This is a genomic window from Rhizobium sp. Nf11,1, from assembly GCF_050587665.1.
GTDB lineage: Bacteria > Pseudomonadota > Alphaproteobacteria > Rhizobiales > Rhizobiaceae > Rhizobium.
The window spans coordinates 224,347-279,070 of the sequence record NZ_JBOBHU010000006.1 but is presented as its reverse complement, the minus strand read 5'-3'; the positions used below and the strand labels follow the sequence as shown (position 1 = coordinate 279,070).

General features: G+C 62.5%; 56 protein-coding genes, 4 pseudogenes and 1 riboswitch (2 of these 61 running past the window's edge). Of the genes and pseudogenes, 28 read left to right on the top strand and 32 right to left on the bottom strand.

Features of this window, described 5'->3' with window-relative positions; translation table 11 throughout:
• From ACQ7C1_RS12305 to ACQ7C1_RS12285, 5 genes are all read right to left on the bottom strand, one after another.
• A protein-coding gene (locus tag ACQ7C1_RS12305) for a beta-galactosidase (RefSeq protein ID WP_430958450.1) crosses the window boundary here: on the bottom strand, positions 1-33 show its 5' portion. It extends 2,100 nt beyond the left edge of the window; only the first 33 of its 2,133 coding nucleotides appear in the window; it begins with the start codon at positions 31-33; its stop codon lies beyond the left edge, outside the window.
• A gap of 13 nt (positions 34-46) precedes the next feature.
• Positions 47-1,192, bottom strand: coding sequence for an ABC transporter ATP-binding protein (locus tag ACQ7C1_RS12300; protein ID WP_430958449.1), 1,146 nt, complete (start codon positions 1,190-1,192; stop codon positions 47-49).
• Between the two features lie 37 nt (positions 1,193-1,229).
• Positions 1,230-2,081: a carbohydrate ABC transporter permease gene (locus ACQ7C1_RS12295; RefSeq protein WP_430958448.1), complete on the bottom strand. Its 852-nt coding sequence runs from the start codon at positions 2,079-2,081 to the stop codon at positions 1,230-1,232.
• Positions 2,081-2,965: a carbohydrate ABC transporter permease gene (locus tag ACQ7C1_RS12290; protein WP_430958447.1), complete on the bottom strand. Its 885-nt coding sequence runs from the start codon at positions 2,963-2,965 to the stop codon at positions 2,081-2,083. Before ACQ7C1_RS12290 ends, ACQ7C1_RS12295 begins: the two co-directional genes overlap by 1 nt.
• Positions 2,966-3,192: 227 nt before the next feature.
• Positions 3,193-4,467 (bottom strand): ABC transporter substrate-binding protein, encoded by a 1,275-nt coding sequence (locus ACQ7C1_RS12285; protein WP_430958446.1) that lies wholly within the window; start codon positions 4,465-4,467, stop codon positions 3,193-3,195.
• Between the two features lie 201 nt (positions 4,468-4,668).
• On the opposite strand from ACQ7C1_RS12285, the gene ACQ7C1_RS12280 reads away from it, so the two are divergent.
• Positions 4,669-5,880, top strand: a complete 1,212-nt coding sequence (locus tag ACQ7C1_RS12280; RefSeq protein WP_430958445.1) for an ROK family protein — start codon at positions 4,669-4,671, stop codon at positions 5,878-5,880.
• 302 nt (positions 5,881-6,182) lie between these two features.
• Here the strand turns inward: ACQ7C1_RS12280 and ACQ7C1_RS12275 are convergent, their stop codons facing one another.
• Positions 6,183-6,560 (bottom strand): DUF5071 domain-containing protein, encoded by a 378-nt coding sequence (locus tag ACQ7C1_RS12275; RefSeq protein WP_064705430.1) that lies wholly within the window; start codon positions 6,558-6,560, stop codon positions 6,183-6,185.
• Between the two features lie 226 nt (positions 6,561-6,786).
• On the opposite strand from ACQ7C1_RS12275, the gene ACQ7C1_RS12270 reads away from it, so the two are divergent.
• Positions 6,787-7,053, top strand: coding sequence for a DUF2277 domain-containing protein (locus ACQ7C1_RS12270; RefSeq protein ID WP_064705431.1), 267 nt, complete (start codon positions 6,787-6,789; stop codon positions 7,051-7,053).
• 120 nt (positions 7,054-7,173) lie between these two features.
• Entirely contained in the window at positions 7,174-7,560 is a 387-nt protein-coding gene (locus ACQ7C1_RS12265; protein WP_430958444.1) for a cupin domain-containing protein, read from the top strand.
• A 48-nt stretch (positions 7,561-7,608) separates the two neighbouring features.
• Here ACQ7C1_RS12265 and ACQ7C1_RS12260 read toward each other — a convergent pair whose 3' ends face one another.
• Entirely contained in the window at positions 7,609-8,352 is a 744-nt protein-coding gene (locus ACQ7C1_RS12260) for an aminoglycoside phosphotransferase family protein (RefSeq protein WP_430958443.1), read from the bottom strand.
• Between the two features lie 124 nt (positions 8,353-8,476).
• Between ACQ7C1_RS12260 and ACQ7C1_RS12255 the strand changes: the two genes are divergently transcribed.
• A complete protein-coding gene (locus ACQ7C1_RS12255) occupies positions 8,477-9,091 on the top strand; it encodes a 3'-5' exonuclease (RefSeq protein ID WP_430958442.1) in 615 nt (204 codons plus the stop codon).
• A gap of 169 nt (positions 9,092-9,260) precedes the next feature.
• On the opposite strand, the gene ACQ7C1_RS12250 is transcribed toward ACQ7C1_RS12255, so the two are convergent.
• Entirely contained in the window at positions 9,261-9,707 is a 447-nt protein-coding gene (locus tag ACQ7C1_RS12250; protein ID WP_430958477.1) for a DUF4168 domain-containing protein, read from the bottom strand.
• 172 nt (positions 9,708-9,879) lie between these two features.
• Complete coding sequence (locus tag ACQ7C1_RS12245) at positions 9,880-10,743, bottom strand: DMT family transporter (RefSeq protein WP_430958476.1); 864 nt, start codon at positions 10,741-10,743, stop codon at positions 9,880-9,882.
• Positions 10,744-10,923: 180 nt separating this feature from the next.
• Between ACQ7C1_RS12245 and ACQ7C1_RS12240 the strand changes: the two genes are divergently transcribed.
• Entirely contained in the window at positions 10,924-12,345 is a 1,422-nt protein-coding gene (locus ACQ7C1_RS12240; RefSeq protein WP_430958441.1) for a PLP-dependent aminotransferase family protein, read from the top strand.
• Between the two features lie 299 nt (positions 12,346-12,644).
• Here ACQ7C1_RS12240 and ACQ7C1_RS12235 read toward each other — a convergent pair whose 3' ends face one another.
• Together ACQ7C1_RS12235 and ACQ7C1_RS12230 are read right to left on the bottom strand one after the other, a co-directional pair.
• Complete coding sequence (locus ACQ7C1_RS12235; RefSeq protein WP_430958440.1) at positions 12,645-13,046, bottom strand: response regulator; 402 nt, start codon at positions 13,044-13,046, stop codon at positions 12,645-12,647.
• Between the two features lie 10 nt (positions 13,047-13,056).
• Complete coding sequence (locus ACQ7C1_RS12230; RefSeq protein WP_430958439.1) at positions 13,057-14,799, bottom strand: ATP-binding protein; 1,743 nt, start codon at positions 14,797-14,799, stop codon at positions 13,057-13,059.
• A gap of 86 nt (positions 14,800-14,885) precedes the next feature.
• On the opposite strand from ACQ7C1_RS12230, the gene ACQ7C1_RS12225 reads away from it, so the two are divergent.
• Positions 14,886-15,419: a GNAT family N-acetyltransferase gene (locus ACQ7C1_RS12225; protein ID WP_430958438.1), complete on the top strand. Its 534-nt coding sequence runs from the start codon at positions 14,886-14,888 to the stop codon at positions 15,417-15,419.
• A 282-nt stretch (positions 15,420-15,701) separates the two neighbouring features.
• Here ACQ7C1_RS12225 and ACQ7C1_RS12220 read toward each other — a convergent pair whose 3' ends face one another.
• Together ACQ7C1_RS12220 and ACQ7C1_RS12215 are read right to left on the bottom strand one after the other, a co-directional pair.
• Positions 15,702-16,331 carry a Vgb family protein gene (locus ACQ7C1_RS12220; protein ID WP_085778622.1) on the bottom strand — a complete coding sequence of 210 codons (630 nt, stop codon included), beginning with the start codon at positions 16,329-16,331 and terminating at the stop codon, positions 15,702-15,704.
• Positions 16,332-16,358: 27 nt separating this feature from the next.
• Positions 16,359-17,579 (bottom strand): helix-turn-helix domain-containing protein, encoded by a 1,221-nt coding sequence (locus ACQ7C1_RS12215; protein ID WP_430958437.1) that lies wholly within the window; start codon positions 17,577-17,579, stop codon positions 16,359-16,361.
• 113 nt (positions 17,580-17,692) lie between these two features.
• Here ACQ7C1_RS12215 and ACQ7C1_RS12210 point away from each other — a divergent pair, with 113 nt between their 5' ends.
• Both ACQ7C1_RS12210 and ACQ7C1_RS12205 read left to right on the top strand, forming a co-directional pair.
• Positions 17,693-18,490, top strand: a complete 798-nt coding sequence (locus ACQ7C1_RS12210) for a DUF899 domain-containing protein (protein ID WP_430958436.1) — start codon at positions 17,693-17,695, stop codon at positions 18,488-18,490.
• A 17-nt stretch (positions 18,491-18,507) separates the two neighbouring features.
• Positions 18,508-18,717: pseudogene (locus ACQ7C1_RS12205) on the top strand (hypothetical protein); the annotation flags it as partial.
• A 60-nt stretch (positions 18,718-18,777) separates the two neighbouring features.
• Here the strand turns inward: ACQ7C1_RS12205 and ACQ7C1_RS12200 are convergent.
• Positions 18,778-19,785, bottom strand: coding sequence for an SDR family oxidoreductase (locus tag ACQ7C1_RS12200; RefSeq protein ID WP_430958435.1), 1,008 nt, complete (start codon positions 19,783-19,785; stop codon positions 18,778-18,780).
• Between the two features lie 275 nt (positions 19,786-20,060).
• On the opposite strand from ACQ7C1_RS12200, the gene ACQ7C1_RS12195 reads away from it, so the two are divergent.
• Both ACQ7C1_RS12195 and ACQ7C1_RS12190 read left to right on the top strand, forming a co-directional pair.
• Positions 20,061-21,083 carry an LLM class flavin-dependent oxidoreductase gene (locus ACQ7C1_RS12195; protein ID WP_430958434.1) on the top strand — a complete coding sequence of 341 codons (1,023 nt, stop codon included), beginning with the start codon at positions 20,061-20,063 and terminating at the stop codon, positions 21,081-21,083.
• Positions 21,084-21,267: 184 nt separating this feature from the next.
• Positions 21,268-22,173 (top strand): LysR family transcriptional regulator, encoded by a 906-nt coding sequence (locus ACQ7C1_RS12190; protein WP_221112275.1) that lies wholly within the window; start codon positions 21,268-21,270, stop codon positions 22,171-22,173.
• Here ACQ7C1_RS12190 and ACQ7C1_RS12185 read toward each other — a convergent pair.
• The 3 genes from ACQ7C1_RS12185 to ACQ7C1_RS12175 form a co-directional block, all read right to left on the bottom strand.
• Positions 22,133-23,425 carry an MFS transporter gene (locus tag ACQ7C1_RS12185; RefSeq protein ID WP_430958433.1) on the bottom strand — a complete coding sequence of 431 codons (1,293 nt, stop codon included), beginning with the start codon at positions 23,423-23,425 and terminating at the stop codon, positions 22,133-22,135. The genes ACQ7C1_RS12190 and ACQ7C1_RS12185 overlap by 41 nt on opposite strands.
• A complete protein-coding gene (locus ACQ7C1_RS12180) occupies positions 23,422-24,072 on the bottom strand; it encodes a winged helix-turn-helix domain-containing protein (protein WP_430958432.1) in 651 nt (216 codons plus the stop codon). Before ACQ7C1_RS12180 ends, ACQ7C1_RS12185 begins: the two co-directional genes overlap by 4 nt.
• A gap of 181 nt (positions 24,073-24,253) precedes the next feature.
• A complete protein-coding gene (locus ACQ7C1_RS12175) occupies positions 24,254-25,351 on the bottom strand; it encodes an adenylate/guanylate cyclase domain-containing protein (protein WP_430958431.1) in 1,098 nt (365 codons plus the stop codon).
• A 335-nt stretch (positions 25,352-25,686) separates the two neighbouring features.
• Here ACQ7C1_RS12175 and ACQ7C1_RS12170 point away from each other — a divergent pair, with 335 nt between their 5' ends.
• Positions 25,687-25,911: a hypothetical protein gene (locus ACQ7C1_RS12170; protein ID WP_064803538.1), complete on the top strand. Its 225-nt coding sequence runs from the start codon at positions 25,687-25,689 to the stop codon at positions 25,909-25,911.
• A gap of 78 nt (positions 25,912-25,989) precedes the next feature.
• On the opposite strand, the gene ACQ7C1_RS12165 is transcribed toward ACQ7C1_RS12170, so the two are convergent.
• Together ACQ7C1_RS12165 and ACQ7C1_RS12160 are read right to left on the bottom strand one after the other, a co-directional pair.
• Entirely contained in the window at positions 25,990-26,298 is a 309-nt protein-coding gene (locus tag ACQ7C1_RS12165; protein ID WP_011425935.1) for a GCG_CRPN prefix-to-repeats domain-containing protein, read from the bottom strand.
• Positions 26,299-26,472: 174 nt separating this feature from the next.
• Positions 26,473-26,919: an SRPBCC family protein gene (locus ACQ7C1_RS12160; RefSeq protein WP_097598074.1), complete on the bottom strand. Its 447-nt coding sequence runs from the start codon at positions 26,917-26,919 to the stop codon at positions 26,473-26,475.
• A gap of 384 nt (positions 26,920-27,303) precedes the next feature.
• Positions 27,304-27,446, top strand: a riboswitch (FMN riboswitch).
• A gap of 79 nt (positions 27,447-27,525) precedes the next feature.
• Here ACQ7C1_RS12160 and ACQ7C1_RS12155 point away from each other — a divergent pair.
• Both ACQ7C1_RS12155 and ACQ7C1_RS12150 read left to right on the top strand, forming a co-directional pair.
• Entirely contained in the window at positions 27,526-27,960 is a 435-nt protein-coding gene (locus ACQ7C1_RS12155; protein WP_064694549.1) for a 6,7-dimethyl-8-ribityllumazine synthase, read from the top strand.
• Positions 27,961-28,106: 146 nt separating this feature from the next.
• Positions 28,107-28,794 (top strand): annotated as a pseudogene (locus ACQ7C1_RS12150) (VOC family protein).
• Positions 28,795-28,935: 141 nt separating this feature from the next.
• Here ACQ7C1_RS12150 and ACQ7C1_RS12145 read toward each other — a convergent pair.
• The gene (locus tag ACQ7C1_RS12145) at positions 28,936-29,712 is read right to left on the bottom strand and encodes a DUF1194 domain-containing protein (protein ID WP_430958430.1); all 777 of its coding nucleotides are present in this window, start codon (positions 29,710-29,712) and stop codon (positions 28,936-28,938) included.
• 172 nt (positions 29,713-29,884) lie between these two features.
• On the bottom strand, positions 29,885-30,787 hold the full coding sequence (locus ACQ7C1_RS12140; protein WP_430958429.1) for a LysR substrate-binding domain-containing protein: 903 nt from the start codon (positions 30,785-30,787) through the stop codon (positions 29,885-29,887).
• Positions 30,788-30,975: 188 nt separating this feature from the next.
• Here ACQ7C1_RS12140 and ACQ7C1_RS12135 point away from each other — a divergent pair, with 188 nt between their 5' ends.
• A complete protein-coding gene (locus ACQ7C1_RS12135) occupies positions 30,976-31,701 on the top strand; it encodes an SDR family NAD(P)-dependent oxidoreductase (RefSeq protein ID WP_430958428.1) in 726 nt (241 codons plus the stop codon).
• Positions 31,695-32,183 (top strand): RidA family protein, encoded by a 489-nt coding sequence (locus ACQ7C1_RS12130; RefSeq protein ID WP_430958427.1) that lies wholly within the window; start codon positions 31,695-31,697, stop codon positions 32,181-32,183. The genes ACQ7C1_RS12135 and ACQ7C1_RS12130 overlap by 7 nt, the downstream gene beginning before the upstream one ends.
• 54 nt (positions 32,184-32,237) lie before the next feature.
• On the opposite strand, the gene ACQ7C1_RS12125 is transcribed toward ACQ7C1_RS12130, so the two are convergent.
• Positions 32,238-32,777, bottom strand: coding sequence for a Pycsar system effector family protein (locus ACQ7C1_RS12125; RefSeq protein ID WP_430958426.1), 540 nt, complete (start codon positions 32,775-32,777; stop codon positions 32,238-32,240).
• A gap of 130 nt (positions 32,778-32,907) precedes the next feature.
• On the opposite strand from ACQ7C1_RS12125, the gene ACQ7C1_RS12120 reads away from it, so the two are divergent.
• Positions 32,908-36,624: a FecR domain-containing protein gene (locus tag ACQ7C1_RS12120; RefSeq protein ID WP_430958425.1), complete on the top strand. Its 3,717-nt coding sequence runs from the start codon at positions 32,908-32,910 to the stop codon at positions 36,622-36,624.
• Complete coding sequence (locus ACQ7C1_RS12115; protein ID WP_430958424.1) at positions 36,624-38,594, top strand: CHASE2 domain-containing protein; 1,971 nt, start codon at positions 36,624-36,626, stop codon at positions 38,592-38,594. Before ACQ7C1_RS12120 ends, ACQ7C1_RS12115 begins: the two co-directional genes overlap by 1 nt.
• A 49-nt stretch (positions 38,595-38,643) precedes the next feature.
• On the opposite strand, the gene ACQ7C1_RS12110 is transcribed toward ACQ7C1_RS12115, so the two are convergent.
• Positions 38,644-39,231, bottom strand: a complete 588-nt coding sequence (locus ACQ7C1_RS12110; protein ID WP_430958423.1) for a TetR/AcrR family transcriptional regulator — start codon at positions 39,229-39,231, stop codon at positions 38,644-38,646.
• Positions 39,232-39,371: 140 nt separating this feature from the next.
• On the opposite strand from ACQ7C1_RS12110, the gene ACQ7C1_RS12105 reads away from it, so the two are divergent.
• The 5 genes and pseudogenes from ACQ7C1_RS12105 to ACQ7C1_RS12085 form a co-directional block, all read left to right on the top strand.
• Complete coding sequence (locus ACQ7C1_RS12105) at positions 39,372-39,929, top strand: DUF308 domain-containing protein (RefSeq protein ID WP_430958422.1); 558 nt, start codon at positions 39,372-39,374, stop codon at positions 39,927-39,929.
• Positions 39,930-40,082: 153 nt separating this feature from the next.
• Positions 40,083-41,063, top strand: coding sequence for an SDR family oxidoreductase (locus tag ACQ7C1_RS12100; protein ID WP_430958421.1), 981 nt, complete (start codon positions 40,083-40,085; stop codon positions 41,061-41,063).
• Between the two features lie 231 nt (positions 41,064-41,294).
• Positions 41,295-41,942, top strand: a pseudogene (locus tag ACQ7C1_RS12095) (molybdopterin-dependent oxidoreductase); the annotation flags it as partial.
• 78 nt (positions 41,943-42,020) lie between these two features.
• Complete coding sequence (locus tag ACQ7C1_RS12090; RefSeq protein WP_430958475.1) at positions 42,021-42,404, top strand: hypothetical protein; 384 nt, start codon at positions 42,021-42,023, stop codon at positions 42,402-42,404.
• Between the two features lie 200 nt (positions 42,405-42,604).
• Positions 42,605-43,059, top strand: a pseudogene (locus ACQ7C1_RS12085) (EamA family transporter); the annotation flags it as partial.
• A gap of 115 nt (positions 43,060-43,174) precedes the next feature.
• Here ACQ7C1_RS12085 and ACQ7C1_RS12080 read toward each other — a convergent pair.
• A complete protein-coding gene (locus ACQ7C1_RS12080; protein WP_430958420.1) occupies positions 43,175-43,720 on the bottom strand; it encodes a GNAT family N-acetyltransferase in 546 nt (181 codons plus the stop codon).
• Between the two features lie 30 nt (positions 43,721-43,750).
• Positions 43,751-44,512, bottom strand: a complete 762-nt coding sequence (locus ACQ7C1_RS12075; protein ID WP_430958419.1) for a nucleotidyltransferase domain-containing protein — start codon at positions 44,510-44,512, stop codon at positions 43,751-43,753.
• Positions 44,513-44,787: 275 nt separating this feature from the next.
• Between ACQ7C1_RS12075 and ACQ7C1_RS12070 the strand changes: the two genes are divergently transcribed.
• Both ACQ7C1_RS12070 and ACQ7C1_RS12065 read left to right on the top strand, forming a co-directional pair.
• A complete protein-coding gene (locus ACQ7C1_RS12070; protein ID WP_085778646.1) occupies positions 44,788-45,483 on the top strand; it encodes a fumarylacetoacetate hydrolase family protein in 696 nt (231 codons plus the stop codon).
• 10 nt (positions 45,484-45,493) lie between these two features.
• The gene (locus tag ACQ7C1_RS12065; RefSeq protein WP_097598064.1) at positions 45,494-46,024 is read left to right on the top strand and encodes a gamma carbonic anhydrase family protein; all 531 of its coding nucleotides are present in this window, start codon (positions 45,494-45,496) and stop codon (positions 46,022-46,024) included.
• A 211-nt stretch (positions 46,025-46,235) separates the two neighbouring features.
• Here ACQ7C1_RS12065 and ACQ7C1_RS12060 read toward each other — a convergent pair whose 3' ends face one another.
• Entirely contained in the window at positions 46,236-46,943 is a 708-nt protein-coding gene (locus ACQ7C1_RS12060) for a methyltransferase family protein (RefSeq protein ID WP_430958418.1), read from the bottom strand.
• 216 nt (positions 46,944-47,159) lie between these two features.
• Positions 47,160-47,561 (bottom strand): hypothetical protein, encoded by a 402-nt coding sequence (locus ACQ7C1_RS12055; protein ID WP_097598062.1) that lies wholly within the window; start codon positions 47,559-47,561, stop codon positions 47,160-47,162.
• Between the two features lie 264 nt (positions 47,562-47,825).
• On the opposite strand from ACQ7C1_RS12055, the gene ACQ7C1_RS12050 reads away from it, so the two are divergent.
• Positions 47,826-48,143, top strand: a complete 318-nt coding sequence (locus tag ACQ7C1_RS12050) for a hypothetical protein (RefSeq protein ID WP_430958417.1) — start codon at positions 47,826-47,828, stop codon at positions 48,141-48,143.
• Positions 48,144-48,163: 20 nt separating this feature from the next.
• Here ACQ7C1_RS12050 and ACQ7C1_RS12045 read toward each other — a convergent pair whose 3' ends face one another.
• A complete protein-coding gene (locus ACQ7C1_RS12045; RefSeq protein ID WP_430958416.1) occupies positions 48,164-48,562 on the bottom strand; it encodes an ester cyclase in 399 nt (132 codons plus the stop codon).
• Positions 48,563-48,630: 68 nt separating this feature from the next.
• Entirely contained in the window at positions 48,631-49,206 is a 576-nt protein-coding gene (locus ACQ7C1_RS12040) for a transglutaminase-like cysteine peptidase (RefSeq protein WP_430958415.1), read from the bottom strand.
• Between the two features lie 191 nt (positions 49,207-49,397).
• On the opposite strand from ACQ7C1_RS12040, the gene ACQ7C1_RS12035 reads away from it, so the two are divergent.
• Positions 49,398-50,690 carry a hypothetical protein gene (locus ACQ7C1_RS12035; protein ID WP_430958414.1) on the top strand — a complete coding sequence of 431 codons (1,293 nt, stop codon included), beginning with the start codon at positions 49,398-49,400 and terminating at the stop codon, positions 50,688-50,690.
• A gap of 237 nt (positions 50,691-50,927) precedes the next feature.
• On the opposite strand, the gene ACQ7C1_RS12030 is transcribed toward ACQ7C1_RS12035, so the two are convergent.
• Genes ACQ7C1_RS12030 through ACQ7C1_RS12020 form a run of 3 tightly spaced genes read right to left on the bottom strand, consistent with a single transcriptional unit; the run spans position 50,928 to position 53,087 of the window.
• Complete coding sequence (locus ACQ7C1_RS12030; protein WP_064694566.1) at positions 50,928-51,326, bottom strand: Fur family transcriptional regulator; 399 nt, start codon at positions 51,324-51,326, stop codon at positions 50,928-50,930.
• Entirely contained in the window at positions 51,323-52,135 is an 813-nt protein-coding gene (znuB, locus tag ACQ7C1_RS12025; protein WP_430958474.1) for a zinc ABC transporter permease subunit ZnuB, read from the bottom strand. Before znuB ends, ACQ7C1_RS12030 begins: the two co-directional genes overlap by 4 nt.
• Positions 52,128-53,087 carry an ATP-binding cassette domain-containing protein gene (locus ACQ7C1_RS12020; protein WP_430958413.1) on the bottom strand — a complete coding sequence of 320 codons (960 nt, stop codon included), beginning with the start codon at positions 53,085-53,087 and terminating at the stop codon, positions 52,128-52,130. Before ACQ7C1_RS12020 ends, znuB begins: the two co-directional genes overlap by 8 nt.
• A 101-nt stretch (positions 53,088-53,188) precedes the next feature.
• Here ACQ7C1_RS12020 and ACQ7C1_RS12015 point away from each other — a divergent pair, with 101 nt between their 5' ends.
• Positions 53,189-54,253, top strand: a complete 1,065-nt coding sequence (locus tag ACQ7C1_RS12015) for a zinc ABC transporter substrate-binding protein (protein WP_430958412.1) — start codon at positions 53,189-53,191, stop codon at positions 54,251-54,253.
• 116 nt (positions 54,254-54,369) lie between these two features.
• Positions 54,370-54,724: the 5' portion of a zinc metallochaperone GTPase ZigA gene (gene zigA / locus ACQ7C1_RS12010; protein WP_430958411.1), read on the top strand. Its footprint extends 851 nt past the window's final position; only the first 355 of its 1,206 coding nucleotides appear in the window; the start codon lies at positions 54,370-54,372; its stop codon lies beyond the right edge, outside the window.

Genomic DNA, 54,724 nt, shown 5'->3' with positions numbered 1-54,724 from the left:
GGTGTTCCATGCGGAGAGGGTCTTGTCGGACACGGGCGGTCTTTCCTTATTTGTCGAGAATGGTCTTGCGGGCGCTGATCGTGCGGCCGCCATCGGGGGAGAAGAGATAGAGCTCCTCCGCATCGAGCTTCAGCGCCACCTTCTGCCCGGCGGCGAAGGGCGCAACATAGGAGAGCTGCGCAGTGATGTTGCCGGTGCCGCTTTCCGACGCGATGGTGCGGAGATTGCCGGCATCGACATAGAGAATGGTCTCGCGGCCGAGATGCTCGACGAGGCGGACTTCGCCATGCACGGCCCCGCCCTCGCTGCCCTCGGCGACAACAGAGATCGCCTCCGGGCGCACGCCGAGCGTGAGAGCCGCGCCTTTCGCAAGTGCCGTCGGCTGGGCAAGCTCCACCGTCAGCGGCGAAAGTCCGGGCGCGGAAACGGTGACGCTGCGGCCGGAGACGGCATCGATGGTGACGCCGAGGAAATTCATGCGCGGGGCGCCGAGGAAGCCGGCGACGAAGAGATTGTCGGGGTTGCGGTAAAGCTCCAGCGGCGAGCCGACCTGCTCGATGATCCCCTTGTTCAACACGACGATGCGGCTTGCCATGGTCATCGCCTCCACTTGGTCGTGGGTGACATAGACCATGGTGGCGCCGAGCTCGGCATGCAGGCTGCTGAGCTCGACGCGCATCTGGGTGCGGAGCGCCGCATCGAGGTTCGACAGCGGCTCGTCGAACAGGAACACCTCGGGCGAGCGGGTGATCGCCCGGCCGATCGCCACGCGCTGCCGCTGGCCGCCGGAAAGCTGCTTCGGCCGCTTGTCCAGCTGGTCGTCGATGCGCAGGATCTTGGCGGCGCGGTCGACCGCCGCATCGATCTCGGCCTTCGGGCGTTTGGCCATGCGCAGGCCAAAGCCCATATTCTCCGCCACCGTCATGTGCGGATAAAGCGCATAGGATTGGAAGACCATGGCGATGCCGCGATCGCCCGGCTCCTGCCGGCTCACATCACGGCCGTTGATCAGGATCTGGCCCGAGGAGATCGCCTCCAGCCCGGCAATGCTCTTCAACAGCGTGGACTTGCCGCAGCCTGACGGACCGACCATGACGATGAACTCGCCCTGTGCCACGGAAAGATCGATGCCGCGCAGCGCGTGATAGGCGCCGTAGTTCTTGTTGATCGCACGAAGTTCGAGACTGGTCATGTCCTGGCCCTCTCTTGTTGAAACGGAAGACGCCGGCTCATCCCTTCACCGCCCCCATGGTGAGGCCGGTGATGAAATGCCGCTGCATCAGGAAGAACATCACGACGGGCGGCACGGCGACGACGATCGTGCCTGCTGAAACCAGGTTCCAGGCCGAGACCCATTCGCCGCGCAGATTGGCAAGGCCTGCCGTCACGGGCTTGACGCTGTCGCTGACGGTCAGCACCACGGCCCAGAAATAATCGTTCCAGACGAAGGTGAAGATCAGGATGGCAAGCGCGGCGAGCGCCGGCCGCACCAGCGGGATCACCACATGGATGAGCGTCTGGAACGGCGAAGCGCCTTCGGCGCGGGCCGCCTGGAACAACTCGTCCGGCAGCGCCGCGATGAAATTGCGCATGAAGAGTGTGGCGAACCCCGTCTGGAAGGCGACGTGGAAGATGATCAGCGCCACAGTCGTATCGATCAGGTCGAGCCGCACCATCAGGTCGCGCACAGGGATCATCATGATCTGGTGCGGCAGGAAATTGCCGCCGACGAAGAGCGCGAAGATCAGCATGTTGCCGCGAAACCGGTAGCGCGACAGCACGAAGCCCGCGAGCGTCGACATGACGAGCACGCCGATCACCGAGGGAATGGTGATGATCAGGCTGTTGAGGAAATAGCGCGCCATCGGCGTGTCGGTGAAGACTGCCCGGTAATTGTCGATGACGCCGATCTCGGTCGGCCAGCCCCAGAGATTGCCGCCCATCACGTCAGCCGTCGAGCGGAAGGAGGTCAGCACGATCGCAAAGAGCGGGCAAAGCCAGAGGATGAGCACGAGGACGACGGCAGACACATAGAGGCGGCGCTGCCAGATCGCGGTTTCGGGTATCGGACGAGGATACATCAGCCTCCCCTCTCTTCGCTGCGGATGATGTGGGTGAGATACCAGGCGATGAAGACGGCCATGATCACGAAGAGCACCGAGGCGATCGCCGCGCCGTAGCCGAAGCGGTAGGAAAAGATCGACTGCTCGTACATCTGGTAGGCAAGCACCGAGGAGGAGCCGAACGGCCCGCCGGCCGTCATCACCGAGATCATATCGAAGGAGCGCAGCGCGCCGACGACGGTGACGGCAATGGCGATGAAGGTGACCTGGGTCAGCTGCGGCAGCACGATGTGGCGCAGCATATTCCAGCCCCGAGCGCCATCGACGCGGCCCGCCCCGATCAGCTCTTCGCTCAGATTGTTGAGGCCGGCGAGATAAAGCACCATGCAGAAGGTGATCTGCGGCCAGAGTGCGGCGATGACGATCGCGAAGGTGACGAAATGCTCATCGGAAAGCACCGCCGGCGCCACCGCCCCGAAAGCCCGGAAGATCAGCGCCAGCAGCCCGAACTCCGGCGTATAGACCCAGGTGAAGACGACGCCCACCGTGACCGAGGCCAGCACCAGCGGGATGAAGAACAACGATTTCAGGAAGCGCATGCCTGATATTTTCTGGTTGACCAGGAGCGCGATGGCGAGCCCGATCGGGGGCGCGGCCATGAACATGACGAGCCAGATCAGATTGTTCTTCAGCGACACGTAGAACTGCGGATCGTTGTAGAGCTCGACGTAATTGCCGAGCCCGATCCACACCATCGGCCCGAAGCCGTCCCATTCGTGAAAGCTGATCCAGACGCTCCTGACCGCCGACAGCAGGATGACGGTGGAGAATAGCAGGATCGCAGGCGCGATGAGCAAAACCGGAGTCAGCCACCACCGCTGGCGGCGCCATGTTGTCTGCATTTCAGGAACCTCGTGTGTGGTTAGACCGCCGCCTGCCCCTCATCCGGCGCGCGTCGTGGGGGGCCCCTCATCCGCCTGCCGGCACCTTCTCCCCGCTCACGGGGCGAAGGAAGATAGCCGCAACCTCTCGGTCCCTCGCACACGTCTCGCAGGGCACGTCCCCTCTCCCCGTTCTTACGGGGAGAGGGTTAGGGTGAGGGGCAGCTTCAGGGCGCGTTCGCCAACGATCAGATCTTATAAATCCGCTTCCGCGTCCCCTCGAGCCGCGTCAGGATCGCCTTGCGCCGGTCGGGCTTGGCCATGAATTCCTGGAAGCCGACGAGGCCGGCCTGGGCCATGTCTGGATCGCTGTCGCGGTCGTAATATTGCGAGGCGCCCTGCACCGTCTTCATCGTTTCGACGGCGACATTGACGAGCGGGTCCTTGCTCGCCGGCAGGTCGTTGCGCGGCGGCACGTTGCCGCCCGGCTCCAGATAAGCCGCCAGGTTCTCCGGCTTGTAGAAATAGGCGAGGAACTCGCGCGCGCCCTGCTTATTCTTCGCCTTGGCGGGAATATGGACTGAGTTGACCGAGAATTCCTCGAAATGGCCGATCTTCGGATCGAGCACCGGGAAGGTCGCGTAAGCAAGCTGCGGCAGATCAGCCTCGGTGAAGGCCGAGCGCAGGAAGGCGCCGAGGTTCATCATGCCGGCCTTATTCTGCGCCAGCAGTGCTGCCGCCTCCTGCCAGCCGAAAGAGGTGTGGTTCGGCGTGAAGAAGCCCTTTGAAATCATCGCTTCCCACTGGTCGAAGACCGGGGTCAGCGCCGGATCGAGATAGCTCATCTCACCGTTCATCAGTGCCATGTGCCTGTCGAGCCCGTTGATGCGAAGGTTCATCTGATCGAACCAGCCGGCCGCCGGCCACAATTCCTTGGTGCCGATCGCAACCGGGGTGATGCCTGCCGCCTTGCACTTGTCGCCATAGGCCAGGAACTCTTCCGCCGTCTTCGGCACGGTCAGCCCATATTGATCGAACACGTCTTTGCGGTAGAACATGCCCCAGAGCGTGCCGCCGGTCGGAAGGCCGTATTGCTTGCCGTCTTCGGTGACGGCGCCGGCCGTCGCACCCAGCACGTCCTTGTATTTTTCCTTCTCGAAAAGGTCAGAAATATCATCGAACAACCCGCGCTTGACGAAGGCGCGCATGCGGTTGCCCGAGAACCAGAAGCAGACATCGGGGGCGCCGGCGACGAGATAGTTGCGGATCGCCGTCTTGTGGGCCTCGTGGTCCATATTGTTGATGACGACGTTGACCCCGGCTTCCTTGCCGAAGCCCGCCGCGATCGCCTTCAGCGCATCGAGCGCCGCGCCGTTATTTTCCGACGAGATGATGGTGACGTCCCGCGCCTGCGCGATCGCGGGCATCGGAAAACTGCCCGTGACCGCCGCGGCCGAAACCGCGCCCGCTCCTTTCAGGAAGCTTCTGCGGGTGGTTGAGGGAAAATGCTTTGAGAATACCATTGAATTCCTCCCGGTTGATCGACAACACCGCCTGGCTGAGCCGCCTCCTCCTTGGAGCGTGCCCATGCAGGCATTCAACGCGCCGATCCCGCCTCCTGAACCCGACCGTAGAATCCGGCTGCCTCAGTTGATCGGCGGCCGAACTTATGCATAGATTGTGCGACCTCGCAATAATTAATTTACAAAATTAAGGAATGCATCGTGAAGCTGAAAGGCGACCAGACCACGGCGAGAGCCATGAACCGACGCCTCATCCTCAACCTTCTCCGCCGCGAAGGGCCGAGGAGCCGCGCCGATATCGCGACGGTGATCGGGCTCAGCCCCGCCGCCGTCACCTTCGTCGTCGCCGATCTCTTGGAGGAAGGCATCGTCACCGAGGGCAAGGCCGTGCCCGGCCCCGCCGGCCGCCGACCGATCCCGGTCGAGATCAATTACGAGCACTCGCTCGCTTTGGGCTTCAAGCTGATGGTGGATTCGGTGGAGTGCGTGGCGACGGATCTCGCCACCAATCCTCTCGCCGCCACGCGCGTCGATCTGAAGGGCCACGATCCGGATTATGTCGCCGATCTCCTGGCGGCCACCGTCCCCGAACTGGTGAAGCTCGCCGGCCGGCCGAAAGCCAAGCTCGCCGGCATCGGCATCTCCATGCCCGGCGTCATCAACCACGAGCAGACGGCCTGCGTGCGCAGCCACCGCTTCAAATGGGACAATGTTCCGCTCGCCTCGCTGGTGGCCGCCCGCGTCCACGTGCCGGTCTGGCTGGAGGACGATACCAACGCCTATGCCATCGCCCAGCAGCTCTTCGGCCTCGGCCGCCAGCACCGCAACATGGCGGTACTCGCCGTCGGCGTCGGCATCAGCTGCGCGCTTGTCATCGACGGCAAGCTCTATCGCGGCGCCAATGGCGCTGCCGGCAAATTCGGCCACACCCTGTTCGAGGAGAATGGCCGCCTCTGCGAATGCGGCAAGCGCGGCTGCCTGATGGCCTATCACTCCGAACTCTCGATGCTGCGCCGCTGGCGTGAAGCGACCGGCCGCGGCGACGAGCTCGGCCTGCCCGAACTCTGCGAAGCCCTCGCCTCAGGCGATGCCACCGCCCTCACCCTCGTCGGAGATTCCGGCCGCGGCATCGGCACCGCCCTCGCCAACCTCGTCAACATCACCGACCCCGAAGTCATCGTCGCCGGCGGCGAAGCCGTCTCCCTCGGCGATCCCTTCCTCACGCCGCTGCGCGACGCGCTCGCCGCCCGCACCTTCCGCACCGCCCCGCCGCTGCTGCCCGACTGGGAGGACAATTCCTGGGCAAGGGGAGCGGCCGCGCTGGTGACGCAGAAGATCTTCGATTTCGAGTCGTCGGGGGGTGTGACGGATATTGCGACGCTCGACGTGAGAGGTTCGACTTCGGCGGCTTGAAATACGAGGGAGCTGCGGGATCGCCCTCGCCGGGCAAGCCGTGCCGCGCACCCCCCTCTGCCCTGCCGGGCATCTCCCCCACAAGGAGGGAGAGCGGCAAGAGGTTGGATCATCGCTCCCTTGTGACCGTGGTGCAGCAGCTATACGTTCGTAGTTTGGGGCAGCCATCACGCCCAGCCGATCTCCACCCTTGTGGGGGAGATGGCCGGCAGGCCAGAGGGGGGTACGGCACGGCACAACGAAACAGGCTATTCCATCGGCATCGATAAGATCAGGAGACAATCACTCTCGCAATCAAGAAATTATGCCAGCACTTCTCGCGCGACCGCATCCACGCCCTCGGCGCGATCATCGTCATTCGGATTGATTGATAGCTGATAGAGCACCTCGTACAGCCTGCCAATACAATCAGCAGGAAGATGGCGAATAATCAGATCCAGACAAAAATACTTCCAGGTGGAGTCGTTTCCTGCAAGTACACGCATGACAGGCTCGACGATGGGGTCGCCAAGCGATGCCAGAAACCGCGCAAGCGGTCCAGCGACCGGCCAATTGCCGTCAGCGGTCCATCCCAGCAGATCATCGAGAATTGACGCCACCGCAGGATAGCCCGCCTTCTCGACGGCCGAGACTGCCGCAAGATCATGTTTGTCACGAGGTACGAGGCTTTTGATATCCATTACCTCTTTCTAACGTCAAGCGGCCGCGCCGCAGAGACACACGCTTGCAAAAAAATACAGGTTTCCCAAGGCATCGCTAGCTCCAATCATCGGCTTCCGCTCGCTGATCCCCTGAACGCGTTCAGGGCGCAGCTTCCCCCTGGGGCGGTTGCATTTCGCGCTCACGCGACTACCTTTCACACAAGGCCGCTCCCCTAGTGGCAAAGATAAATCACGTGAGCAAGCCATGTGCCGAAACATAAAACCTCTGTTCAACTTCGATCCGCCGGCGACGGACGAAGAGATTCACGATGCCGCGCTGCAGTTCGTGCGCAAGCTCAGCGGAACGACCAAACCGTCGAAGCGCAATGAGGCCGCGTTCGAGCGCGCGGTCAGTTCGATCGCTGCCTGCGCCCGCGAACTGCTCGATTCAATGGAGACGTCGCAACCGCCTCGCGATCGCGAGGAAGTGGCCGCGAAGGCGCGCGCGAGATCCGCGATGCGGTTCGCGTAACTCGCAGATACACAAGCTTACAAAAAGGTATGTTTCCCGACACATGCCTGGTTCAATCATCGACTGAAATGGCGTCGCGGCCAACGAGCCGGGACCGACCAATTCAGGAAGGATGACACAATGAAAACGATCCAGGCCATGGTACTCGCCCTTGCTCTCGGCGGCGCGGCGGCAGCGCATGCGGAGCAGCCGATAGAGCGCACCGACCTCATCAAGAACGATATCGACGTGCCGGGCCACGAAGTCGTCCAGGTGCGCGTCGATATCGCTCCGGGCGTGCTCGCACCGAACCACTCGCATCCCGGCGAAGAGGTCGCCTTCGTGCTCGAGGGCACGCTGGAATACAAGCTCGAAGGCAGGGAGCCGGTGACACTCAGGGCCGGTCAGTCGCTGTTCATACCCTCCGGCGTGGTGCACTCGGCAAGGAACGTCGGCAGCGGCAGGGCTTCGGAACTGGCGACCTATATCGTGCGCAAGGATGAGGCGCTCGTCGTTCCCGCCAAATGACGTCCGATTGAGACAGGCACTTGAAATCCGCCCGCCCCTCGTGTCGTTCTAAGGATAGTGCCGGAGTTCCGCCAACCGCAGCAGCTCGTCATTCTCCTTCGCCACCCCTTCCGCCAGGCGAGCGGCGGCGATCGCAGGAAGCCACGCCAGGATGGCACGGACCTCTGCACCGGTGGCGGAGGCATAGGCCTCGACATAGGCCATTGCTCGATCGGGCATGGCATTTCGCAGCAGCACGTAGCTTCGGCAGACATCAGCCAGAGGATTGCCGGAGCAGGCGTCGAGCCAATCGACAACCATCGCGCCCCGCCCTGATCCGTGAATATTCCACGGGTGGAAATCGCCATGGCAGACCCTATCGCCGTCGGGAAGGGAATCGAGCGCCGACAGCAGCCGCTTTCTCGACGCGGCATCCAGTCCCTCCGCCCGCCGGATCCTGGCCGAGAGACGCGCCAAGAGGGAGGGCAGCCCTTCACCCGGCTGGCTGTGGATGCTGCAATGCAGCTGCGCCATTTCGCCGAACGCAGCGTCTCCTGCCGTCGAGACGAGCCGGTCGGCAAAACACGAGGCCGGCGCCCGCTCCATCACCACGCCCCAGCGCCCTTCGAACTCGCCGACCGCATGAACCTTCGGCGCCGGCAGCGAAAGCCTCTCGACCATCGCAAGGTTCGCCCCTTCGCGGAACGCCGACGCCTTCGAGGCGGGGTGCCGATAGAGTTTGAGCGCCAGCGCCCCGTATTCGAAGACTTCGGCCTCCTTGCCGGAGCCAAGCAGCCGGCCGATTTCCATCATTGGTGCTCCGCTCTCAATTCGATGCAACTTGCAGAAAATACCGCGTCCGGAGATTGCCACGAGTGAACAGGATGAGGTAGCGTCCGCGAGCCTCAGCTCGCTTTTTGTTTCAGCAGAATCGACGATGAAGACCGCCATCATATTCGATTGTGAATTTCTTTGCGTCGAAGGCTCGCAGCGCAGGTTCTGGTGCGCGGCGCATGATCCCGATCCCGTCATCGCCCAGATCGGCGCCGTGAAGCTCGGTCTCGAAGGCGAATATCCGATCCTCGATACGCACAAGTCCTACATCAAGGCCGTTGACCGCTTCGGCAGAAGATATCCGCTCGATCCTTACTTTACCAATCTCACGGACATTACCGAGCAGGATATCGACGCTCATGGCGTCGCCTTGCAGGAAGCGCTTGCGGCCGTCGACAGCTTCTCGGGTGGCGCCCGGTTCTGGTCCTGGGGCAAGGATGAGATGAACTTGGTGGCTATCAGCTGCTATGTAGCCGGCATTCAGCCGCCCATTCCGGCCGGCCGCTTCGACAACGCCGTCAAGCTTCTCCTTGCAGCGGGAATGCCGATCGAAGATCTGGCAAGGACGCCGAGCAACAGGCTCGCCGACTATTACGGCGTCGACCATCCTCCGTTGCGGGCGCATGACGGGCTCGACGACGCTCTTTCCGTGACATACGTGCTGCAGCATCTGATGAGGATCGGCAAATTGCAGCCCGAGGTTTTCGACCGGCTCTGACGGAAGAAATCACGCTTCGAAGCAGCGCCCGGCCAAATTGGCGGGCACTGCGGCCCTAAAGCAATTCCAGGGAAAGTGTAGAGCGGTTTTCCGTCCGGAATTGCGTAAACGCCAAAACTTAGAGTGGTTCTGCTCCTCCATGAAAAGCTGAACCGCTCCAGGCAAAAGCCTATTGCTGCGGCTGCGCCGGCGGCGGAGTGCCGATCTTGTCCAGAACCTTCTTGGCGAGAGCCGGGTCGCTTTGCGCGGCGGTCAGGATCGAGGAATATTCCTCGACGGAGATGTCGGGAGAGGCCTGGACGGTTTCGACCATCTGCTTCTTGGCTTCATCCTGCAGCTTCTGCTTCGAAGCCTGATCCTTCGTCGCGTCGATCTTGGCGGAATATTCCTGCCTGACTTTATCGACCTGCACGTAGGCAACGGCAAAGGCCTCGAGTTTCTGATCACTGACAGGGGAAGCCGCACCGGTAGCACCCTGTCCTTGCATGGGCGCCTGGCCCTGTGCCGGCGGCTGCTGTTGTGCCTGGGCAAACTCGGTCGCGGATGCCGGGCTGAGAGCAAGCAGGCTGAGCACCGCGGCCGTCATCGTTGCGAGGGATGTATAACGAGTGATCATTTTCATTCCTTTTCCGGTGATTTTGGACGGCAGCAAGACCGCCTCGGTCGATCGCTCAGCCGCTCAAAAGGCTGGCGAGGTCGCAACGATGAAGGCTGAAAAGGGCTCGGTGCGGCGATAACAGGGCCATTTGCTGACGATTGAGCGGCAGCTTTGTGGCCTGAGGCAGCCACTACCTCGCGAACTTCCGCGCGCCCATCACGCAGAGAATGACCGCAACCGTCACGCCGAGCATGGCCCACGTCACCGGCTCGTGCAGCAGGGTGGCGGCGAGCGCCAGACCGAAGAAGGGCTGGAGCAGCTGCAACTGGCCGACGGCGGCGATGCCGCCCTGCGAGAGGCCGCGATACCAGAAGATGAAGCCGATCAGCATCGAGAACAGCGAGACATAGGCAAGGCCGACAAGCGCCGGCGTTTCTATTCCGGCGAAACTTGCCGGCCGGTAGATGAACGCGACGGCGATCATGATCGGCAGCGACAAGACCAGCGCCCAGGAAATCACCTGCCAGCCGCCGAGCGTGCGCGACAGCCTGCCGCCCTCGGCATAACCGAGACCGCAGGCAAGGATTGCGGCAAGCATCAGCAGATCGCCGACCGGCGAGGCCGTCAGGCCTTGCGTCAGGGCAAAGCTCGCCACGAGCGTACTGCCGAGAACCGAGAACAACCAGAAGGCCGGCTTCGGCCGCTCACCGCCGCGGATGACCCCGAAGGTGGCCGTTGCAAGAGGCAGCAGACCGACGAAGACGATCGAATGGGCTGACGTGACATGCTGCAGCGCCAGCGCGGTCAGCAGCGGAAAGCCCACCACGACGCCGAGCGCGACAACGGCGAGCGAGAGGATATCGCGCCCGGCCGGCCGCTTCTCACGAAAGACGATCAGCAGGCAGAGCGCCAGCAGCCCGGCGATCGCCGCGCGCGCAACGGTCAGGAAGACGGGATCGAATTGCGCCACCGCCACGCGCGTCGCCGGCAGCGAACCGCTGAAGATCACCACACCGATCAAACCATTGACCCATCCTGCCGTCATTCGCTCCATCATGCATTCCTTCCGAGATGCATGCCGTCGAAACCCTGCGGCCTTGAGAGAACGGCATGCATAAACAATAAGCTGAGGCGCGTTGGTTGAATCGAATTCGCAAGAACGGGCCGTCCAGTCTTATCCGCCAACACCGATAGCCACGACAGTGACGGTCTGATACGATTTTGCAAAACTGTTATGGCTCAAAAGGCAGTACGGATGAACGAAGAGATAACGGGCCGCACGCGCGTCGAGATGGTGATGGCGACGATCCGGCAGCGCATCGCCGGGCGCAGCCTGACGCCGGGGGCAAGGCTGCCCTCCGTGCGCGGCCTCGCAGCCAGCATGAAGCTCTCGACTTCGACCGTCGTCGACGCCTATGAGCGCCTGGTCGCCGAGGGCGCGATCGTGTCCCGGCCGGGCTCCGGCTTCTATGTCGCCAATCAGGCTGCCCCCTTCGCGCTGACCGAGGCCGGGCCGAAGCTCGACCGCGCCGTCGACCCCTTCTGGATTTCGCGGCAATCGCTGGAGGCGGATGAAGCCGATCTGAAGCCCGGCTGCGGCTGGCTGCCGCCCTCCTGGCTGCCCGGCGAGGGCATGCGCCGGGCGCTCAGAACGCTTGCGCGCGCCGAGGGGAAGGCCCTTGCCGATTACGGCTCGCCGCTCGGCCTGCCGCCGCTGCGCCAACTGATTTCGCGGCGCATGGGCGAACGCGGCATCGAGGCCTCGCCGGATCAGATCCTGCTCGCTGAATCCGGCACGCAGGCGATCGACCTTCTCTGCCGTTTCCTGCTCGAACCCGGCGACACGGTGCTGGTCGACGACCCCTGCTACTTCAACTTTCACGCACTGCTGCGCGCCCACCGGGCAAAGATCGTCGGCGTGCCCTACACACCGTCAGGCCCCGATCTCGAACTCTTCGCACAGACGCTCGCCGAACATCGGCCCCGGCTCTACATCACCAACTCGGCCATCCACAATCCCACCGGCGCGACACTCTCTCCCGTCACGGCCCACCGGGTGCTGAAGTTCGCCGAGCAGTTCGACCTCACCATCATCGAGGACGATATCTTCGCCGATTTCGAATATGTGGCAGCGCCCCGCCTCGCCGCTTTCGACGGGCTCGAGCGGGTCATCCATATCGGGAGCTTTTCCAAAACGCTTTCGGCCTCCGCCCGCTGCGGCTTCATCGCCACCAGGCCCGAATGGATCGAGGGCCTCACCGACCTCAAGATCGCCACCTCCTTCGGCGGCGGCCGAATGGCGGCCGAGCTGGTGCTCAACGTCTTGAGCGACGGCGGCTACCGCAAACACATGGAAATGCTCAGGCAGCGGCTGGCGCGCGCCATCAACGAAGTCTCGGCGCGCCTGAAGGGTTTGGGGATAAAGCCCTGGCTTGAGCCCCAGGCCGGCATGTTCCTCTGGTGCCGACTGCCGGACGGCATCGACGCAGCTGATGTCGCGCGGGCGGCGTTGGAAAAGCGGATCGTGCTGGCGCCAGGCAATGCGTTCAGCCTGTCGCAATCGGCGACGAATTTCATGCGGTTCAATGTGTCGCAGACGCTGGATGAGAGAGTGTTTGCGGTGTTGGCGGACGTGTTGGGAAAGACCGCACGATAAAGCTTACAGCACATCCCTCGGAAAAACGGCGAAGACATCAGAGCGCCCGACGGTCATGCAGTGAGACACCCCCTCTGGCCTGCCGGCCATCTCCCCCACAATGAGGGAGATTGGCTGGAAGCGCCGGTTTCCCCAAACAATCAGCGCCGCAAACTGCGCAACGTTAGTGATGCGCGAAGGTCAGGCCTCCTGCCGATCTCCACCCTTGCGGGGGAGGTGGCCCGCAGGCCAGAGGGGGTGCCACACAGCACGCCGGTAGAATAGCCAACGATTTCGGACGCGCTGGTCTCGCCCACCCATCAAAACGACCGATTGAGCGCCTTATCGTTCTCCAGCCGCGTCACGCAGCCCTCCAGCTTGGCAAGCAGCAGGTCGAAGTCGAGCGGCTTCGTCAGATAATCCGCCGCCCCGGCCCGCAGGCCGGCGAGCGTGTTTTCCCGGTCTGTCAGCGCCGTCAGCATGATGAAGGGAATGTTGGAGAGCTCCGGATGATTGATCTGGATTTCCGCCAGAAGCTGATGCCCATCCATAACAGGCATGGAAATGTCGCTGATGACGATATCCGGCCATTTCGACAAGATCATTTCCAAGCCATCGGCGCCGTTCGAGGCCTCGAGCGTCCTGTAGCCGGCTTCGTTCAACTCTTCGACGAGGAGATTCCGGATCTCGACTTCGTCTTCTATGCACAGGACTGTAACCATAAGCTCTTCCTTAAGCTGCGACTTGTTGATCCGACAATAGACATTCTATTGGCAGAGAAATGATAAATGTTGTGCCCTTGCCAAGCTCGCTCGTCACCTCGACCGTGCCGCCGTGCAGTTCGATGACCTGCTTGACGACGTTGAGGCCAAGGCCGGTTCCGGCAATACCCGTCGCGCTTCGGGCGCGATAATAAGGTTGAAACAGTTTCGGCAGATCATCCGCATCCATGCCGATGCCGCTATCGGCAATGGTGATTTCCACCATTTTCTTGTCAACCCGCGCGCGCACATAAATATCAGGCTGATCGGGCGAATATTTGACGGCGTTCGAAATCAGATTGGTGAAGACCTGCTCCATCGCGCTTCGGTCGAAGGTCAATATGCCAGGTATGAGCTCGAGATCGAGATGAAAGACATGCGAAGGGCTAAGCTCGCGCTGTCGATCGCAGCAGGTGATGAGCAAGACTTTCAGATCACCCTCGCTCCGCTTCAGTATGATCTTTCCGGTTTCGAGCCGGCCGCTGGCAAGGATGCTCTCCATGAGATCGACCATGCGCACCACCGCGCTGCGGATCACTCCGGCTTTTTCGTGAACATACTCACCGCTGACGTTGGTCGTCGAGCGGCAGAGCCGCTGGGCGGCCGCGTCGATGATGGCAAGCGGCGTTCGAAATTCGTGCGAAGCCATGGCGACGAACTGGCGCTGCAGCGCATTCACCTGGCGTTCGTGCACCAGCAGGCGGTCCAGCTCCTGCCTTTGTCTTTCGATTTCGGCCGTTCGGTCCGCCACCATCTCTTCCAGATGGTTGCGGTGGTGGGTGAGCTCGGCCTGACTGTCCAGCAGGGTCAGCGAAGTGCGATGCAATCCCCGTCCGAGCCAGAACACCGCAGCGATCAGCAGGGCCAGACAGCCGAGTCCCGCCGGCGCGACCTGCTGAAGCAGCATGAAGCCCGGGCGGATCGGCTGCCACACGAGATAGCCGACCACCCCGCCGTCATGGGACAAGACGGGCACTTGCGCCCGCTCATCTTCACCCTTCGAAGGAGAAAAATGCAATCCTTCCAGCCGCGCATAATGGGCGACGCTTTCAGCAGCTTTTCCGTCGATGAACTTGACAGAGACGGCGATGAATTCCTTACCCGCCTCGATTTGCATCCTTGTCGAACTCGGCAGAATGGGGCGCGCGCTTGTTATCGCCGGTCTGTTGCCGATCATGATCGTGCGTACCCTGGCCAGCTGGCCAAGCGGTTCGTCACCGGTCCTTTTGCGCTCGACGAGAGCCGCCCGCATCTCGCCGGTCAGCGCCGTCATTTCCTCGCCGTCGTCGCTGCCGAGGTGCGGCGGCATGGTGTCCGTCCCGTCGCGGTAGGCAAACAGCAGGCGATTGCTATCGTCGAAGATATAGGTTCTGTCGTGTCCGAAATATTGGCTCGTCCAGCGGCCGACATTGTCAAGCAACCATTCATGATTCCGCTGCTTGGAATAAAGGAAGGCGTCGTCCCATTTGGTGACGCTTTCCTGTTCTCTGGGAAGCGCCTTTATCTGCTCATCCAGTCCTTGTCGCACAAAGTCGGCCTGGCGGCGCAAGTAGAGATCATCGACCTTCACGGCGGCGAGCCATGCAAATCCGCACAGCATCACGGCCGCCGCGCAGGTTAGCGCCACCAGGACGAGCATGATGTGCGATGTGAGCCTGACCTTCAATACTCGCAACCTTTTGATGGCGCCCGTTCCTTCGAAGTTGACACGCAAAAGTTGACGGACGGTGAATTATGCGCTTCGGTGCGGGTCTGCGACATGTCTGTCTTGGATATCTCGCTGTCTGCGAAGGAGAGCTTGTGGCCGCAACGACACCCAAAACGTCAGGCATCAGCGTCGAATCGATCACTGCTGCGCATATCGACAGTTTTCATCGCGCCTTGGACCTCGTCGCTCGGGAGAAAAAATATCTGTCCATGCTGGAAGCGACGCCCCTGCCTCAGACGCGTGAGTTCGTAAAGGGCATGATCGCAAAGGGCAATCCGCAATTCGTTGCCGTGATTGGCGAAGAGGTCGTCGGCTGGTGCGACATCAGCCGGCATTTCTTCCCGTCCCACGCTCATCGCGGAAAGCTCGGCATGGGGATTCTTCCCGACTATCGCGGCCAGGGGCTTGGACGGAAGCTCATCGAAACGACACTGAGAGCCGCGCGGGAAGCTGGTTTTGTCAGGATCGAACTCGATGTGTACGAGGACAATAGCCGTGCGATCGCACTCTATGAAAAACTGGGCTTCGTGCGCGAAGGCATAATCCGGCGCGCCGCGCACATCGATGGTCGGTTCATCGATGCGATCGGGATGGCGCTTTTATTCGAAGATGATGGGTCTGCATAAATCGGTGTATTCTCAGCGATTTTGTTTCCGCGTAACCAACTGGTTGGTGCCGGCACTCAAGAGAGCCTCATCCCCCTGGGCCGCAACGGCGAAGGTGGACGTGCCGGCGATGGGGGCGGCAAGGAGCAGCGTTGGGGCGGTGCTTCGAGGCTCCGCCTACGGGCTGCGCACCTCAGCATGAGGGGCTCGGGGGAATGCCGCGCCTTAACAGCTAAAGCAGACGGATATCGCGCCAAAGCTCCTTCTTGCAAGGAGCAGCACCCGCACCCGGCGGCGCAGCGCTCATGGCCGGCGCACGGCGCGGATCTTGCCGCTATTGCCTCCGCCACAGAAGAAGCAGCCTGCGCCGTCGGATTCGAGCCCGGAGACGCCGGCGCCTTCGGGCATGTCGAGCCGCTCCAGCACCTCGCCCGTCTGCGGATCGATGCGCCTGACGTCGCTGTCGTCGCCCTCCCAGGTGCCGTGCCAGAGCTGGCCGTCGACCCAGGTGACGCCTGTGACGACGCGGTTGGATTCGATAGTGCGCAGGATCTTGCCGGTTTCGGGATCGATCTGATGGATCCTGCGGCCGCGATGCTGGCCGACCCAGAGCGTGCCCTCGGCCCAGGCAAGGCCGGAATCGCCGCCATTGCCGGGCGCCGGGATGGTGGAAAGGATCTGGCCGGTCTTGGGGTTGATCTTGTGAATGACGTCCTCGGCGATCTGATAGAGGAACTCGCCGTCGAAAGCCGTGCCGGCATGGGAGGCGACCTCGATCGACCGCACCACCTCACCGCTTTCGGGATCGAGCGCGTTCAGCCTGTCGCCTGAGGCGAACCAGACATGCCGGCCGTCAAAGGTGACGCCGTGAACGCGCTCAGCACCCGGAAAGGGTCCATATTCACGCAGAATGGTCGCAGCCGATGTCTTCATGTCTTCCTCCATGTCGGTTGACTGATACTAGTCGCTCGGCAGTGGTCCCGGGAGTAACAAGATCGTCGGGAAAGAGGAGAGCGGCGGGCTCATCCAGCGGCGTGCCCGCCCGCGTCCGATCGCTTGCACCTTCTCCTCGCCAGCGAGCGCATCCAGCGCCCGCTGCACGGTGCGCGGACTGGTGCCGAGCGCGATTGCCAGCGCCGAACTCGACCACGCTTCGCCATCGGCGAGGAAAGCGAGCACCGCCGCATGCGGCCCTTCGACGAGCGGCGCAAGCACGGCAACCTCAGAAGCGCCGGCAGCGGAAAGGGCAAAACCGCGCTTGGTAGCCGAGACTTCCGCCAGGCCGGCTAATTCCGCGCGCAGCCGGCCGATCTCGACGCGCAGCCGGGCGCGATGCGATTCATCGGCATGCTTGCCGCGGAAGGCGCGTGTGATCAGCACCCCTCGCGACACATCCGCCGGCCAGGCTTCGGCAAGCGCACGAGCGAGCGCGAAAAGCACTGGCCGGCTCGCCAGCGGCACTACCGCGCCACCCGCGCGCACGACATGTCGGCAGGCATCGACGACGAGCGCGCCATTTGAAAAGAGCGCCTCCACCTCGGCAAGCAGCAGCGACCGGTCATACCCACGCGAAACCAGCCGCGCCGCCGGCAGATCGAGCACATGTCCAGCGGCTTCGACCTCCGCCGTCAGCACCGGCATATTCGCCCGCTCGGCCGCAACCTGTGCCCGTTCGAGTGCTGCGCGTGCCGCATGCGTGCGCAGGCGCCGAACGGCGATGCCGGCCGCAACAAGCTCATGGGCGGCCCGCAAGGCCGGCGGCAGCGGCGTCGGATCGAGCGCAGCCAGCGCCTGCTCGGCTTCGTCGAGGCGGCCGATCAGCATCAGCCGGCGAATGGCGATATTGCCGGCGTGGGCGGCGTTGATCCGGTCGCCATGCGCTTCCAGAAGCTTGCGCGCCGCCTCCAGCGCCTTCGGCGGCCAGGTGAGATCGCGCGAGACGAGCGCGATCTCTGCCTCGGCGACGACACAGCGGGCGCGGGCCACCGCCTCCCGCGGCCCGAAAGCGCGCGCGGCACTCTTCAACAGCGCCTTGGCGCGGATGAGATCTCCGAGCTGCGCCATGGCGATGCCGCGCAGCGCCAAGGCCGGCGCGTCGTCGCGCAGCGCCACCCGTTTCAGCGCTCCAAGCGTATCGCCAGATGCCAGCGCCTGTGCAGCGGCCGTAATCAGCGAGTCCATTCAAATCCCGTCACACTTGTCACTCCCGGCATTTGTCCTCCCGCCGTAATCTTCTTTCAACGGCAGGCAACCGCGCCGGATGCTACGACGAGAGACAGGCAAAGGAGAAGACCATGACGGCAATGCTGAATGCAACCCGCGATCAATGGCTGGCGGCGAGACTTGATTTGCTCGAGGAGGAAAAGGAACTGACGCGGCAAAGCGATGCGCTGGCGGCCAAACGCCAGCAATTGCCCCGTGTGAGGATCGAAAAGGACTACCGCTTCGATACCGAACGCGGCGAAGCTTCGCTGAAGGATCTGTTCGGCGGGCGTTCGCAGCTCCTGATCTATCACTTCATGTTCGGACCGGATTACAGCGCCGGATGCCCCTCCTGCTCCTCGATCGCCGACGGTTTCAACGGCTTCTTCGTCCACCTGGAAAACCACGATGTCGCCTTCTGGGCCGTCTCGCGCGCGCCGCTCGCAAAGCTTGAGGCCTTCAAGCGGCGCATGGACTGGAGCTTCCCCTGGGCCTCCTCGGCCGGCAGCGATTTCAACGCCGATTTCAGCGTCTGGTTCAGCCCGGAGCAGCAGCGTCTCGGCGAGATCGAATACAACTACCGTCGCGAACCGCCCGCCCCCGAACCGCCGGGGGGCAAGACCGTGCCGGAATGGCAGGCGCGCGGCAGCGACGAACCCATCGTCCAGATCGCTTCGATGACCGGCACCGACGTTCCCACCTACACCCGCGACCGGCCAGGCGTCAGCACCTTCGAACTCATCGACGGCGGCGTCTACCACAGCTATTCCAGCTATGCGCGCGGGCTGGACGGGCTCTGGGGCATGTACCAATGGCTCGACCGCGCGCCCAAAGGCCGCAACGAAACCGGCATCTGGTGGCGCCACCACGACCGCTACGGCAAGGAGTGACCGTCATGGCGCTGGCTGCCTCCGACTACCTCTCGCTTGCCGCCGCCCCGACATTTGCCATCATGGCACTGCTGACGGCCGCAACCGGCAGCCCCGACATGATCTGCATGACCACGCCGGATGCCCTCCCGATCGGCGGGATGGTGCCGATGTACCTGCTGATGAGCGGCTTTCATCTGGCTCCGTGGCTAAGGCTCGCCGGCAGTCAAAGGCTGGGCCGCAGATGATGGTTCAGCCCTCACAAGTCCGTTTATGGCGTGGGCAAGCACCCACGCCATCTAACCTGTCTACCAAAACCTGTGCCGACTGCCCAAGGCCAGCCGCCGGCGCGGGTACGTCCTCGGCCCAGCAGCCGCAAGCGCCAGCACGGCGACAGCGGCAAGGCCGAGGAGGAGCGGCGCCGAATATCGGCGCGGCGATCGCAGTCCGCCGTCAATGCGGGCGGTATCGGTGGAGGGCCGGTAGAGATTGCCATCGCTTTCGACGGCGCGCGGCGCCCGCTTGAAATAGGCAGCCATCAGCCGGCCGAGCGTCCTGGCGGCGAGATTAGGCGCCAGCAGATGGGCGAGCCGCGTCGCAGTTGTGACCACGCCGACGGTGGTGGTTGCGCGTGGCGATCTGGCGACGCCGACGATCGCCTCGGCGACCCGGCGCGCATCGAGCACCGGCGGCGGCGCGGAAACCTGGCGGCCGACATAATTGGCGCCGTGCCTGAGGCCAGGCGTATCGACGAAGGCGGGATAGACGTCGCAGACATGAATGCGCGGCTTGTCGGCGACCTCCGCCCGCAGCGCCTCGGAGAAGCCGCGCAGGCCGAATTTGCTGGCGCTATAGGCGGCCGCGAACGGTGCCGCCGCAAAGCCGCCGAGCGAAATCATGTTGATAAAGACGCCCCTGTCCTGCTTCAAGAAGATCGGCAGCACCGCATGGGCATCGTTCATGTGGCCGATCAGATTGGTGCGGATGATCTGCTCATGCGCCTCGATCGGCGTTTCCTCGAACCGACCGACCGCGCCGACGCCGACATTGCTCACCCAGACGTCGATATCGCCGAGAGCCTTTGCCCTGTCGGCCAGCGACCGCACGGCAGCAGGCTCGGTAACGTCGGTAACAACGGAAATCGCCTCCGCACCCAGACCCCGGCACGTCTCGGCAACCTTTTCCAAGGCCTCGCCGTTGCGGGCCGCCAGCACCAGCCTGCTTCCGCGCCGAGCGAAGGCCTCGGCAGTGGCCTGACCGATGCCGCTCGATGCTCCCGTAATGACGACCACTGCATTTTCGAGATTGATAGACATCGTTCCGCCTCTCTGTCCTGGGGAAAGCGCCGGCGCCACAGCGCGCATCCATCAAACACCTCCGTGAAAGCGGAGTTCCCGAATGACGACCGCTGCCAGCATACTCGGCCCGGGAAAAGCGACTCATTTCCCGATATTTGCGGGCATTGTCTCGCATCCCGCTTCTGCAAGAGTCGCCGGCCAAGCGCAGCGTTCCATCCGGTTACGATTGTCTTGCGCACCGAAACTATGCGATGACCAATCTACCAAGAGATGCAACGGATAAAAGGCGCGCCATGAAGAAGATCGGTTTTCTCTCGTTCGGGCACTGGACGCCCTCGCCCCAATCGGAGACGCGCTCGGCAGGTGATGCGCTGCTGCAGTCGATCGACCTTGCCGTTGCGGCCGAGGAGCTCGGCGCCGATGGCGCTTATTTCCGCGTGCACCATTTCGCCCGGCAGCTCGCCGCGCCCTTTCCGCTGCTTGCCGCCGTCGGCGCCAAGACCAGCCGGATCGAGATCGGCACGGCGGTTATCGACATGCGCTATGAAAACCCGCTTTACATGGCCGAGGATGCCGGTGCTGCCGATCTTATCGCCGGCGGGCGGCTGCAACTCGGCATCAGCCGCGGCTCGCCCGAACAGGTGATCGACGGCTGGCGCCATTTCGGCTATGCGCCGCCGGAAGGTCAGAGCGAGGCCGACATGGCCAGGCATCATGCCGAAGTCTTCCTCGAAGTGCTGCGCGGCGAAGGCTTCGCCAAACCGAACCCGCGGCCGATGTTTCCAAACCCGCCGGGCCTGCTGCGCCTCGAGCCGCATTCGGAAGGCCTGCGTGAGCGGATCTGGTGGGGCGCAAGCTCCAACGCCACCGCCGTCTGGGCGGCCAAGCTCGGCATGAACCTGCAGAGTTCGACGCTGAAGGACGACGAGACCGGTGAGCCATTCCACGTCCAGCAGGCCAGCCAGATCCGCGCCTATCGTCAAGCCTGGAAGGAAGCCGGCCACACGCGCAAGCCGCGCGTTTCGGTCAGCCGCAGCATTTTCGCGCTGGTCGACGACCGAGACCGCGCCTATTTCGGCTACGGCAACGACGAAGGCGACAAGATCGGCTTCATTGACGAGAAGACGCGGGCGATCTTCGGCCGCAGCTACGCTGCCGAACCTGACGTGCTCGTCAAGCAGCTTGCGGAAGACGAGGCGATTGCTGAGGCCGACACACTGCTGCTCACCGTGCCCAACCAGCTCGGCGTCGACTACAACGCCCACGTCATCGAGGCGATCCTCGCTCACGTCGCTCCGGCGCTCGGCTGGCGCTGACGGCGAGGCTTGGCGCGAGCCTTCTATATGCGCTGTGGTAATGCGAAACGGCAGCTGTCGTCGGGCCGGCATCATTTCGATGCGCCCGGGACCTAACTGGCGCGGTCGGCGTTGATGATGCGAGCCTTGAATCGGTCACGTCGCGACCGACTTAAAGCTGCAGTCGAATCTCTCGAGTTGCCTCATGCCGCGCACGAACCTGAACGACATCCTGATCTTCATGGCCGTCGTCGATGCCGGAAGCTTTATCGCCGGGGGGCAGGCCATGGGCCTCTCCCGTTCGGCGGCGGGAAAGGCCGTCACCCGCCTCGAGGAGCGGCTCGGCGCGCGCCTGCTCAACCGTACGACGAGGACACTCAGCCTGACTGATGAAGGACGAGTGTTCTATGACCAGGGGCTGCAGATCCTGGCATCGGTCGACGAGGCGGAGGCGAGCATTGCGGGGCGAAGTGGTTTGCCGCGAGGCGTGCTCAGACTTGCCGTTCCCGATGTCTTCGGGCCGCTGGTCATGCTCCCTTTACTCGAAAAATATCTTCGCACGTGGCCCGACGTGCAGGTCGAAGTGAGCTTCACCGATCACGCGGCCGACATCGTCGAGGATGGCTTCGATCTGGCGATCGGAATTGGCGCGAAGTCGTCGGCCGCCGACAGCCGATTGATCACGCGCGTGATCGCCAGTGACAAGGTGCTGCTCTGCGCCTCGCCCTCCTATCTCACCGAACGCGGCGTCCCCAATGATATGGCGGATCTGGCCGCCCATGACTGCCTGTTCGTCACCAGCCGCGGCCAAAGGCAGGGCTGGCGCTTTCGCAGCGGTGGCGGCTGGATCAAGGCGCAGGGGCGCAGCCGCCTGAGGCTCGACAGCGGTGAAGCCCTCCACGACGCTGCCCTGGCCGGCTTCGGGATCGCTCTCCTGCCGAACTTCCTCATTGCCGCCGATTTGACCGCCGGCCGTCTCCGGCAAGTCCTCCCTGATCTAGAAACCGACGACACGAAAATCTTGGCGCATTATTCCGACAAAGGCGTGTTGGAGCCGCGCGTCCGCTGCTTCATCGATCTGTTGATCGAGGAATTCGGAGGTCAAGGCTAGGCCCGCGCGGCGCTGATGCCACCGCCTTGTCAAAACCGCGAAAGCTCTTGAGCGCCAGCGGAGAGAGGGTCGCGGCGAGGTAAGCGAGGCCGCAGAGGAGCAGCGCCGCGCCAAGCCCTATTGTGCTGATCAGCGCGCCACCGACGAGGCCGCCGAAGGGAATGAGGGCGAAGCAGAGGGCGGTGTTCATCGCGGTGACGCGCCCGGTCAGCGGTTTGGGGATGCGCTCGAACATCACCGCCGACAGGATCGGGTTGAGGAAACCGGAGGCAAAGCCTGCGATTGCGAGTGTTGCAAAGACGGAGCCGAGCGGCGCATCCACCGCGAGCACCAGGAAGCGCGGAAATCCGGTCAGGAGGAAGGCCACGGTATAGACGATCAGACGCGGCATGCGCTCGCCGATAACAGCGGCAATCGCCGCGCCCGCGATGGAAGCGCCGGAGAAGGCGGCGAACATCGCTCCGAGCAGCTCCGGCCCATGCCCGGCATTCTTCGTCCAGACGGGCAGCAGCACGGCGTGATAGGCCTGATCGAGCAGATTGGTGATCGCCACCATGGTGACAATGCTGACGAGCACGGCGTCGCCGCGCAGAAAGCGCCAGCCTTCCCGGAGATCGTCGAGATAGGATGACGTTCTGCCAGGCCGCGAGTCGGGCGCGGTTGGGATCTTGGGAACGCGGGCGGTGCCGGGTATGCCTGATGCAACGACCAAGGCAGCCGCAGCGAAGGTGGCGGCGTTGACGAGGAGCGCCTGACTCGGGCCGATCAGTCCGATCAGCGCGCCCGCGCCGGCCGCACCCACCGTCGAGGCCAGCCGCTCGATGGCGCTGGAGACGCCGGTCACCTGTTCGAGCGGCACTTCGGCGAGGGTCGCGATATCGGGAACCATCGCCTGCTTGGCGGCATCGGAAGGCCCGCGCAGCACACCCATGGCAAAGACGAGGGGCAGCAGCACCGGCACGGTCAGCACAGCGAAGAGATCGAGAAGCGGCACCAGCCCGACCGCGATCACGGAAGCCGTGTCGCAGATGATCGCGATGCGCTTGGCACCGATGCGGTCGATCAGCGGCCCGCCGAGCGCCTTGGCGAGCACATAAGGCAGCATCTCCATCATCGCCGTCAGCCCGGTCAGCACCGGGCTGCCTGTGGCGCTCAGCACCAGCCAGGGGATGGCGATGGTCGATAGCCGGGTGCCAGAAAATGAAAGTGTTTCTGCGGCGGCAAGCGCCAGGAATGGCCTGCCTTCTCTCACCGCTCGTCCTCCCGCTCGCGGTGCGGCAGCCGGCCCGGATAGGGGAAGGCGTGCAGCATGACATAGAAAGGAACCATGCCAGGATTCCGGGACGCCGCCTCCCCCAGCGGCGGGGCGGCCCGCATCGCTTCAAGGATGATGCCTGTCAGCCGCTTCGTCAGGGCCTCGGCCTGTTCCGCCGTCATTGGGATGATGATGTCGTCGGCCGCCGTCGCCCTGCGCCATTCCGCCGGCAGCTCGGCATATTCCTCCAGCGCCTGCTGCATCTGGCCGACCTGCAGCGAGAGAGCCGCCTGGTTGAAGGCCATGTCGAGATCGAGCGCTTCGCCTTCGGATTCGCTCGGGGGAACCGAGGTCAGCTCGTGGCTGGCGCGCCACCAGCGGTCGCGCCGCGAGACATGCGGCGCTTCCTCGATGAAACCGTATTGGGCGAGCTGGCGCAGGTGATAGCTCGTCGCGCCGCTGTTCAGGCCTAACCGAACGGCGAGCTGCGTCGCCGTGGCGGGACCGTCGATCCTCAGCATGCCGAGCATGCGCAGCCGAACCGGATGCGTCAGCGCCTTCAGCGCCGTCGGTTCGGGCACGACCCGGCTGACGGTGCGCGAGGCAACGGCATCTGCGGCAGGTTCGGAGTTCTGCTCCTTCATGACCCCATCATATATTCGCAAACACAGTTTTGCAAAGATTTCTTTGCAAATTTCTCCTAAGGTGTTTGATCTCCGGCAGTGGCCAGAATGATCACGCGCCAGTGCGAGCGATTAATAATCATGATTCTTGTGAGCGCCGAACATGGCATGGCAGGCGCATTCGGGCAGGCCATCTCAGGGCTCAATCCTCAGCCAAAGTGAAGACGGCGCAAGGCTCGGCGATGCCGCGCAGGGCGTGCTCGCCGAGCGGCGTCAGCGCGGCCTGGGTGTTCGCCGCCACGGCGCCTGAGATCAGCACGCTGTGGCCGAGCGGCTTGCAGAGCCCTTCCAGCCGGCTGACCAGATTGACCGCCGGGCCGATGGCGGTGAAGTCAAGCCTGTCGGCGGCGCCGATATTGCCCCAGAGGATTTCGCCGAAATGCAGCGCGGCGCCGAAGGGCAGCGGCGCCAGCCCCTGCGCCCGGCGCATCTGGTCCAGATGGGCCATACCGGCGCGGCTGGCTGCAACGGCCCGGAGCGCCGCCTCGCAGGCCTCTCGATCAGCTCCGGCCCCATTGCCGGAAGCAGCAGTGACGGGAAAGATCGCCAGCACGCCGTCGCCGATGAATTTCAGCACCTCGCCGCCGAAGGCATGTACGGCGCCGGCGACGCGGTCGAAATAAGCGTCGAGCGCGGATATCATCGCCTGCGGCTCCGTCACTTGGGAAAGCGCGGTGAAATCCCGCAAATCGGCGCAGAGAAGAGCGGCGCGAATGGTTTCGCCGGTGCCCCGAGCAAGCGCACCCGACTGAACGCGAGCCGCACTGCGCCGGCCGAGGTAGGCTTCCAGCAGCGCCGCCCGCGCTTCCCGCGCCGCAAGGGCTGCGAGCGGCGCCGCCGCAAAACGCGCGACGTCCTGCAGCCGCGCGGCTTCATCGGGAGAAAATTCGTCCGCCCCTGCCCCCTTGCCGATGCCCGCCCAGCCGAGCATGGCGCCGTCCCGCGAAGCTCCAATCCTCTCCTCCCAAACCGGCCCGAGCCCGGCCAGCCATTCGCGCCCGGCATCGCTTTGCGGTGCGGCGGCAAACCCCAGCGCCTCGATGACGGCTCCGGTTTCGGCCCGCCACAGCCAGCTACGCCGCGCTATGATCGGATGCGGCACCGAAAGTGTCAGCGCGCCGCCAGAAAGCCCCAGGCCGTCGGCCAGCAGCCGGCGCCCGAGCTCGGCCAGAAACCGTTCGGGGCCGGGGGAAGCCGCAGCCTCGTCAATCAGCCAGGCAATGGAGGAAGGCAGATCCATGGGTTAACATTGGCATTGCAACAGGACGCGGGCAACCCCGGGACATCAGCCCGACGGACACTCCTGCGGCCTCTCAGGAGGTCTCCTGCCCTGGCCAGATACTCGGCAGAGGGCAGAGCACGACTGACTTCATCGGCCAACTCAGGACACCTGTGGTGGATTTCCTATCGGCACTTGCCCCCGCCGAGTCCCTCCGCAACCCTGTCAACCCCACCTCCCAACAAGTCTGTGGAAAACCATTCATCACAGTGCAAAACAACCCAATAAACACCTTTAAATTGCGCGACATTGGCTCGTTTATGTGCGAACTTGTCATTAGCGATTGAGGGGTTGCTATGGGCACGACATACTGGCCGAAAGACCCGCTGGACGGGAATGACATGACCCTGCTGACGTCGATCCTTCGGCGCTGGTGCGCGCGTTATGGGATCGAGTTTACAGCCGAAGAAAGCAAACGGAAGGCGAAGGAACTCGTCGAATGGTTCGAGTTCGGTGTCAAGGATCCGGCCGAGCTCGAAGAACTGATCGACGGAAAGCACTGGCTCGTCAGCCGCATCTGAGCGCAGTCGTTATTTCAGCTGATAAAGGCCGGGCGAAACATCGCACCGGCCCTCGTTCGCCTGCCTCTGTCAAAAGTTTTAGTAGTCATCGCGCCAGCGGCGTTCGCGGTCCCAGCGCCGTTCATAGCGCCAGCGCGGGCCATCCCAATCGCGATGACGCCGCTCCCAGCCCCAGCGGGGCGGACCGCCATAGAAAGCTACAGGCGGCGGGCGGCGCCAGTTGCGCCGGCATTCGCCCCAGCGGGTCAGATGCCAGCCGCGACCACAGGCGTAGTCGACCTTTGTGACAGTGCTCTCAACCTTGATTGCCCCGATCGGCATCGCCTGAGCTGTGCCAATCGAGAGGCTGCCAGCGAGCAAGGCAGCCGCGATAGAAAGTGCCTTCATCGAAAACTCCATTTCATCCAGCCGCAATCACCTTAGGACCGCCAAATTGAACTGGAGATGAACTGTGCGTTCATGTTTGTGGACGATAAAGCAGCACTTTTTTTGACCGCAGCGGACCGTTCTTCCCGTAGCGCCAAGCGCTTGGGGAGCATCCTGCCGCCTGCCGAAAACCGTTCATGTCCTGCCGTAAAAAGGATCTGGACCCGGGTCCCGCCCGGCCGCGACTTCCGTGAGCCGGCCGAGATAATGCGCCCAGCCTTCCTCATGACCGGCGCATTGCTCGGCACTCGGCAGCCCGCTATGGGTGAGCCGCAAAAGCGTTCCGCCTCCCTGCTCGATCAGGTCGATCTCGACCAGGCTCGATCCCGGCGGCACCACCTCGCTACCATCCCAGCCGAAGCTGTAGGCAAGCCGATGCACCGGCACCACCTCGCGAAACGAGCCGCGCGCAAAACGGGCGCCGGTAACGTTGACGAGATAGAGCCCACCCGGCTCCGGCTCGACCTCGGCCTCCGTCCCCATCCAGCGCAGGATCTTCTCCGGATCGGTCATCAGTGCAAACACCGCTGCCGGCGGCGCCGCAAGATGCGCCTCGCGGCGCACGACGAAAGATTCTGGCATGGATCTCTCCCATGGTTGCCGCCCCGGTTCGGGAACGACGTATCATGCTGTATTGACGTGGGTGTCCTCAATGGGAGCATGTAGGCGGAAGCGCGCGCTGAGCAAGGGCGGACACCCCGAACGCCCTTACCGTGAGACCCTCACCAGCCTCGGTGCGAAACCTCCGACCTCCCTCATGCTAAGGCGCGTAGCCCGCATGGCGGAGCCTCCAAGGACGCACCGCAACGCTGCTCCTTCCATCCCCCAACGGCAGCGCACCCGCCTCGTCTTGCGAGGCCCCTGCGGGGCACCTCATCAGGATGAGGCTCTCTTGGGGTTGCAACCCGCACCCATCCGAAACCATCTTACCCTATTGCCAGCCCGCCGCCTTGCCCCTATTGTCCGCGCCGTTCTCAGGGCGGGGTGAAAGTCCCTACCGGCGGTATGCAGTTTCGATTGCGAGCCCGCGAGCGCCTTCCTCGGAAGGGTCAGCAGATCAGGTGAGATGCCTGAGCCGACGGTCATAGTCCGGATGAAAGAGAACGTGCGCTGCTGCTGCCCTCCGGGCTGGCTACAGATGCTCGTGATCGCCTTGGGTGATGTGTCTGTACGCCAAAGGAGATTACCATGACACCCACCCGTTATGCCTTCGTCAAAGCCGGCTGGCACGCCGATATCGTCGACCGTGCGCTCGAAGGTTTCCAACAGCTTGTTCCCGCCGAACAGATCGACGTATTCGACGTCCCCGGCGCCTTCGAAATGCCGCTGCTGTCGCGCGATCTTGCCGCGAGCGGGCGCTATGCCGCCGTTATTGCCGCCGCCTTCGTCGTCGATGGCGGGATCTACCGCCACGAATTCGTCGCCCAGGCCGTGGTCGATGGCCTGATGCGCGCCGGCATGGATACCGGCGTGCCGGTGCTGTCGGTCTCACTGACACCGCATCACTATCAGGAAACCGAGCATCACACGCAGATCTACCGCGCTCATTTCGTCGAGAAGGGCCGCGAGGCTGCGCGCGCCGCTCTGATGATCGGCAAAACGCGCGCCGCCCTTGCTGCTTGAAAGCTAGCGCAACAGACGGCGGGATGGCCCGCCGTCTTCTTCCCGTCGACTGAAGAATTGATTCGACGCTCCACCCGCGCTGTGGTCCACTCGATACCGACATGTATCGCCATTCTTAATGCGTCCAAACCTCAAGGGAGCTGAAGATGAGCAATGCAATGCGCAGTGAACCCCCAACCGAATCCGTGAAAACACGACCGGTCGACACCAAGCTCGAGGTGGTCGTCATTCCCGTTTCCGACGTCGACCGCGCCAAACGTTTTTACGAGAGCCTTGGCTGGAGGCTCGACGCCGATTTCGCCAATGATGCCGATTTCCGCGTGATCCAGTTCACCCCACCGGGCTCCGGTTGCGCGATCATCTTCGGCAAGAATGTCACCGCCGCCGCTCCCGGCTCCGCCCAAGGCCTCTATCTCATCGTCTCCGACGTCGAGGCCGCAAGGCGCGATCTCATCGCCCGCGGCGTCGAGGTGAGCGAGGTCTTCCACGATGCTTCAGGCGTCTACGCCGGCAAGGACGAACCCTATCTCTTCGGGCGCCTGCGCATCGCCGGCCGCGACCCCGACCACCGCAGCTATCGTTCCTTCGCCTCGTTCAAGGATCCCGATGGCAACGGCTGGCTGTTCCAGGAAGTCACCACGCCTGCCGGGACGCATCGACGCCGATGAGACCGCCTTCTCGACATCGAGCGACCTCGCCGCCGCCCTCCGCCGCGCCGCCGAGGCTCACGGCGAACACGAGAAGCGCAATGGCGGCAAACACGACGAGAACTGGCCGGACTGGTACGCCGAATACATGGTCAGCGAACAGGCCGGCAGGCAGCTGCCGTTATAGGTGGCGGCACGGAGCAGCCGCCTTGCCCGTCGGCACCTCAAGGTGAGGCAATTCGAGCGGCAGATGCTTTCTTCTTTGCTTTATCGGTATGCCATGTGACAACCACACGGCATACCCTCTCCGGGCTCATCAGGTCGCGACTCACCGATCGAATATATCCCGCCACTGCTTCTCGCCGATCAGACAGTCCGACGTCGGCGCGTCGGCGGCTATCCTCTCCACCGTCGGCGAGGGTGAAATGCCGCTGATCTCGAGCACCAGCTTGCGGCGCACGGCGATGGCGAAATCCTCAATCCTGTGGACCGGCAGCACGAAGCTGCCGGGGCCGCCGATCACGCAATCGGCGTAATATTTGTCGAGCCCTCCGGGAGCATCGGAAGGACGCAGCATGATCGCCAGCCCGTTGATGATCATGCCCGACGCCACCGCCTTGTCCCTGGTGGCCGTCACCGGGCTGCCGGAATTGTTCGGACCGTCGCCGGAGACGTCGATCACCTCACGCCTGCCGCGAAAGGGTCCGGTGGTGATCATGCTGGCGCCCTGATCGATGGCTGTTGAGATCGAGGTGCGCCGTTGCGTGGCTATCGGCCGGGCGTCAAGCTTATCGGCGAAGGCGATCGCATCCGCTTCCGTCTCAATCACCTGCCAGTCGATCATCGAATCCTGGACGACATAGCCCGCCCATTCGAAATAGCTGATGGCGATGCGGCCGGTGAGCCCGCCTTTGACCGCATCGATGAATTCCTTGTGCTTGAGCGCCTCGACATAACCGTCGCGCTGAATGCCGATCTCTTCGAAATCCATTGACCGCGAGGTGTCGACGGCAAGCACCAGCGTCACATCAACCTCGTTTGCGCCCGCCCCAACTGTCGGCACGACTCCGGTAAGACCCATGAGTACCGCAAGCGTGGTCAGCATCGGCAAATCCCCGCGCATCGAGCAGGGAAATGTAACACAACTTGGCCCGCGAAGGACGCCCGGCCTCGTGCGGGGTTTCAATTTTCGGTGATATCAGGAGCGCCTCTTGCCGCTCGAGGCCGCTGCGGGGAACTCACAGAGAGACTCTCCTGCCATGCAGCTTTCCAGGACCTCAACGCAAAGGCGACCATAAAGGGTTCTTCCACGCCTTCAGCGCTTCCAGAAAAACCTGCAGGCGCAGCGGCAGGAAGCGGCGGGTGGGATAGACGGCGTGCACGAAGATTTCCGGCGAGGACCAGTCCGGCAGCAGGCGAATGAGCTCGCCTCGGTTGATCTCTTCGTCGCAATAGGTCGAAGGCAGCAGCCCGATACCGTGGCCGCGATAGGTAAAGGCGCTGACCGCCTCGAAGTCCCGACTGGAGACCGGCCCGGACACACGCACGTGGGCCGACTTGCGGCCGCTGACAAGATGCCAATCCGCCTCGCCGTTGCGGCCGTTCAGGAGTACGCATCGATGATCCTTCAGGTCCTCGGGCTTTGATGGAAGCGCGCTGCCCTCAAGATAGTCGGGCGTCGCAACCAGATAGCGCACACTCCGGCCGAGCCGCTGCGCGACGATGGAAGAATCCTTGAGTTCGCCGAAACGAATGGCGACATCGACATTCTCGGCGACCAGATCGAGGAAAAGGTTGGTGACGAAGAGATCGATCTGGATATCGGGATATGTCCTCAGGAAGGACGAGATGAATTCGTAGAAGACGTCCTGCCCGAAGATGACGGGCACGGAGATCTTCAGCAGGCCTTCCGGCTTCCTCTGCGTCGCCGTCAGCGCCTGCTCGGCGTCCATAAGATGGGCGAGCGGTTCGCTGCACCTGTCGTAATAGGCTCGACCCTGCGCGGTAAGGCTGAGCTTGCGGGTCGTGCGCTGCAGCAGCGTCACGCCGAGCTGCTCTTCAAGCGACGTCACCTTCCGGCTGACGGTTGAAACCGGCATGCCGAGGGAATAGGCCGCACGGCTGAAGCTGCCATACTGCGCCACCTTCACGAAAACGGCGATGTCGTTGAGATCGGCCATGCGCCCATTTTTGCATTGATGCAAAAGAGAATCCAGATATTTCCATCTAATCGGGGAATGGAGTTTTCGCCATATTCACTTTGCGAAAACAACCACAACCCAGATGGCGGCGCGATCGCGGCGGCCCCATCTCGAGCGACCCGGCCGATCAGGTGCGACGTTGCCCGAACCAGATCACGGAGTTCAACATGACTACGAATAAGACTGTCATCGTTACAGGCGCCTCCCAGGGTATCGGCGCAGGCCTCGTCAACGCCTTTATCGCGCGCGGCTACAATGTCGTCGCCACCTCGCGTCAGGTCAGCGCCTCGGACGCCTTCGAGGCCTCCGACCGGCTGGCTCTCGTCGATGGCGACATTGGCGATGCCGAAACCGCGGCGCGGGTTGCAAAGACCGCGATCGACCGCTTCGGCTCGATCGACGCGCTCGTCAACAATGCCGGCATCTTCTTGGCCAAGCCGTTTGTCGATTTCACGATGACGGATTTCCGGACGTTGTCTTCGACCAATCTCGAAGGTTTCATCCATCTGACCCAGCTGGCAGTCAGACAGATGCGCGCGCAGAAGTCAGGCGGCAGCGTCGTCAGCATCACGACGCCATTGACCGATCATCCGATCGCCGGCTTCTCCGCTTCGGTGTCGATGATGACGAAAGGCGGCATCAACGCCATCTCCAAAAACTTGGCGATGGAATATGCGAACGAGAAAATTCGCTTCAATATCGTCGCTCCCGGTGTCGTGGACACGCCACTGCACAAGGACAATCCGAAGGATTTCCTGAGCACGCTCTCTCCGATAGCAGGCATTTCAAATGTCGATGAGATCGTCGAAGCGGTCCTCTTCCTGACGGAAGCCCCGCGCATCACCGGGGAGGTGCTGCACGTCGACGGCGGCGCACATCTGGGCAAATGGTAAACCATCAAAAAGCGCATGCAGCCGGCGCGGAACAGCGGCTGCGGGACCTCGGCATCACGCTTCCCCCGCCGCCGACGCCCTTCGGGGCCTACGTAGAGGCGATCCGGACAGGCAATCTCATCTTCTTCAGCGGCATGCTGCCGGTCGTCGACCGCAAGCCGCGGTATATCGGCCGCGTCGGCGGCGCGTTGACATCAGAGGACGGCAGGAAGGCCGCCGAAACGGCGACGCTCAGCGCCCTCGCCGCCGCCAGAGAGTACCTCGGCTCGCTGGACAGGGTCGTCAGTGTCGTCAAGCTCGGCGTCTATATCGCGACCGAAGGCGATTTCCGCGACCACCCGAAGGTCGCTGATGGAGCATCCGAAATGCTGCTCCAGGTCTTCGGCGAGGAAAGACTCTCCGGCCGCGTCGTCCTCGGCGTCGCAAGCCTGCCCTTAGGTGTGCCGATCGAGATCGAGCTCGTCCTCGAAGTCGAGGATTGAATGGTCAGGGCGTGCCTCGGCGCGCCCTGCCTCCCTGAGGTCGCCGCCTCACTCTCACCCCGCCGCCAAGAGCAGCACATAGGCGATCACGCTCACCATCAGCCCGCGAAAGGCAAAGGTGACGCAGCGATACTTGTTGCAGGCGATGGCGGAGAGGATGTTGGCGTTTTCGAAATACTGGTCGAAGAGGTAGCGCTCGTCACGGCGGACAGCCGCCTCGAAGAACATGTCGCGATGCTTGGGCCAGGCGCCCCAGAACAGCGACGTGGACGTGCCGAGACGCCGCGGCAGCACGACGAGAATCGCCGACAGCATTGAGAAGACCGAAGCTGCGGCAAGCAGGCCGGAGAACAGTATGCTGCCCGGCGTACCGCCGGTGTAGCGCCCCAGGCTGAAGACGGCCCTCACCTCGCTGGAGCTTACCAGAAAGGCGAGCATGAAAGTAAAGATATATGCTGCCTTCTGATCGGATATCTTGATCTGATCATAAAATATGTCATTGATTTTCTTGATATGATCGAAATACTCGGTACTGACGTCCCCGCTCGAGGGATTGCTCAGCATTACCTCAGTGACATTTTCAAATTCGCTCACCTGAATACTCCATACCTCAAAGTGTTTCCCTGATATTACACTTGTTGGCGAAAGCAAGAACACGTGTGCAACATGCTTGACTTTTCCACTCTACGCGGACAAAGGGGAAGCGGGGTATGGGGTCGAGGACATGCGGGGTTATTCCAGTAACATCTGTCGCATCGGGGTGGCGCTTGCATTTGCCGTGCCTGGTTTCGGACTGCCGGCAATGGCCGATCCCGTGCCGCGCGCCACGCCGGTCGCCGGCTCGGTCATTGCCCGCAAGACCGGTGAGGAAGTGCGATTCATCGACGTGTCGGACTGGCGCGTCGTTGACATCAATCAGGATCTCCTGACCGGCGACGTGCTGCGCACCAATGCCAACGGCCAGCTCGCCATTGTCTTTTCCGATCACACGCAGGTCCGCCTCGGTCGCAATTCGTCGCTGCAGGTTAAAAAGATGGCGGCGAGCGGCGATACGGTGCTCAATCTCCAATCCGGCACCATCTGGGCACGCGCCGAGCGCGGCGGCCAGGGCCTGACTGTGGAAACACCGGCTGCCGCAGCAGCTATCCGCGGCACCGACTGGACGATGACCGTCGAAGGCGCCAAGACCTCGATGATCGTGCTCGAAGGCCGCGTGGCGCTCAGCAACCCGCAGGGCAGCGTCGATGTCAGTGCGGGCGAAGGCGCCGTGGCGTCCATTGGCCAGGCGCCGCACAAGATCCTCAGCGTCAATCCTGACGACCGTGAACAGATGCTCTTTTATTTGGACCTTCGCGGTGGCTTCGACTTGCTGCCGACGTCGCCGCTGCGAGCCGATCGCATGGCGACCGAGCGTCGCCGCCTGCTGGCGCTGCCTCCCGAGCGCCGCACCACCGAGGACTGGTTGGAACTGGCCGAAGCGCAGAGCGCCTACGACGGACGCCAGGCAGCCTCAGCAACACTGCAGAATATCCGCGGCCGCAAGCTGACAGTGGCCCAACAGGCGCGCGTCGACCTTCTCGATGCCACCATTGCCGGCTCCGAAAAGCGCTATAGCGATGCCGCAAAGCTCTTCCAGAAGGCCCTGCCGCATCTCGACCCGACACGTCGCAACATGGCGCAATATGGTGGCTATTTCGCCCGCTCGCTCGCCGACCCCGCCCATGCCGAACCGCCGCCGGCCAATAGCGCCGGCCCTTATGGCGCAATCATGCAGGCCTATACGGCAGGCTTCCTGGAAAACTCGCGCGCAGCGCTCGAGATTATAAAGAAAGCGGAACGGCGCTATCCCGATGACCCGACCCTGCCGGCGGTCCGCGCCGAGCTGGCGCAGCTCGTTGACGACCGTAAGCAGATGAAGGAAGCGATCGAACGCTCGCTGGCGCTCGACCCTGACCATCCGATGGCGCTCTCCGCCCGCGCCGAATACAAGGCAGCCTATGAAAGCGATATAGACGGCGCTCTTGCGGACCTGAACCGCGCAATCGAGCTTGCCCCCGGCTCGTCGGGCACGTTGAACTCGCTCGGCCTGCTGCAGAGTTCGCGTGACGCCAATGGCGAAGCGGAAGAGGCCTTCCTCAAGGCGATCGCGCTCGATCCGCAAGATCCAGTGGCGCATGCCAATCTCGCGATCCTTTATCTCGATCAGGGCCGCATGAAGGAAGCCAAGCGCGAGATCGACACGGCGCTCGCCGCCGAGCCGGGCTTCGACATCGCCATTCTCGCCCGCGGCCGCTACTACCTGCAGATAGGCGAGCGCGACAAGGCGCTGGAAGACCTGCTCGCCGCCAGCACCGCCAACCCCACCCACTCGCAATCGCAGCTGATGCTCGCCGCCGCCCATTATGAAAAGGGCGACCGCATCCCCTCCGAGCAGGCGCTCGACAATGCCGACCGACTGGACAACAACGATCCGGCGATTCCAGCCTTCCGCACGGCCGTCGACATCGACGACTATGACGCTGATGGTGCGATCCGCAATGCCCAGGAATTCCTGCGTCGCTCGCGTGCCCGCGGCGGCGATTACAGCGGTCTTGGGGCCAACGCAAGCGCCGGCTCGACGCTGAACAACGCCTTCCGACTGCAGGGCCTGGATGCCTGGGGCCGCTACTATGGCGATGCCGTTTTCGATCCTTTCGAAGGCAGCGGCTATATCGACCAGTCGATCAAGGGCAGCATCTTTCCTTTCGTAAACGCCGCCAACTTCAGCGACGACAATATCATCCAGAACCGCGGCAATGCGTCGAGCTACTCATCCTTCATCCAGGGCTTGCTGATTTCTCCACACATGCTCTCTGGCCGATCGCGCTCCGCGTCGCTCTTCGATGTCCCCTTCATCGAAGGCTCGCTCGGCGGCGGCATCAACAGCGTCGACGGGCATACCAGACGGATCGGCGAAGCCGATATCCAGGGCTATTCGAACGAGACGATCCCGATCAGCTTTTACGGCAACCTGAGCTGGGAAGAGCTGGCGCTCGACCGCGACTACCGGAACTTCGGCGATGTCCAGACGGACAACAAGCTACTAGGGGCCAACGGTTATCTGACGGCAACGGTCACGCCTGATGATCGCGTGGTAGCCTTCGTCAACCATGGCAAGAATGACGGAACGCTGGACGCGTTATCGTCAAACACCGGGTTCATGGAACTCCTGTTCCGTGTCCCTATCCCACTGCCTCTCTACACAACAGAGGATACTGTACGAGAAACCGCATATGCCGGCATCGGCTGGAGCCACACGTTTTCCTATGAAAACGTGTTGAATGGAGCATTGCTTTATTCAGGAAGCAAATCGACCACGAACAGCGCGCTTGATGTCGACGTTGACCCGGTGTTTATCGGCGCAGGGGTTCCCTTCATCATTCCCTTTGCCAACGTCACTCAGGAGGCCGAATCTCACACCTATATCGGCGCTTTGAGCCATTCCATCGGTGCCGGACCTTTGACATGGCGTTACGGTATCGAAGGCGGCTGGATGGATGTCAGCAGCACGGTCGATACGACACTCCTGGGCTTGACAGCTCCTCTCGATCACACCGAGAGCACCATCGATATCGGCCGCGCTTATGTCGATGTGCTTCACGAGATCACGCCCGATCTCAAGGGCGAATACGCCTTGTTCGCCACGCACCTCGAGGGTGATGGCATCGATATCAGCCGGCTGGAACCGCGCTTCGGCCTCGCCTGGGCGCCGTTTCAAAACCACTGGCTTCGTGCAGCCTTCATGAGTCAAAGCTTCGATACCACCGTGCCGACCCTTGCCCCGATCGGCATACTTGGGCTGCAGGCCAATCAGTTTTCCACCAATCCACAAGGCTATACGGATACGCTCGCCCTGCAATGGGATGCCGAATGGACTGACCGCTTCTTCACTTCGGTGGAGTACGAGCATCAGGAACTCCACGATTTCTCGATCGATTTTCCGCTGATCTCGCTTCCCTCGGATACCAGCTTGCCGATTTCGCGCGGCAGAATCGATCGCGCTGCCGTCACTGCCAACGTCGCGCTCGGCCACGGTTTCGGTCTTTCAGCCACCTATGCCTATATGGATTCGGAGAATAGGGATCCGCTCGAGCCGATCTACGGTGGCCCCCTTCCCTTCATACCGCAGAACTCCGGACAGATTGCCCTGACCTGGGTTAACGAAGCCAAGGTCAAGGCGACGGTTGCCGCCAACTATATCGGCGAGCGTGATGGCGATCGCTTTGGCACCAAGCTCGACGATTACTGGACCCTCGACGCCCACCTGGTCTGGGAACCGTTCGACAAGCGCGTCGAGTTGGAGGCAGCCGCCTATAACCTTCTCGACGAGGACTTCGAGATCACGCCCGGCGTGCCCGGCTGGGGCCGCGCCTTCAAGGGCGCGCTCAAAGTCCGCTTCTGATGCGGGTGCGGGACCAGCACCGACAGGCCAGGCAGATCAGGAGCCGTCACCTGAGGCTGCTGGTGCTGTCGCTGACCACGCTGATCGCCATCTCGCTCCTGTCGCGCCTCCCCGCCTGGTCGCTGCTGGAGCTCAGAAGCTTCGACTATCTGTCGACCGTCGACGATCCCCGTCCGCCACCCGGCGGACCGGTCATCGTCGCCATCGACGAACCCTCGCTTGCCGATATCAACGCGCAATGGCCCTGGCCGCGCAGCCTGCATGCCGAGCTCATCAGCCAGTTGCGCGCCGCCGGCGCCCGCGTCATCGGCCTCGATATCATCATGGCCGAACCCTCAGCACCGGATAATGACGCGGCGATCACCAGGGCCGTCGGCCCCGATGTCGTGCTGGCCGGCGACGAGACGCTGATCGAGACGCCGCAGGCATCGCAACTGATCCGGGCGACACCCCTGCCGCAATTGACCGAAGCGGGCGCCGTCACCGGCATCGCCTCGATCGATCTGAGCGGTGACGGCATCTTCCGGCGCATCCCGGGCTATGAGGATGGCTTCGCGGCGATGCTGGCAAAGGCCTCGGGCGTGGCGCCCGAAGAGCTGCCAGCCGGCCGGCTTATCCAATCCTTCGGCCCGGCCCGCAGCTATCCCACGGTCTCCTATTACCAGGCGCTTGACCCGCAGAACCTGCTGCCGCCGGGCTACTTCAAGGACCGCGTCGTGCTCGTCGGTTTAAGCCTGCAGAACGCACCTGCGATCGACAAGGGCGGCGTCGATGCCTTCGCTACACCCTATACGGTTCACACCGGCAAGCTCGTCTCCGGCGTCGAGATCCAGGCGACGATCTACGACAATATCCGCAAAAGCCTGTCGATCGCAGAAGCCCGGCTGCCGACGGTCGCTGCCTGCATCCTGATATCGGTGCTGCTTGCTGCCGCCACCGTCTGGCGGTCGACCGGATGGCTGACGGTCGTCAACAGTGTGGCGGCCCTCCTCGCCTTCGCGGCAGTCAGTGCCGCCGGCATCCGGCTCACTCATGTATTCGTTTCACCGCTCGGCCCGACCGTCGCCTATATCTCTGTCGTCTTCGGCCAGGCCGCCTTCGATTTCGCCGAGGAGCGTCGCAACAAGCGCCAGATCACCCGCGCCTTCGCCCAATACATCTCGCCCGATCTCGTCAAGCGTCTGTCGAGTGACCCCTCGCAGCTGAAGCTCGGCGGCGAGCGACGCACGCTTTCGGTTCTGTTCTCAGACGTGCGCGGCTTCACCACGATCGCCGAGACGCTGAAAGATGATCCGGAGCAGCTGACCGGCCTGATCAACCGGTTGCTGACGCCGCTTTCAGACGTGGTAATGGATCACGGTGGCACGATCGACAAATATATGGGCGACTGCATCATGGCCTTCTGGAATGCGCCGCTCGACGACCCCGACCATGCGCTTCACGCCGTGCGCGCCTCGCTCGCCATGCAGGCGGCGATTTCGCGTCTGAACGGTCAGCTGGAGCGGGAGGCGGCTGCACTCGGCCGCAAGCCGCATGTCTTGAAGATGGGTGTCGGCATCAACACCGGCGAGTGCATCGTCGGCAACATGGGCTCGACCCGCCGCTTCGATTATTCCTGCCTTGGCGACAGCGTCAACCTCGCCTCCCGCCTCGAAGGCGCCTCGAAGAATTACGGCGTGGCGCTGCTGCTCGGCGAGGAAACCGCAAGGCTGGTCGCTGACACCTATATCGTCGTCGAACTCGACCGCATCATCGTCAAGGGCCGCACCGCCCCCTCACCCGTCTTCACCGTCGTGCACAAGGCCGACGCCAAAGCGCTGGCCGCCCACCAGGCCTTCATCGACGCCAAATATGCCGCCACGCTCGCCCCGTCGGACCCGGTCTTCGACAAGCTGGCTGCCGATATTCCCGAGCTTGCCGGCTATTACGCAATCGTGCGGGATGGGCTGGCCGCCGATGGCAAGGAATGACCTGAGGGACTAGATTTCACCACCAGGCGTTTTCGGACTAGGTGATAATCTAGCGATCCGTTGACCGCAGCCTCGCAAACTCAGGGGCAACGACTGCGATGAAAACCCCGGCGTTGCCGAAAGCCCTCGCCGACAGCATCGCCCCATGGACCGATGCCATCAGCATTTGCGCCTGCTCCTCCGGCCGCTTGTCCAGCTGAAACAGGCCTTGCTCGACCCCAGCCTGCAGCACCGAAGTAAGCCAGCCCGCGAGGTTCTGGAAATGCGTCCGGACGCGGAATGCGACTTCTTCCGGCAGCATTTGCATTTCGCTCGCCAGCATCGCGCAGACGCAGAAGGGCTGCGAGGCATCCCGAATGCATGTGTGCCAATAGTCGATATAGAACTGCAGCTGATCGGCCGGGCTTGCGGCCTGCTCGCGCAGAGACTGCAGACCCGCCTGCGCCTGCTTGATGTAGCGATCCACCAGCGCTGAGACGAGGTCGGCCTTAGTGGGAAAATGATGGTGGATGCTCGCCTTCCTGATGCCGACGGCAGCCGAGATATCGGCATAGCTGAAGCCGTTATAGCCTCCCGCAACAATGAGAGACTGCGCGATGTCGAGGATTTTATCGGAAGTAGAAGCCATTGATTTCATAGCGTCGCCTACCTTCTGGTAGGCAGATTGTCAAGCCTATTGCTAATCCTCATCCCTCACAAGAAGGTGTCCGGCCATGGCGTTGACTCGATCCAATAGGCTTCCTACTAGTAGGTAGGCCAAAAACAAGGAACCCTCCGATGCAAAGCTTTTCCTCAAGCCAGTCCAATTGGCTGCCATCCTATTATTTCACACGTGCCGCATTCTCCGTCACCTGGATTGCCACCGCCATTCTGTTGGGGCGTCAGTCTGGCCCCGCCGCCTTTCTGCTGGTGATCTACCCTCTATGGGATGCGCTGGCCAATCTGGTCGACGCCCGGGCCAACGGCGGCCTGAAGGCCAACCCGTCCCAGGCGCTGAATGTCGTGGTCAGCACGATCATGACGCTCACCGTCATCATCGCCGTCAGCAGCAGCACCTATGCGGTTCTTGCCGCGTTCGGCGTTTGGGCGATCTTCTCCGGCCTGTTGCAACTCTATACCGGCGTCAGGCGCTGGCGCCTCTACGGCGCCCAATGGGTGATGATCCTGAGCGGCGCCCAATCGGCCCTTGCCGGCGGCTTCATGATCAGCCAGTCCCTCGGCACCACCGCGCCGACGATCCTGGATATCGTCCCCTATGCGGCATTTGGAGCATTCTACTTCCTGCTTTCGGCAATCTGGCTCGTCGTCGCATCCTTTCGCAAGGCGCAAGTATAGACGCTGTCGGTCCTGCGGCGGCAAGTACGAAGCCGCTTGCCGCCGTTGAAAGGCCGACCGCCAGTGTGGCCTGCGATTTGCGGAAGACGATCAAGCTCTTTCGCGCTATGAAGAGTGACCGCATATCCCGCCCACAGACCCTGAGGTCACTCCATGGCTTTGAAAGTCCTCTTCATTGGCGGCACCGGCCAGATCTCCCATCCATGCGTCGAACGCTCCGTTGCCGAAGGCCATCATGTCAGCGTCTTCAATCGCGGCCTGAGAAGCGCTGCCTTACCTGAGGGGGTAACCTCGATCGTCGGCGAACTTGGATCGGCCGCCTATGTCGATCTCGCCAGGGCGAATTACGACGTCGTCTGCCAGTTCATCGCCTTCACGCCGGATCAAGTGTCGCGTGACATCGGGGTCTTTTCGGGCAATTGCGGCCAATACATCTTCATCTCATCGGCCTCGGTCTACGAAAAGCCGCCGCGTCATTACGTGATCTCCGAGGAGACCCCGGCGATGAATCCTTACTGGCCCTACAGCCAGGCCAAGATCGCCTGCGAGGAACTGCTCAGGAAATCCGGCGATCTTGCATGGACGATCGTCCGCCCCAGCCACACCGTCCGCACCGGCCTGCCGATCATGATGGGCGACAGCGATATCATGGCAAGGCGAATGCTCGACGGCGACCCCATCATCGTGGCCGGGGACGGCCACACGCCCTGGACGCTCACCCGCTCAGTCGACTTCGCCGTGCCCTTCGTCGGGCTTTTCGGTAAAAAGGCCGCGCTGAATGAGATTTTCCACATCACCTCGGACAGAGCCCACATCTGGGACGATATTCAAATGACGATCGCAAGATTGCTCGGCGTGGAGGCGAAGATCGTCCATGTGGCGACGGACACGTTGATCAAGTACAATCCGGAATGGATCGGCTCCCTCCTCGGCGACAAGGCTTGGACGGCAATTTTCGACAATTCCAAGGTCAAGCGTGTGGCGGGCGACTTCACCTGTGCCGAGAGCCTCGATGAAATCCTCGCCGAACCGATCATGCACCTCAAGCAGCGGCTTGCCAAAAGCCGCCCGCCGAGAGGTGAACTCGACGCACTGATCGACAGGATTTGCGCGGAGCAAGGGGCTCTTGGTTAGTTTGGTCCTTTGCGGGGGCGCGGTGTCCGCGGCTGGTACAAAATTGCCGTGACGCGTTGACCACTATCGGCCCTTTGCTGCCGGTCGAGGTCGGTCCGAGCAAGGTGCGGTATGTGCTAGAATGCTGCCCTTAGGCGGAATGCGACAGACGCACTGCGAGGAGCGATGTGACCGAGGGAATTCGCGCAATGGAGAGCCGACGTTGTGCTCTTGGAAGGGGAGACGAGGACGATGCCGACACCACAGCAACCCAGTCTGATAGTTCGACAGAAGTCCCCACCAAACATCGAGTTTCCGTTTGCGTCGCTCTCCGATGGGCTAATCCCAACCGAGCTGTTCTTCGTGCGAAACCATTTTCCGTCACCGGAGCTCGATGCGCGAGACTGGAGATTGCGTATTGACGGGGCGGTGGAGCGGCCGATCGAACTTGACCTCGACAGCATCAAGGCGATGCGGAGCACGAAATTCACCGCAGTCGTCGAATGCGCGGGGAACGGGCGCGTCTACTATGTGCCGCCGAGGGAGGGGCTGCAGTGGCAGAACGGCGCCGTCGGCAATGCCGCGTGGACAGGTGTTCTTCTGCGCGAGATTCTGGAACTGGCCGGTATTAAGCGAACCGCACGTGAGGTTCTGCTCATTGGCGCCGACAGCGGCGTCGTCGACACGAACAAGAAAACGGCTTCTCCCGGCCCCATCGCTTTTGCACGCAGTTTACCGCTTGAGAAGGCCATCGCTGACAGCACGATCCTTGCCTATTAGATGAACGAGGAGCCGTTGACGCGCGATCACGGCCACCCGCTACGCGCGGTCGTGGGTGGCTGGTTCGGCATGGCTTGGGTCAAGTGGATCACGCATATCACGGTCGTGGAGCAACCGTTCCTTGGCTATTGGCAAGCGCGCGACTATTTCCGTTGGGAGCGCAGCCTCGGGGAACCTACGCTGGTCCCCCTTGCGGAGATGGAGGTCAAAGCGCAGATCGCGCGCCCCGTACAGGGGGCGCATCTCATCGTCGGCCAACCGTACCGGATTTTCGGAGCCGCCTGGAGCGGAGAGGCTGCTGTCCGGCAGGTTCAGGTCTGCACCGGAGATGGCAGGGGCTGGCGCGAGGCAAGGCTCCTCGAAACAGAACGCCCCTTTGCATGGCGCTTGTGGGAGTACATGTGGACCCCTGAGGAAGTGGGGCGATATACGCTACGATGTCGCGCAGTCGATGCGGCGGGGTGCGTGCAGCCCGACCTCCAGCGTTCCGACTGCGAGAGCTACGTGGCCAATTGGATCATTCCGGTGGAGGTTACGGTCGTCCCTGAGCCACAGGCGTACCAAGAGGAATTCGTGATCTAATCACCCGCATGAGGCGGAACGGCGGCTTACGGCGCGAAGCGGCCGAGGCTCGTCGGCGATCGGCCCAAGCGCCCAGCGATCGGGAAATGCTGCGTTTTCATCGTAGCCGGCCCGCCGACGCTGAACGTCGTCCTCGCGCAACAGGCGAAGTGCCGTTGCCTTCATCGTGCAGCCCTCGGGAATTTTGGCATAACTGGGCCATGGCGATACATGTCTTGGCGGTCCATCGCGACACGGTCGAGACGGAACAGGCGGCGAGCGGTTCGCCTGCAGGCGCCTATTCCGTGGGGGTTTTCTGCTGGCTGCTGGCGGCCGGCGTCTATATCGCCGCGAAATGGGTTTCTTCGGAGATGCCGCCCTGGGCGCTTTGCTTCTGGCGGGTGCTGATCGCCTGGGCGATCCAGATGCCGATCTTGCACCGGCATTTCGGCGCCATGGTGGCACTCGTGCGGGCCCGCGGCCTCGAACTGCTCGTCATCGGCGGAATGGGGCTCGCCATCTGCCAGGGGCTGATCTTTGTCGGTCTCGAATATGCCGATGCCACCACCGCCGGCATCATCATCGCCCTGATCCCGATCATCACCATGATTCTTGCACGGTCATTCTGGCTGAGCCGATGGGACGCTGGCAGGTGATCGGATCGATCCTCGCCTTTTCCTGCTGAAGCCAACGACCAGAGTCGAGGCGACCAAGGGCTGAGGACGAGCGAAATGGCTTTCATAGTGACCGCTTCTGGTGCCAAGCAGAGATCGTCCTGGGCCTGCGCACTGTTACTGTGGGCGTCTGGACGACCTCGCGAACATGTACATGTTGGTGGGCGCGCCGTGCAGGATCACCTCGCGCTCGAAACAGAAGCCGCATTTCTCAAGAATGCGTCTCGAAGCGGCATTGGCGGTTCGAACCAATCCGATCACCTTCTCCGCCTGCAGATCGTCGAAGGCAAAGGTCAGCGTTTCCCTGACCAATTCCGTGGCATATCCGCGTCCCCAGCTGTCAGGTTGCAGATGATAGGAAAGATTGACGCCCTCGAATTCCTTGGAAACGGTTACGCCGCCAAATCCTATTAGGGCATTGTCTGACTCGACCGCCCAACGCCCGAACCCATGATCTTTCCAATGGCCGATGTCACGCGCAAGCCGCGCTGCACTTTCCTCCGGCGTATCGGGCCGGTGCACGGGTCGATGCGCGACCACTTCCGGCCGCGAAAAAAGTCGAGTGAGGAAATCGAGATCCCGTTGCATGGGAATTCTGAGCAGCAATCTGGCGGTACGCCTCACTCGCGGCTGAGAGGCATTCTTGAATTCGGTCGCAAACATCTTCCATCCAATCTCGAACACTCGCCAATGTTACAGATACTCTTCCGACCGCCGCGCCGCCACCGGAGCCTCCTGCTTGAAGCCATTGAAACAGCGCCCGCCGTGTAAGTCGAGCTCCCTGTCGGCCAAGGCGAGGAACCGGCCGCTGTTACCCTGCACCGCAAGCCTGAACGCAATATCGAATTCGGCCGCCAATTGCGGCTCGAGCTTCCTGATGAGGCGCGGCGCCCACTTGCCGCGGCCGGTCCATGCGCCGCGCCCGAGCAGGATGAGGTCGGCTAGCTTCTGGTAGAGAAGTGCTGAGATAGCGGCGATCTCTTCGGGCGGGCGGGCGCCGCGCAGATCGTCGGCGAGATCCGTGACCTGATAGCGCAGCATATCGTAGCTTGGGCCGTCGAGAGGTTTCGGCCCTGCCGCCAGCACTTTCGCCGCCTTTGCCTGGATAACGCGGGCGCGCTCGATATTCGGCCCTACGATGCTGCCCGTCGCAACCATATTGACCATGATCGGACAGCCGCTCTCCGCATCTGCATGGAGATAATGCGCCAGCGTCTGCGGATCGTGGACGAAGGCCTCGACCGGAAAACCGTCTTCGGTGAACGATTCCCGCCAGGCTGTCTGGAGCGACGGAAACACCACGACGAGATCGATGTCCGAAAACGTGGTCCCCTCACCGCGCATGATGGAGCCGGTAACATATGCAAAGGCAGCCCCCGCATAGCGGCTGGCGAGACAACAGCCGGCAGCGGCAAGCGCCCGCTCGGCAAGATTCTGTTTCTGGAGTTCGTACACGATCTCGTCCTCGAATGCGGGAGACGAGCGGCAACAAAAAAACCCGCTCGTTTCCGGCAGGTTGGTGTCTTCTGCAATGAACGGATCAGTTCACGCGTCTGCCACCCACCGCCAAACGGTGGTCGTAGACGTCGTGGAGACTGCGAAAATCCGGGTCATGGCAGAAACGATATCGCCCTGCGGCGGCAGCGTCAATCTGCCGGGAACGCTTCCCCGCCGTGCGGTTTTCCGTCTAAGATGAGCTAATGACTCGATAAGTACTGGAAAGGCCCGCCATGCCCCATCCCGCCACCGTCATCCCGCGTCCCGCACCGGTTCTGCTGCCGGTTGAAGGCAGCGACGAGCGCTTTCCGGTGCGCCGCGTCTATTGCGTCGGGCGCAATTATGCCGACCATGCGATCGAGATGGGTCACGATCCCTCTCGCGAGCCGCCCTTCTTCTTCCAAAAGAACCCCGACAACCTGCTGCCGGCTGGCAATGCTTTCCCTTACCCGCCGCTGTCGAACGACGTGCATTACGAGGTCGAATGTGTGCTGGCGCTGAAATTGGGCGGGGCGAACATTCAGGCCGCCGATGCGCTCGGCTGCATCTATGGCTATGCCGTCGGCATTGATTTCACCCGCCGCGACCTGCAGGGCGAGGCCAAGAAGCTCGGCCGTCCCTGGGAGCTTGCCAAGGCCTTCGAGCAATCCGCCCCGGTCTCCGCAATCGTCCCGGCAAGCCGCCTCGGCCATCCCACTGAAGGCCGGATCTGGCTGGAGCAGAACGGCCGACGTGTCCAGGACGGCAACCTCAACCAGATGATCTGGAAGGTGCCGGAAATCATCGCCGAACTCTCGAAGCTCTTCGTGCTGGCGCCCGGCGACGTGATCATGACCGGCACGCCGGCCGGCGTCGGCGCGGTTGCGAGGGGCGACCGGATCACCTGCGGCATCGACGGTGTTGCGACGCTCTCGGTCGACATTATCTAAGGAGAGACCGATGCCCGTCTATGCGCTTGGCGGATTGACCCCCAAACTGCCGCCCGCCGGCCTCCACTGGATCGCGCCGGATGCGCATGTGATCGGCGATATCGAACTCGGCGAAAATGTCGGCATCTGGTTCGGCTCGGTGCTGCGCGGCGACAATGAGAGGATCACCATCGGCGCCGGCACCAACATCCAGGAAGGCGTCATGGCCCATACCGACATGGGCTTTCCGCTGACGACGGGAAAGGGCTGTACCATCGGCCACCACGCCATTCTCCATGGCTGCACGCTCGGCGACAACGTGCTGATCGGCATGGGAGCGACCATTCTCAACGGCGCAAAGATCGGCAACAACTGCCTCGTCGGCGCCAATGCGCTGGTGACGGAGGGCAAGGAATTCCCTGACAACTCGTTAATCGTCGGCGCACCCGCCCGTGTGGTGCGGGTGCTTGACGAAGCGGCTGTCGAGGGTATTCGCCGCTCGGCGGAAAATTATGTGGCGAATTGGCAGCGGTTTGCGCGGGATCTCAGGGTGATTGGGTGATTGAGAGGACGCCTCTTCCAGGAAAATATGCCTCATTTGCCTTTCGCTTACGATCAAGGCGTGCGTCGCTTCCGCTCCTCACCCCCTCATCTGCCTGACGGGCATCCCCAACGGGGAGAAGATGCCGGCAGGCAGATGAGGGGGTGAGCGACGACAGGAGCGATTGCACGGAGCGCAAGTGAAGGGCAAGTAATCGGATATTACGGTCCCCTCACCAAACACCCGGGATCCAGCGCCAGCGTACCCGTTCCACATACTCCGCATATCCTTCAAGCCCCTTGCGCAACTCCGCCTCCTCTCCGAGCGTCCGGCCAAAGAGCACCACGACGAGCAGCCCCACGGGAATCAACGCATAGAGCGACCCGAGTGACAGCGCCGCTCCGACGGCGAGCAAAATGGCGGTTGCATAGCCGGGGTGGCGGATCACGGCGTAGGGCCCGCTGTCGATCACCTTGTGGTCGCGATCGGTTTGGATGCGCACCGTCGGCTCGAAATGCCGGTTGACCGATTGCGCCCAGGTGAGGCCGAGATAGCCCGCGCTCATCAGGAGATAGCCGAGGACAACGACCCACCAGGGTTGCGGCGACCAGTGGAAACGGCCGTCGTCGAACGCGCCGACCGGAAGAATGGCAGCAAAGAGAATGATCGTCAGCGTCGCGACCACGGCGTCCCAGCGCTTGGTTCCCTTCTGATATCGGCTACGCGCCGCAAACAATTCCGGATTCGTCCGCCAGATCCAGACGAGCGCGATTGCAGTCAGCGCCAGGAAAAGGCCGAGAAAGATCCAGCCGCGTGGCCAGGCGAACGTGCCGGCGGGCCAGAACAGTGCGACAACCATCACTGCGACGGTTATCGCGAGCGATCCGACCGATGGCGCCGCCGCAAACGAGCGACGCGGCTGGCTGTGGTCCTGCGTCATGACGGTTTTTCCGCTCCACCGGGGCGAGCGCCTTCTGCTGTCGGCAGCGGCCGCAAAAGTCTGACAGTCTTATGCCTGACTTAGGAGGTGATACGCCCGTAACAACCCGTGGCAAGACGCAAACCGACCCGCCCCCTGATAACAGACGTCATTGTTTCCGAAGTTGCGTGGCCGGAGACTGTCGTTGCGGCAATATTGGATATTGTTGAAAAACGCCTATTCGGCCGCTTCCAGAAACTGGTTCTCTCCCGACGAAGCGGCAAGCGCCCGAACTCTGGCTTCCGTCTTGGCGATGAGCTGATAGAATTCGTCCTGCGCTTCGACATCCAGCTGAATGACGGCATTGACGTCATCGGGGGTATCGCAAACACAGGCGACCGCCGAAATGGGACAGATACCGCCGGGATAACGCTTACCGCTCCCGGTATAGGCACGACGACCCCAGCGCTCGGAATACACCGTTTCCTCCCGATCGAGGTGGAGGATCGTGCCTTTACAGGCGGTGACGATGGCCGCCTTGCCGTAAGCGAACCAATGATAATTCAGCTTCCGGAGAATATATTTGCCAGTGATGTCTTCGCCAGCCAGTTCGGCAGGGTCTTCTATCATTCGGATCATGAGAGCGTCCTCAACATGTGAGCAATATCCGCCATCTCTACTTGCCCCGCAAGTCGAAAAGCGCAGCTTTTGTAGTAGCTTAGTCACAAAGTGTTTCTGATTCTTACATCTTGCACGCACCAGGCAGCTTGCCAGCCATGCAATCCATCGTCGAATTTCCCGCCTTTGCACCTGATTCCGCCTTTTCCGGGAGTAGCCATGCCGTCTTGCGTTTTACCGCTGAGGCGCAATATTTGAATCCCGGATCGGCCAATCAGCGGTCGGATGACGGCTCAACTGTTCCGCCGGTTCACACCGGCAGGAGTGCCCCATGGTCGAAGCCGGCAACCGCATCTCCTCCACCGCCGAGTCGGAGCCCACCAAGGCCGCATCAGCACCTCGATCGGCTCGGAACCCGACAATGCCTGGGTTGCCGCCCGCCAGTCGCAGATCACGGCCGATCAGCAGGCATCGAAGGGAGCCGCGCAGACGAATAGGATGGGTAACGCGGAACAGGCGCTCCTATCAGGTGAAAGCGAGCGGATCGGCACCCGGAATTTCGACAAGGATACGCCCTTCGGCAAGCGCGTCGCTATCATCTGACGAAGTCCCGCTCCGGTCGGTTAACGCCCATCCGCAAGTTGAGCCTCGATCGCCGCCTTGTCGATGACCGACCAGACCTCGACGATTTTTCCGCCGCGAAATTCGTAGATCACGTTCTCGGAGAAGGAGAGGCACTTGCCGTTCACATCCAGCCCGAGAAACTTTCCTTTGGGCGAACAATCGAAGCCCAGCCGGCAGGCAACGTAAGGCGGATCGATAACAAGCATCCGCACATTGAAAAAGAGATCGGGAATATCGTCGAAATCCCGCTCCAGCATGGCGACATAGCCCGCAAGCCCAAGCCGCCGGCCATTATGGACCGCATCCTCGTCGACGAACTTGCCGAGATCGGGCCAGTCCTGCCGGTTCAGGCAGGCGATGTAGCCTCGGTAGAGATCGGCAAGTTCGGTTTTGGTCACGGACGAATCCCTTGCTCGGCTGAAGCATTCGGCAGCGGCAGCGAGCGCGCCGCCTTGTGGCTTTCAGCTCAGGAGAACTCGCCGGCACGGGGACCGGCAAGCGTCACACGCCAGCCGGTGCGCGATTGGAAATCCTGGGTGGCCAGAAACGTGTAACCCGTCGTGCGCCAGGGCTTCACGGCGCTGGTCAGATTGTCGAGCACATAATCGCCGCTAGCCGTGCGGGCAATCAGAACGACGTGGTTCTGATCATGCGGTCCGATCACCACGGAAAGTGCCAGCCTGTTCGATGGAAAACCCGCCTCGATCAAGTCTTTCATCTTCTGCAGCGCATAGTCCTCGCAGTCGCCACGGCCGGCAACTGGCAGTGACCAGACATCCCCATTTCCGGATGACGCGCGATCTTCCGCCGAAACGATACGGCCGTTTACGGTACGATTGACCTTTTGAAGAAGCGCTATTCCCGCCTGATCGCTCAGCTCCTGCGCCACCGTCCTGCCGCACAGCCACTTGTACTTGGCGCAGGCAGCAGCGAATCCCACCGGTGCGCCAATGCTTCGCGTCACGGGCAGCGACGATCCTGCAACTGCCTGAAAATTCGGCATAACCACCAAAAATACAGCAAGAGAAAGGAGACGCTTCATGGCCGATTCGCTCTGTTCGCAACGGGAGAATAACACAGCGGGTATAAAAATTTATTAAAATTTTATACTTGGAAATTTAACTGTATTTGGTGATCGGAACAAGTTAACCATTGTTTATTCTTCATGTTAATCCCTTGTTAGTATAAATCTTCTGCCCATTAACGGTTTTTTAACCTTGGGAGACGAGTGAAATGATCAGCAGAGCAGCAAAATTCAGCCTCGCTGTGGCGTCCCTTCTGGCAAGCAGCAGCTTGGCAACGGCAGCCCCCACAGTCGTTAATTGCAAAGCCGCAGTCCGCGGCACCCTCGAATACAGGCTGTGCATGCCCACGCGGGCAATACAGACCGACAGCAAGTTCGGTCCGAACGATAAGGATCGCAGCAGCCGTGACGTCGGTGGCAAGAAGACATCCAACACCAACTCGCACGTCAGCAATGGCAACGGTGGCGATGACGGTGACAGCAAAGACGTCGGCCAAAGTGGCGGCAGCGGCGACCAAGGCGGTAGCGGTGATCAGGGCGGCAGTGGCGACCAGGGCGGCAGCGGCGACCAGGGCGGCAGCGGCGACCAGGGCGGCAGTGGCGACCAGGGCGGCAGCGGCGACCAGGGCGGCAGTGGCGACCAGGGCGGCAGTGGCGACCAGGGCGGCAGTGGCGACCAGGGCGGCAGCGGTGACCAGGGCGACAAGGGCGATAAGGGCGATAAGGGCGACAAGGGCGGCAAGGGCGACAAGGGTGGCAAGGGCGGCAAGGGCGACAAGGGCGATAAGGGCGATAAGGGCGACAAGGGCGGCAAGGGCGACAAGGGTGGCAAGGGCGGCAAGGGCGACAAGGGCGACAAGGGCGACAAGGGCGACAAGGGCGGCAAGGGCGACAAGGGCGACAAGGGCGACAAGGGCGGCAAGGACCACGATCATCACGGCCGCGACAAAGGCGGAAAGGATCACGACCACGCCAAGGATGAACCCGGTAAGGGTGGAAAAGACCATCACAGCGGCAGCAAGGACGGGGAAGATCACGGCCATGGCAAGGGCGGCAACGGCGGTTCCGACAAAGGCGGCAACGACGGCGCGGGCAGCGGAGGCAACGGTGATGCCGGCAAGGGCGGCAATGACGGTGCAGGCAGCGGCGGTAACGGCGGTGCCGGCAAGGGCGGCAATGACGGCGCGGGCAGCGGCGGCAATGGCGATGCCGGCAAGGGCGGTAACGACGGCGCGGGCAGCAGCGGCAATGACGATGCCGGCAAGGGCGGCAACGACGGTGCGGGCAGCAGCGGCAATGGCGATGCCGGCAAGGGCGGTAACGACGGCGCGGGCAGCAGCGGCAATGACGATGCCGGCAAGGGCGGCAACGACGGTGCGGGCAGCAGCGGCAATGGCGATGCCGGCAAGGGCGGCAACAACGGCGCGGGCAACGCAGGCAGCGATGGGGCCGGAAAGGGCGGCAATGACGGTGCCGGCAAGGGTGATTCCGGCAAAAACTGATCGGAACGGTTAAGGCGGCTTGGCCCCGCCACTCAGCTGGCGGGCAGAGCGGGCGCCCCCCCTTTCCTGATGCTCGCGATTGTCGCGAGCATCTCCGTAGGGTCGACACGAAGCAGATCCTCCAAGCCAGCGCGAGAATGACCCGGACGGAAAAAGGTTGTTAATAAACGGAGGGCCGGTTTGCGGCCCTATGTTATTGAATGCCGTGTCCTTTGTAGCGGGACGGAGCTCCCCGCCTCACGCAGCGCACGCCTCGCACAATCCGCGGATCTCGATCGTGGTCTTCTCGGGCTTGAACTTCTGCCCGCGCACCCAGCCCATCAGCCGGTGGTCGACCTCGTGGTCATGGAATTCCATCACCTGGCCGCAGCTTTCGCAGATGGCGAAGGCGACGATGCCGTGGCTGTGGCAGTTGTCGCCGGGATGGGCGCAGGCGACGAAGGAATTGATGCTTTCGAGTCGGTGCACGACGCCGTATTCGAGCAGCTTCTCCAGCGCCCGGTAGACCTGCAGCGGCGCACGAAAACCGTGGTCGCGCAGCTTGTCGAGAATAGTATAGGCGCTGAGCGGCCCCTCGGCCTTCTCAAGCACCTCGAAAACCAGCGACTGGTTCTTGGTGAGCTGCGGTGTTGTCATGAGCCTTGTCCTTGCGCGAGCGCGCGGCGCCTGACGGGAAGCAGGCTGAGAATGAAGAGGATCAGCGCCGCGACCACGATCGAGGGGCCGGACGGCGTGTCGTAGGTCAGTGAGCCGAACAGCCCGCCGACGACGGCGGCCGCCCCGATCAGCGCGGCGAGCACTGCCATGACCTCCGGCGTGACCGAGAAGCGGCGCGCTGCAGCCGCCGGAATGATCAGCAGTGAGGTGATCAGCATGATGCCGACGATTTTCATGGCTATTGCGATGACGACGGCCATCAGCAGCATGAAGAAGAGCCGCGCCCGCTCGGGCCGCAGCCCCTCGGCCTCGGCAAGCTCGGCATTGACGGTGGCCGCGAGCAGCGGCCGCCAGAGCCAGGCGATCGCCGCCAGCACGAAGAGCCCGCCACCCCAGATCAGCGCGATGTCCGATGTGGACACGGCAAGGATATCGCCGAACAGGAAGGCGATGAGATCAATCCGGACCCAGCTCATGAAGGCGACCATGACGAGGCCGATCGCCAGCGTGGCATGAGAGAGGATGCCGAGCAGCGCATCGGCCGAGAGCGCCTGGCGCTTCTGCAGGAAGAGCAGCAACACCGATACGAGCGCGGCGACGGCGAAGACGGCCAGCGTCAGGTTGAGTTCGAACAACAGCGACAGCGCGACGCCGAGAAGCGCCGAATGGGCGATCGTATCGCCGAAATAGGCCATGCGCCGCCAGATGATGAAGCAGCCGAGCGGCCCCGTCGTCAGCGCCAGCCCGACGCCGGCAAGGATGGCGCGCACGAAGAAATCGTCAAGCATGGCGGCCCTCCCCGCTGCGGGAATGGGCGTGTTCATGCGCATGATCGTGCCCGTGACGATCGTCGTGAGCGTGGTCATGCCCGTGCTCATGGGAGCCATGTGCGTGCTCATGCCCGTGGTCATGCGCGTGTTCATGGCGCGCATGAGCATGATGCCCATCCTCGGGATAGCAATGATCCGTCACAGTGCCGTCGGCATGACGCACTCGGCCGTCCGGCAGGTGGGTATGATCGTGGTGATGGCTGTAGACCGCAAGCGTCTGGGCTGCCCGGCTGCCGAACAGGCGCACATATTCCGGGCTGCGGCTGACGGTCTCGGGCGTTCCGCGGCAGCAGACATGGCCGTTGAGGCAGATCACCGTATCGGTCTCGGCCATCACCACGTGGAGATCGTGGGAAATCAGCAGGATGCCGCAGCCGCTGGCGTTGCGGATCGACTTGATTAGGTCGTAAAGCGCTATCTCACCGGAGAAATCCACCCCCTGCACCGGCTCGTCGAGCACCAGCAGGTCGGGCTTGCGGGCAATCGCCCGGGCCATCAGCGCCCGCTGGAACTCGCCGCCGGAGAGATGCTGAACCTCGGCGCCTATCATATGGGCGACGCCGGCGGCTTCGAGCGCTGCCTGGATGTCGCGCTCCGGCAGCGGCCCCGTCAGCGTCATCAGCCGGCGCACCGTCAGCGGCAGCGTCCAGTCGATCGAAAGCTTCTGCGGAACATAGCCCACCTTGAGGCCCGGGCGCCGCTCCACCCTGCCCTCATCCGGCTTCAGAACACCGATCGCGGCCTTGGCGCTCGTCGACTTGCCCGAGCCGTTCGGGCCGATCAGCGTGACGATCTCGCCGCGCGAAACGGAAAATTCGACGCCGCGCACCAGCCAGCGGCCGCCGCGCAGAACGCCGACATTTTCAAGCGAAACCAGCCGTTCGCCCTTGGTATTTGCGGGAGAGAGCATCAAATTTTCCGACAGCGCTGTTGCATCCTGCTATTGCACACGTTATAGCATAACGCAATTGATGTAATAACATAACATTTGCAATTCAAGCGGAGCATACGATGAAACGCGCCTTGGGGCCTGCCCTGGACAGCCTGGCCCTCAGAATACCGGCTGCCCTCACCATCCCGGCCCTTGCGATCCCCGCCCTGCTCGTTGCCGGCACGATGCGGGCCGCCGATGCGCCCGTCGTCGTCACCTCGATCAAGCCGATCCATTCGCTGGTTGCGGCGATCATGGAGGGCGTGGGTGAGCCGGCGCTGATCGTCGATGGCGCCTCCTCCCCGCACACCTACAGCATGAAGCCTTCGAACGCGCGCTCGCTACAGGAGACCAAGGTCATCTTCTGGGTCGGCCCGAACCTGGAGGCTTTTCTCGAAAAGCCGCTCGAAGCTTTGGGCTCGAACGCCAGCGTCGTCGAACTCGACAATGCGCCAGGCCTGACCAAGCTGCCCTTCCGCGAAGGCGGCGCCTTCGAGCCGCATGACGACGGGGACCATGAAAATGCCTCCGGAGATGATCATGGTCACGATCATGCGGCTGAGCCCGGACGTGACGATGGCCACGCGCATCACGATGATCATGAAGAGCATGAGCACGGACACGGCGCCTTCGATACGCATCTCTGGCTCGATCCGATGAATGCGAAGGCGATGGCCACTGTCATCACCACGACGCTGGTCGCCGCCGATCCCGCCAATGCGCTGACCTATCAGGCCAATGCCAAGGCGCTTGATGACAAGCTGACGGCGCTAGACAAGGAGATCGCCGCCACCGTCGCCCCCGTCAAGGATAAGCCCTTCGTCGTCTTCCACGACGCCTACCAATATTTCGAGCACCGCTACGGCATCCGCGTCGCCGGCTCGATCACAGTCAGCCCGGAAACCATTCCCGGCGCCGAGCGCGTATCGGAAATCCACCGTAAGGTCGGCGAACTCGGCGCAACCTGCGTTTTTGCCGAGCCGCAGTTCGAGCCGCGCCTCGTCAAGGTCGTCATCGAAGGCACGAGCGCCAAGTCGGGCATACTCGACCCCGAAGCCGCGACCCTCAAGGCCGGCCCCGATCTCTACTTCACCCTCATGCGCGGCATCGCCGACAGCATGAAGGCTTGCCTCTCCAGCGCATGACTCTTATGCGACGCTCTGGAGAATGCTGAGGCGGAAAGAGGCGGATGACCCCGTTCCGCCTTTTTTCGTCGCCATCGATGTAATGATACAACATTAATAACGTAAATGAGGTTCCCATGGACAACAGACTTCCGGTCACGGTGCTCTCCGGCTTTCTCGGAGCCGGCAAGACCACGCTGCTCAACCATGTGCTCACCAATCGTGAGGGCCTGCGCGTCGCCGTGATTGTCAACGATATGAGCGAGGTGAACATTGACGCCAGACTCGTGCGCGATGGTGGCGCCAATCTCTCGCGCACCGAGGAACAGCTGGTCGAGATGACCAATGGCTGCATCTGCTGCACGCTGCGTGACGACCTGTTGAAGGAGGTGCGCGCTCTCGCCGATCAGGGCCGCTTTGATTACCTGCTGATCGAATCCACAGGCATCGCCGAGCCCCTGCCCGTCGCCACCACCTTCGAATTTCGCGACG

Coding starts and splice junctions, on each gene's coding strand:
- ACQ7C1_RS12245 (WP_430958476.1), bottom strand. CDS start 10,743: ATGGAGCGAATGACGGCAGGATGGGTCAATGGTTTGATCGGTGTGGTG.
- ACQ7C1_RS12175 (WP_430958431.1), bottom strand. CDS start 25,351: ATGGATCTGCCTTCCTCCATTGCCTGGCTGATTGACGAGGCTGCGGCT.
- ACQ7C1_RS12160 (WP_097598074.1), bottom strand. CDS start 26,919: ATGCCAGAATCTTTCGTCGTGCGCCGCGAGGCGCATCTTGCGGCGCCG.
- ACQ7C1_RS12065 (WP_097598064.1), top strand. CDS start 45,494: ATGCCCGTCTATGCGCTTGGCGGATTGACCCCCAAACTGCCGCCCGCC.
- ACQ7C1_RS12055 (WP_097598062.1), bottom strand. CDS start 47,561: ATGATCCGAATGATAGAAGACCCTGCCGAACTGGCTGGCGAAGACATC.
- ACQ7C1_RS12040 (WP_430958415.1), bottom strand. CDS start 49,206: ATGAAGCGTCTCCTTTCTCTTGCTGTATTTTTGGTGGTTATGCCGAAT.
- ACQ7C1_RS12270 (WP_064705431.1), top strand. CDS start 6,787: ATGTGCCGAAACATAAAACCTCTGTTCAACTTCGATCCGCCGGCGACG.
- ACQ7C1_RS12215 (WP_430958437.1), bottom strand. CDS start 17,579: ATGGACTCGCTGATTACGGCCGCTGCACAGGCGCTGGCATCTGGCGAT.
- ACQ7C1_RS12030 (WP_064694566.1), bottom strand. CDS start 51,326: ATGACAACACCGCAGCTCACCAAGAACCAGTCGCTGGTTTTCGAGGTG.
- ACQ7C1_RS12210 (WP_430958436.1), top strand. CDS start 17,693: ATGACGGCAATGCTGAATGCAACCCGCGATCAATGGCTGGCGGCGAGA.
- ACQ7C1_RS12100 (WP_430958421.1), top strand. CDS start 40,083: ATGGCTTTGAAAGTCCTCTTCATTGGCGGCACCGGCCAGATCTCCCAT.
- ACQ7C1_RS12130 (WP_430958427.1), top strand. CDS start 31,695: ATGGTAAACCATCAAAAAGCGCATGCAGCCGGCGCGGAACAGCGGCTG.
- ACQ7C1_RS12060 (WP_430958418.1), bottom strand. CDS start 46,943: ATGACGCAGGACCACAGCCAGCCGCGTCGCTCGTTTGCGGCGGCGCCA.
- ACQ7C1_RS12165 (WP_011425935.1), bottom strand. CDS start 26,298: ATGAAGGCACTTTCTATCGCGGCTGCCTTGCTCGCTGGCAGCCTCTCG.
- ACQ7C1_RS12145 (WP_430958430.1), bottom strand. CDS start 29,712: ATGCTGACCACGCTTGCGGTACTCATGGGTCTTACCGGAGTCGTGCCG.
- ACQ7C1_RS12300 (WP_430958449.1), bottom strand. CDS start 1,192: ATGACCAGTCTCGAACTTCGTGCGATCAACAAGAACTACGGCGCCTAT.
- ACQ7C1_RS12070 (WP_085778646.1), top strand. CDS start 44,788: ATGCCCCATCCCGCCACCGTCATCCCGCGTCCCGCACCGGTTCTGCTG.
- ACQ7C1_RS12105 (WP_430958422.1), top strand. CDS start 39,372: ATGCAAAGCTTTTCCTCAAGCCAGTCCAATTGGCTGCCATCCTATTAT.
- ACQ7C1_RS12080 (WP_430958420.1), bottom strand. CDS start 43,720: ATGTTTGCGACCGAATTCAAGAATGCCTCTCAGCCGCGAGTGAGGCGT.
- ACQ7C1_RS12220 (WP_085778622.1), bottom strand. CDS start 16,331: ATGAAGACATCGGCTGCGACCATTCTGCGTGAATATGGACCCTTTCCG.
- ACQ7C1_RS12035 (WP_430958414.1), top strand. CDS start 49,398: ATGATCAGCAGAGCAGCAAAATTCAGCCTCGCTGTGGCGTCCCTTCTG.
- ACQ7C1_RS12090 (WP_430958475.1), top strand. CDS start 42,021: ATGGAGGTCAAAGCGCAGATCGCGCGCCCCGTACAGGGGGCGCATCTC.
- znuB (WP_430958474.1), bottom strand. CDS start 52,135: ATGCTTGACGATTTCTTCGTGCGCGCCATCCTTGCCGGCGTCGGGCTG.
- ACQ7C1_RS12170 (WP_064803538.1), top strand. CDS start 25,687: ATGGGCACGACATACTGGCCGAAAGACCCGCTGGACGGGAATGACATG.
- ACQ7C1_RS12295 (WP_430958448.1), bottom strand. CDS start 2,081: ATGTATCCTCGTCCGATACCCGAAACCGCGATCTGGCAGCGCCGCCTC.
- ACQ7C1_RS12255 (WP_430958442.1), top strand. CDS start 8,477: ATGAAGACCGCCATCATATTCGATTGTGAATTTCTTTGCGTCGAAGGC.
- ACQ7C1_RS12195 (WP_430958434.1), top strand. CDS start 20,061: ATGAAGAAGATCGGTTTTCTCTCGTTCGGGCACTGGACGCCCTCGCCC.
- ACQ7C1_RS12180 (WP_430958432.1), bottom strand. CDS start 24,072: ATGAAGGAGCAGAACTCCGAACCTGCCGCAGATGCCGTTGCCTCGCGC.
- ACQ7C1_RS12265 (WP_430958444.1), top strand. CDS start 7,174: ATGAAAACGATCCAGGCCATGGTACTCGCCCTTGCTCTCGGCGGCGCG.
- ACQ7C1_RS12250 (WP_430958477.1), bottom strand. CDS start 9,707: ATGATCACTCGTTATACATCCCTCGCAACGATGACGGCCGCGGTGCTC.
- ACQ7C1_RS12285 (WP_430958446.1), bottom strand. CDS start 4,467: ATGGTATTCTCAAAGCATTTTCCCTCAACCACCCGCAGAAGCTTCCTG.
- ACQ7C1_RS12120 (WP_430958425.1), top strand. CDS start 32,908: ATGCGGGGTTATTCCAGTAACATCTGTCGCATCGGGGTGGCGCTTGCA.
- ACQ7C1_RS12135 (WP_430958428.1), top strand. CDS start 30,976: ATGACTACGAATAAGACTGTCATCGTTACAGGCGCCTCCCAGGGTATC.
- ACQ7C1_RS12115 (WP_430958424.1), top strand. CDS start 36,624: ATGCGGGTGCGGGACCAGCACCGACAGGCCAGGCAGATCAGGAGCCGT.
- ACQ7C1_RS12015 (WP_430958412.1), top strand. CDS start 53,189: ATGAAACGCGCCTTGGGGCCTGCCCTGGACAGCCTGGCCCTCAGAATA.
- ACQ7C1_RS12275 (WP_064705430.1), bottom strand. CDS start 6,560: ATGGATATCAAAAGCCTCGTACCTCGTGACAAACATGATCTTGCGGCA.
- ACQ7C1_RS12050 (WP_430958417.1), top strand. CDS start 47,826: ATGACGGCTCAACTGTTCCGCCGGTTCACACCGGCAGGAGTGCCCCAT.
- ACQ7C1_RS12200 (WP_430958435.1), bottom strand. CDS start 19,785: ATGTCTATCAATCTCGAAAATGCAGTGGTCGTCATTACGGGAGCATCG.
- ACQ7C1_RS12290 (WP_430958447.1), bottom strand. CDS start 2,965: ATGCAGACAACATGGCGCCGCCAGCGGTGGTGGCTGACTCCGGTTTTG.
- ACQ7C1_RS12260 (WP_430958443.1), bottom strand. CDS start 8,352: ATGATGGAAATCGGCCGGCTGCTTGGCTCCGGCAAGGAGGCCGAAGTC.
- ACQ7C1_RS12190 (WP_221112275.1), top strand. CDS start 21,268: ATGCCGCGCACGAACCTGAACGACATCCTGATCTTCATGGCCGTCGTC.
- ACQ7C1_RS12140 (WP_430958429.1), bottom strand. CDS start 30,787: ATGGCCGATCTCAACGACATCGCCGTTTTCGTGAAGGTGGCGCAGTAT.
- ACQ7C1_RS12155 (WP_064694549.1), top strand. CDS start 27,526: ATGACACCCACCCGTTATGCCTTCGTCAAAGCCGGCTGGCACGCCGAT.
- ACQ7C1_RS12235 (WP_430958440.1), bottom strand. CDS start 13,046: ATGGTTACAGTCCTGTGCATAGAAGACGAAGTCGAGATCCGGAATCTC.
- ACQ7C1_RS12020 (WP_430958413.1), bottom strand. CDS start 53,087: ATGCTCTCTCCCGCAAATACCAAGGGCGAACGGCTGGTTTCGCTTGAA.
- ACQ7C1_RS12240 (WP_430958441.1), top strand. CDS start 10,924: ATGGCTCAAAAGGCAGTACGGATGAACGAAGAGATAACGGGCCGCACG.
- ACQ7C1_RS12110 (WP_430958423.1), bottom strand. CDS start 39,231: ATGAAATCAATGGCTTCTACTTCCGATAAAATCCTCGACATCGCGCAG.